At 55.2% G+C, this 57,671-nt stretch carries 43 protein-coding genes, 2 pseudogenes and 1 riboswitch (2 of these 46 only partly in view); of the genes and pseudogenes, 24 read left to right on the forward strand and 21 right to left on the reverse strand.

Annotation, left to right across the window (positions count from 1 at the left end; translation table 11 throughout):
- From EBC_RS16405 to wbaP, 10 genes are all read right to left on the reverse strand, one after another.
- Positions 1 to 765, reverse strand: partial view of a glycosyltransferase family 4 protein gene (locus EBC_RS16405; protein WP_013202951.1) — the 5' portion only. Its footprint begins 270 nt before the window's first position; only the first 765 of its 1,035 coding nucleotides appear in the window; the start codon lies at positions 763 to 765; its stop codon lies off the left edge, out of view.
- A 125-nt stretch (positions 766 to 890) separates the two neighbouring features.
- A complete protein-coding gene (locus EBC_RS16410; protein ID WP_041692062.1) occupies positions 891 to 1,643 on the reverse strand; it encodes a glycosyltransferase family 2 protein in 753 nt (250 codons plus the stop codon).
- Between the two features lie 94 nt (positions 1,644 to 1,737).
- The gene (locus EBC_RS16415) at positions 1,738 to 2,913 is read right to left on the reverse strand and encodes an acyltransferase family protein (protein WP_013202953.1); all 1,176 of its coding nucleotides are present in this window, start codon (positions 2,911 to 2,913) and stop codon (positions 1,738 to 1,740) included.
- 40 nt (positions 2,914 to 2,953) lie between these two features.
- Entirely contained in the window at positions 2,954 to 3,676 is a 723-nt protein-coding gene (locus tag EBC_RS16420) for an SGNH/GDSL hydrolase family protein (protein ID WP_013202954.1), read from the reverse strand.
- A 12-nt stretch (positions 3,677 to 3,688) separates the two neighbouring features.
- On the reverse strand, positions 3,689 to 4,822 hold the full coding sequence (locus EBC_RS16425; protein ID WP_041692063.1) for an EpsG family protein: 1,134 nt from the start codon (positions 4,820 to 4,822) through the stop codon (positions 3,689 to 3,691).
- 136 nt (positions 4,823 to 4,958) lie between these two features.
- On the reverse strand, positions 4,959 to 5,864 hold the full coding sequence (locus EBC_RS16430) for a glycosyltransferase family 2 protein (RefSeq protein WP_013202956.1): 906 nt from the start codon (positions 5,862 to 5,864) through the stop codon (positions 4,959 to 4,961).
- 124 nt (positions 5,865 to 5,988) lie between these two features.
- Positions 5,989 to 8,172 (reverse strand): polysaccharide biosynthesis tyrosine autokinase, encoded by a 2,184-nt coding sequence (locus EBC_RS16435; RefSeq protein WP_013202957.1) that lies wholly within the window; start codon positions 8,170 to 8,172, stop codon positions 5,989 to 5,991.
- 12 nt (positions 8,173 to 8,184) lie between these two features.
- Positions 8,185 to 8,619 carry an arsenate reductase/protein-tyrosine-phosphatase family protein gene (locus tag EBC_RS16440; protein WP_013202958.1) on the reverse strand — a complete coding sequence of 145 codons (435 nt, stop codon included), beginning with the start codon at positions 8,617 to 8,619 and terminating at the stop codon, positions 8,185 to 8,187.
- Between the two features lie 15 nt (positions 8,620 to 8,634).
- Positions 8,635 to 9,768 carry a polysaccharide export protein gene (locus EBC_RS16445; protein ID WP_041692064.1) on the reverse strand — a complete coding sequence of 378 codons (1,134 nt, stop codon included), beginning with the start codon at positions 9,766 to 9,768 and terminating at the stop codon, positions 8,635 to 8,637.
- A 292-nt stretch (positions 9,769 to 10,060) separates the two neighbouring features.
- Positions 10,061 to 11,494 carry an undecaprenyl-phosphate galactose phosphotransferase WbaP gene (gene wbaP, locus EBC_RS16450; RefSeq protein ID WP_013202960.1) on the reverse strand — a complete coding sequence of 478 codons (1,434 nt, stop codon included), beginning with the start codon at positions 11,492 to 11,494 and terminating at the stop codon, positions 10,061 to 10,063.
- An 805-nt stretch (positions 11,495 to 12,299) separates the two neighbouring features.
- Between wbaP and EBC_RS16455 the strand changes: the two genes are divergently transcribed.
- The gene (locus EBC_RS16455) at positions 12,300 to 13,883 is read left to right on the forward strand and encodes a TerC family protein (protein WP_013202961.1); all 1,584 of its coding nucleotides are present in this window, start codon (positions 12,300 to 12,302) and stop codon (positions 13,881 to 13,883) included.
- A gap of 18 nt (positions 13,884 to 13,901) precedes the next feature.
- Here EBC_RS16455 and asmA read toward each other — a convergent pair whose 3' ends face one another.
- The 3 genes from asmA to udk are packed head-to-tail and all read right to left on the reverse strand — an operon-like array spanning position 13,902 to position 17,049.
- The gene (gene asmA / locus EBC_RS16460) at positions 13,902 to 15,746 is read right to left on the reverse strand and encodes an outer membrane assembly protein AsmA (RefSeq protein WP_013202962.1); all 1,845 of its coding nucleotides are present in this window, start codon (positions 15,744 to 15,746) and stop codon (positions 13,902 to 13,904) included.
- Positions 15,747 to 15,806: 60 nt separating this feature from the next.
- Positions 15,807 to 16,388 (reverse strand): dCTP deaminase, encoded by a 582-nt coding sequence (gene dcd, locus EBC_RS16465; protein WP_013202963.1) that lies wholly within the window; start codon positions 16,386 to 16,388, stop codon positions 15,807 to 15,809.
- 19 nt (positions 16,389 to 16,407) lie between these two features.
- Positions 16,408 to 17,049, reverse strand: coding sequence for a uridine kinase (udk, locus tag EBC_RS16470; RefSeq protein ID WP_013202964.1), 642 nt, complete (start codon positions 17,047 to 17,049; stop codon positions 16,408 to 16,410).
- Positions 17,050 to 17,337: 288 nt separating this feature from the next.
- On the opposite strand from udk, the gene EBC_RS16475 reads away from it, so the two are divergent.
- The 3 genes from EBC_RS16475 (at position 17,338) to yegD (ending at position 22,190) form a co-directional block, all read left to right on the forward strand.
- On the forward strand, positions 17,338 to 17,967 hold the full coding sequence (locus tag EBC_RS16475) for a phosphatase PAP2 family protein (RefSeq protein WP_013202965.1): 630 nt from the start codon (positions 17,338 to 17,340) through the stop codon (positions 17,965 to 17,967).
- 167 nt (positions 17,968 to 18,134) lie between these two features.
- Positions 18,135 to 20,744, forward strand: coding sequence for a diguanylate cyclase (locus tag EBC_RS16480; RefSeq protein WP_013202966.1), 2,610 nt, complete (start codon positions 18,135 to 18,137; stop codon positions 20,742 to 20,744).
- Between the two features lie 93 nt (positions 20,745 to 20,837).
- Positions 20,838 to 22,190 carry a molecular chaperone gene (yegD, locus tag EBC_RS16485; protein WP_013202967.1) on the forward strand — a complete coding sequence of 451 codons (1,353 nt, stop codon included), beginning with the start codon at positions 20,838 to 20,840 and terminating at the stop codon, positions 22,188 to 22,190.
- A gap of 2 nt (positions 22,191 to 22,192) precedes the next feature.
- On the opposite strand, the gene EBC_RS16490 is transcribed toward yegD, so the two are convergent.
- Positions 22,193 to 23,155: an aldo/keto reductase gene (locus EBC_RS16490; protein ID WP_041692065.1), complete on the reverse strand. Its 963-nt coding sequence runs from the start codon at positions 23,153 to 23,155 to the stop codon at positions 22,193 to 22,195.
- Between the two features lie 238 nt (positions 23,156 to 23,393).
- Between EBC_RS16490 and EBC_RS16495 the strand changes: the two genes are divergently transcribed.
- The 12 genes and pseudogenes from EBC_RS16495 to EBC_RS16555 all read left to right on the forward strand — a co-directional run bounded on the left by EBC_RS16495 (position 23,394) and on the right by EBC_RS16555 (position 42,863).
- Positions 23,394 to 24,641 (forward strand): MdtA/MuxA family multidrug efflux RND transporter periplasmic adaptor subunit, encoded by a 1,248-nt coding sequence (locus EBC_RS16495; RefSeq protein WP_013202969.1) that lies wholly within the window; start codon positions 23,394 to 23,396, stop codon positions 24,639 to 24,641.
- Positions 24,641 to 27,760, forward strand: a complete 3,120-nt coding sequence (locus EBC_RS16500) for an MdtB/MuxB family multidrug efflux RND transporter permease subunit (protein WP_013202970.1) — start codon at positions 24,641 to 24,643, stop codon at positions 27,758 to 27,760. Before EBC_RS16495 ends, EBC_RS16500 begins: the two co-directional genes overlap by 1 nt.
- A complete protein-coding gene (mdtC, locus tag EBC_RS16505; protein WP_013202971.1) occupies positions 27,757 to 30,825 on the forward strand; it encodes a multidrug efflux RND transporter permease subunit MdtC in 3,069 nt (1,022 codons plus the stop codon). The genes EBC_RS16500 and mdtC overlap by 4 nt, the downstream gene beginning before the upstream one ends.
- Complete coding sequence (mdtD, locus tag EBC_RS16510; RefSeq protein ID WP_013202972.1) at positions 30,822 to 32,228, forward strand: MFS transporter; 1,407 nt, start codon at positions 30,822 to 30,824, stop codon at positions 32,226 to 32,228. The genes mdtC and mdtD overlap by 4 nt, the downstream gene beginning before the upstream one ends.
- Complete coding sequence (gene baeS / locus EBC_RS16515) at positions 32,228 to 33,613, forward strand: envelope stress sensor histidine kinase BaeS (protein WP_013202973.1); 1,386 nt, start codon at positions 32,228 to 32,230, stop codon at positions 33,611 to 33,613. The genes mdtD and baeS overlap by 1 nt, the downstream gene beginning before the upstream one ends.
- Positions 33,614 to 33,649: 36 nt before the next feature.
- A complete protein-coding gene (gene baeR, locus EBC_RS16520) occupies positions 33,650 to 34,357 on the forward strand; it encodes an envelope stress response regulator BaeR (protein WP_013202974.1) in 708 nt (235 codons plus the stop codon).
- 273 nt (positions 34,358 to 34,630) lie between these two features.
- Positions 34,631 to 36,025 (forward strand): prephenate-dependent tRNA uridine(34) hydroxylase TrhP, encoded by a 1,395-nt coding sequence (trhP, locus tag EBC_RS16525; RefSeq protein ID WP_013202975.1) that lies wholly within the window; start codon positions 34,631 to 34,633, stop codon positions 36,023 to 36,025.
- Positions 36,026 to 36,319: 294 nt separating this feature from the next.
- Positions 36,320 to 37,219: a lipid kinase YegS gene (gene yegS / locus EBC_RS16530; protein ID WP_013202976.1), complete on the forward strand. Its 900-nt coding sequence runs from the start codon at positions 36,320 to 36,322 to the stop codon at positions 37,217 to 37,219.
- Positions 37,220 to 38,223: 1,004 nt separating this feature from the next.
- Complete coding sequence (locus EBC_RS16540) at positions 38,224 to 39,234, forward strand: Zn-dependent oxidoreductase (protein ID WP_013202977.1); 1,011 nt, start codon at positions 38,224 to 38,226, stop codon at positions 39,232 to 39,234.
- A 69-nt stretch (positions 39,235 to 39,303) separates the two neighbouring features.
- On the forward strand, positions 39,304 to 40,587 hold the full coding sequence (locus tag EBC_RS16545) for an MFS transporter (RefSeq protein ID WP_013202978.1): 1,284 nt from the start codon (positions 39,304 to 39,306) through the stop codon (positions 40,585 to 40,587).
- Positions 40,588 to 40,631: 44 nt separating this feature from the next.
- Positions 40,632 to 42,096 (forward strand): annotated as a pseudogene (locus EBC_RS16550) (mannitol dehydrogenase family protein).
- A gap of 77 nt (positions 42,097 to 42,173) precedes the next feature.
- Positions 42,174 to 42,863: a GntR family transcriptional regulator gene (locus tag EBC_RS16555; protein WP_013202981.1), complete on the forward strand. Its 690-nt coding sequence runs from the start codon at positions 42,174 to 42,176 to the stop codon at positions 42,861 to 42,863.
- On the opposite strand, the gene EBC_RS16560 is transcribed toward EBC_RS16555, so the two are convergent.
- The 6 genes and pseudogenes from EBC_RS16560 to EBC_RS16575 form a co-directional block, all read right to left on the reverse strand.
- Positions 42,858 to 44,903, reverse strand: a complete 2,046-nt coding sequence (locus tag EBC_RS16560; protein ID WP_013202982.1) for an FUSC family protein — start codon at positions 44,901 to 44,903, stop codon at positions 42,858 to 42,860. The two genes, EBC_RS16555 and EBC_RS16560, sit on opposite strands and share 6 nt — an antisense overlap.
- A gap of 152 nt (positions 44,904 to 45,055) precedes the next feature.
- The gene (locus EBC_RS26340; protein WP_013202983.1) at positions 45,056 to 45,202 is read right to left on the reverse strand and encodes a fructose-bisphosphate aldolase class I, fragment; all 147 of its coding nucleotides are present in this window, start codon (positions 45,200 to 45,202) and stop codon (positions 45,056 to 45,058) included.
- A pseudogene (locus EBC_RS26345) lies at positions 45,192 to 45,350 on the reverse strand (class I fructose-bisphosphate aldolase); the annotation flags it as partial. The gene EBC_RS26340 and the pseudogene EBC_RS26345, both read right to left, overlap by 11 nt.
- Positions 45,351 to 45,355: 5 nt before the next feature.
- Positions 45,356 to 46,156 (reverse strand): bifunctional hydroxymethylpyrimidine kinase/phosphomethylpyrimidine kinase, encoded by an 801-nt coding sequence (gene thiD, locus EBC_RS16565; protein ID WP_013202984.1) that lies wholly within the window; start codon positions 46,154 to 46,156, stop codon positions 45,356 to 45,358.
- Positions 46,153 to 46,938: a hydroxyethylthiazole kinase gene (gene thiM / locus EBC_RS16570; protein WP_013202985.1), complete on the reverse strand. Its 786-nt coding sequence runs from the start codon at positions 46,936 to 46,938 to the stop codon at positions 46,153 to 46,155. Before thiM ends, thiD begins: the two co-directional genes overlap by 4 nt.
- A 35-nt stretch (positions 46,939 to 46,973) precedes the next feature.
- Positions 46,974 to 47,076: riboswitch (TPP riboswitch) on the reverse strand.
- An 81-nt stretch (positions 47,077 to 47,157) separates the two neighbouring features.
- Entirely contained in the window at positions 47,158 to 49,035 is a 1,878-nt protein-coding gene (locus EBC_RS16575; protein ID WP_013202986.1) for a potassium transporter Kup, read from the reverse strand.
- 150 nt (positions 49,036 to 49,185) lie between these two features.
- Here EBC_RS16575 and EBC_RS16580 point away from each other — a divergent pair, with 150 nt between their 5' ends.
- On the forward strand, positions 49,186 to 49,431 hold the full coding sequence (locus EBC_RS16580) for a hypothetical protein (protein WP_013202987.1): 246 nt from the start codon (positions 49,186 to 49,188) through the stop codon (positions 49,429 to 49,431).
- A gap of 27 nt (positions 49,432 to 49,458) precedes the next feature.
- Entirely contained in the window at positions 49,459 to 49,881 is a 423-nt protein-coding gene (locus EBC_RS16585) for a GNAT family N-acetyltransferase (RefSeq protein ID WP_013202988.1), read from the forward strand.
- Positions 49,882 to 49,916: 35 nt separating this feature from the next.
- On the opposite strand, the gene apbC is transcribed toward EBC_RS16585, so the two are convergent.
- Positions 49,917 to 51,029 carry an iron-sulfur cluster carrier protein ApbC gene (apbC, locus tag EBC_RS16590; RefSeq protein ID WP_013202989.1) on the reverse strand — a complete coding sequence of 371 codons (1,113 nt, stop codon included), beginning with the start codon at positions 51,027 to 51,029 and terminating at the stop codon, positions 49,917 to 49,919.
- A 186-nt stretch (positions 51,030 to 51,215) separates the two neighbouring features.
- On the opposite strand from apbC, the gene metG reads away from it, so the two are divergent.
- From metG to sanA, 6 genes are all read left to right on the forward strand, one after another.
- Positions 51,216 to 53,297 carry a methionine--tRNA ligase gene (gene metG, locus EBC_RS16595; protein ID WP_041692067.1) on the forward strand — a complete coding sequence of 694 codons (2,082 nt, stop codon included), beginning with the start codon at positions 51,216 to 51,218 and terminating at the stop codon, positions 53,295 to 53,297.
- Positions 53,298 to 53,434: 137 nt separating this feature from the next.
- A complete protein-coding gene (locus tag EBC_RS16600) occupies positions 53,435 to 53,830 on the forward strand; it encodes a CidA/LrgA family protein (RefSeq protein WP_013202991.1) in 396 nt (131 codons plus the stop codon).
- On the forward strand, positions 53,823 to 54,515 hold the full coding sequence (locus tag EBC_RS16605; protein ID WP_013202992.1) for a CidB/LrgB family autolysis modulator: 693 nt from the start codon (positions 53,823 to 53,825) through the stop codon (positions 54,513 to 54,515). Before EBC_RS16600 ends, EBC_RS16605 begins: the two co-directional genes overlap by 8 nt.
- 128 nt (positions 54,516 to 54,643) lie before the next feature.
- A complete protein-coding gene (cdd, locus tag EBC_RS16610) occupies positions 54,644 to 55,528 on the forward strand; it encodes a cytidine deaminase (RefSeq protein ID WP_013202993.1) in 885 nt (294 codons plus the stop codon).
- A gap of 166 nt (positions 55,529 to 55,694) precedes the next feature.
- A complete protein-coding gene (locus tag EBC_RS16615) occupies positions 55,695 to 57,392 on the forward strand; it encodes an NAD-dependent malic enzyme (RefSeq protein ID WP_013202994.1) in 1,698 nt (565 codons plus the stop codon).
- 163 nt (positions 57,393 to 57,555) lie between these two features.
- On the forward strand, positions 57,556 to 57,671 hold the start of the coding sequence (gene sanA, locus EBC_RS16620) for an outer membrane permeability protein SanA (protein WP_013202995.1). The gene runs 751 nt beyond the window's last position; 116 of the gene's 867 nt are visible here — the first part of the coding sequence; the start codon lies at positions 57,556 to 57,558; its stop codon lies beyond the right edge, outside the window.

Here is a 57,671-nt window from a genome sequence, read left to right on the forward strand (position 1 = left end):
ACGTGAGGTCATCAGCGCCATATCACTGTCGCGGTAGTAATCGTTGATATTGGAAACGCGGCCAACAAACGACACGCTGTTGCTGATATTCAGGCTTTTCGCTTGCGCGATCAGCGCATCTTTCAGCTCGCCGTCACCGGCAATCACCAGTGTCCAGTCCGGGTTGGTCGCCACAAAACCCTGCCAGACGTCCAGCAGCAGATCGAAGCCTTTCTGGTGGTCCAGACGGCCGACTGCCAGCGCCTGACGGTTGCGCGTGGTTCTTTCGAAGTTTTTGAATACCACCGGATTGGGAATGGTCTTGCTGGGGATCCCCCACTGCGTAAAGACGCTATCGTCTTTATCGGTCAGTACGATGACGCGATCGTAATAACGCAGCATGAGATATTTGAGGAATTTAATCGGCTTGCTGAAGGAATTAATCGCAATGTGTTCGCAGGCGTAGGTTTTGGCTGTTTTCTTTTTCAGTGAAAGCATGTTCCAGAAAGCAAACATCACGCTGAGGCGACCCATGCTGATCAGGAATACGGTGTCGAATCCCTGCTCGTTGATGCGTTTTACCGCACTGCGGATCGGGTTTTTCTCACCTTCAAAACTGACAATCTGCTTCACTTTCTCGAAGGGATAGAAGGTCTTACCTGAGCCTTCGAGGGAGTAAATCACCACTTCATGTTCATCGCCTAAGCATTCAGACATAAAGTTGCATATGTTCTCGGTTCCGGCGTAGGAATAGGCGTCTTTAATCACCAGCACTATTTTTTTCATCGCGGACTAACCACCTCTGTCACATCAATGTTAAAAACCCGGCCCGCAGCGCCAGTCAGTGGCGAAGTGCGGGCCGGGTTACGGTGTTCGTCTTTCTCAGACTGAAACGTTTCAAGCCACAGCAATCATCTGTGCTTAAGCGTGAACAAAACGCCGTTAACCATGTACCAGACGTAATAGTAATACACTTTTAGTGGATTGTTTTTATAGATAAATCTTAATAACTCAAGGTGCCACTTCGCCGCTTTGTTTTTATTCCGCGAAAGGGAGTCACCCAGCTCGTAGTAAACGACCAGATTTTTCTCAATCACTCGCGCCTGCTTGTACTGTTCAAACAATTCGTAGAGGAATAAAAAGTCCTCGTGCCCCTTTTTCTGGAACATAATATTGCGCGCCGGGCGACGGAAACAGACCGATGAGAAGCAGATACGGAACTGCTTTTTCACAAAATTATCTTTCATCAGGTAGGGCTTGCTGTAGGTCACGTCGTAAGACTTGGTGCGGGATTTATAACCGTAATGGGAAATGACCAGATCGTCGCCGGCGGCCATCGCCTGAGTTTGCAACATCAGCTTATCTTTTTCCCACTCATCATCACTGTCGAGGAAAGCGATAATCTCTTCGTTCGCTGCCAACAAACCGACATTGCGGGTTTCCGCCGCACCGAGGTTCACCTCGTTACTGAGGATAGTGATACGGGCGTCGCGGCAGTGCTCCTGCACAAAGGCCAGCGAGTCATCGGTGGATTTATCGTTAATCAGATAGATTCGCCAGTCTGTCCAGGTTTGATCAAGTACCGATTGTACTGCCCGCAGAACCGTGTCCCGCGCATTGTACATGGGGATGATAATGCCCACTGTGCCGATTTGATTTGTCATCTGATTTCCTGAATCTGCATCGCTGAAGCGTAAAAATGGAAAGAAAAAAGGCCATAACATTCATGGCCTGTGAAGAATTCGGTGCGCGTCTGAACTACATCCCTGCCGCAGGCGGTGGCGTAAACGGCAGCGACGGTTTCCTGAACTTGAATTTCATAAACGGCTTCTCGATATACAGGTAGGTCAGCTTCGACAGGCTGAACGACACCACAAAGAACACCGTACAAAACAGCAGGCAAGAGAGCCACGACTCTTTAAGATAGAAGACCGGGATCTTCTTCATGAAATACAGCACGATGCCATGCATCAGATACAGGCTGTAACTCACTTCCCCTATCGACATCAGGATTCTGTTTTCCAGTATGCCGAAAATCGAATTACCGCTGCACGCCACGGCGAAAATAATCGACAACGAGGCAAAGAAGAACAGGTAGAACAGCGCATTACTGGTGAACAATAATGAGAATGCCGCGAGAAATACGCACAGCGCAGCCGCCGGTTTTGACTCTTTCAGCGGCGCCAGCAATGAAGCGTAGCGGTAGCAGAAGAAGCCGGTGGCAAAACCCAGTACCGGACGCGGATCGCAATACGACTGGCTGTTGAGGCGAATGCCGTAACCCACCGCAAAAATGGCGGCAATGCTGCCTAAAACCAGGGTGGTGGTGTGCTTTCTTTTGGTCAGAATATTCAGGTAATACACCAGCGGAATCGAAGCGTATAGCAACCATTCAATGCGTAATGTCCACTCGACGCCCGCGTTTACAGCGGAAGTGTTAAAGTCACCAATATGGTAGTTGCCAACAAACAGCATCCACATAACGAAGTCTTTCAGGGTGGTCAGTTGGTCCGGCAGCTCGCCGTTGAACGCCCCGATCGTAAACACCACAAATCCGGTAAACCAGAACATCGGCACGATACGCTTTACCCTGGAGGTGAACAGGCCGGAGGTGCTGTATTTCTCGGAATAGATCAGTCGGTAAAACAAAAAGGCTGAAATCATAAAGAAGATCAGCACACCGAACTTGCCGGCGTTAACAAAGAAATTCCCTTCTGAGAACCAGGAGAAGTAATCCTTGTTATAAATCCAGTCATGATCGATGGAATATAAGTAGTGCGCTACGTGTGAAAAAGCGACAATGGCGGCCAAAAGACATCTCAACCCAGAGAGACTCTTCACCCCCTTATCGTTATAAATCCCTTTATCAAACGACAACCCTTTGAGGATTAAAACAGACAACGACAGTGAAATTACCATCATTAAAATGTACATGTTCTTATTTTTGCTCTGTGTAAATAACAGTTATAAAGAACTACCTGTATTGGGCCAGTTGGTGTCCAAACCCTTTATCAAGCAGTTGGAAGGTTTGCTCAGCCTTGTTTTTGTAGAGACTCTCGGACGGATGAATACAGTCTGCTGACATTAATGATTGCCAGTTATCCAGCGTCTTAATCCGGTTGTACTGCGTAACTAAAGGAACAGAGAGTTCGCTCGCAACTTCAGCCAGTTTTATCGCATACGGACCTACATTCCATTTCTCCGCTTTTCCACACAGTGGGTTGGGTTCCTGTAATACCACCTGTTTGCCATTGTTCCTGGCAATAGTGACCAGTTTAATCATGATGGCTTTATAGTCGTCCGGACTTTCAACATACCCGTCCATATCATTGAAGCGATAATGACGGGCATCATTGATGGCGTAATTCAGCAGCACCAGTTTTGCCGGCGACTGCTTCATCTGCTGGTCCCACGGCATTTTACTGCCATGCGTGCCGCGCAGCAGTTCCAGTGCTTCGGCAGAAGGAATGCCGCGGTTGACCACCTCGACCCGCGAGCCATATTTTTCCTGAAGCGCCGCGTTGAGGAAGCTGATTTCATTATTTTTCAGGATGGTTTGCCGGCCACCTTTCGGCGTGGTCACGCCCTGGGTGGTGGAGTCGCCGTAGGCTTCAATCACAAAGCGATCGCCAGCACTGGCCGAGAAAGCCGTTGCCGGCAATAAAGCCAGCGACGTTAATACGATAAGTTTCTTCATTCCCAGCCCTGATTAGTTGGTCAGACGGAAAGTATCAGAAACGGTGTAACCCACGACGGCCTGTTTCACCTGGATGGTGTTGTAATAGAGGTAATACGCGACGATCAATAACACCATCATATAAACCGGCAGCTTCAGCACCCTTTTGGCGTAGAACACCAGCGTGGCCAGCACAATCGGTTCAACCTGCAACAGGTAGTTCGACAAACGCGCGCCTGACGGATAGTCATAGAAGAAGATCCTGACCGCACCACCGATTGAGAAAATCAGGATGATCAGGTAGTTAAAGCTGTATGCCTGCCAGTCGGTCTCTTTCAGCTTTCTTGACAACATAAAGTAGCAGAAGACAAAGACCAGAATGATGTTCTTAAAGTTAGCGATCGAGAATACCGACGTCGGCTCGGTCGAATCCCCGTTACTGTAGTCCGCCGCACGTTGTCCCAGCCCCCCGAGATGCGAGGAGATCAGCTGAACAAAGTTATTCCCGCCGACTTTGGATAACGGCACGCTGACCAGAATAATCATGATCGGAATAAACGGCGACTTTCTGATAAACAGGAACGGAATAATGGTGACGGCAATGACCGCGGTGTTATGGCTGAAGAACGACAGCAGGAAGAAGGCAAACGCCCACATCTTCTCGCCGGTAAACAGGAAATAGACAAAGCCGAGGAAAAAGGCCGAGCTAAGTCCGAAGCGGATCTGGTTCATATCTTTGTTGATAAAGATATGCGCTGAGTACAACGCCAGCGTCAGGATCGGGTACGGAGAAAGCCTTTTAAAGAATGCGGCGTTGATCGAGACCGAGATTGCGCAGTAGATGAAAATCAGAATATCGGCGTTTTTCGACACCACACTGGCAATAAAGGCGATAACAAAGGTCAACGGCTCATAACGGAAGAAGGCAATGGTCTGCCAGACGCCGTTCACTTCAATACGTTGCAGGAAGTCATGATAGAAACTGCGGTACTGATAGTCATCCATTCCCGTTCCGAGTCCGCGGATACCGCCAAAGACAATCAGAACCAGAACGCAAATCAGAAACAGGTACGTGGAGATTTTTTGACTATTGTTATTCCCCTTCGTAATAACTTCCAGTATTGAAAGTAATGCGATGAACCCTGAAATATACCAGTATGGAGACATTTAAGCTTTCCTTATATTTTCCAGCTTAATATACAAATTTTCTTAGATTTTATGGGTAAAACTTGCAGTGTGTAGTTGCTCATCCCAACAGGGTAAAATTGCCCACAACGAGACGTTTCCGTGTTCTGTTGCCGGTTTACTTGTTTCCCAGTCGCTCTTTGAATTTGTCTTTCAGGCGATTGATGAAATAGGTGCGGTTATCTTTATTGGTCAGGAAAAAGTAACGCATAAAGCTGACGCTGGCATGCAGCGACTTGCCATCCATCTTGTAGCGAAGCGGCAGCTTGTAGGCGCGGTAAGTATTGATATCGCGCTGCGTCAGGTAAGGCTTCATGTTATCCAGCCAGAATTCGGAATACTTGACCGACTCACCTTTGTGCTTGGAACCAAATTTGGTCACCAAATGGTAGTTAGCCAGCGGCTGGGCAATCATCACAAATTCATAGCCCTTTTTATCGGCACGAATGCAGAAATCGTAATCCTGATGACGGATGTACTTCGGGTCAAATTTAATGTCTTCAGCATACTCACGCTTCAGCACAATGGTGCTGGTCTGAATAAAGCCGTAGCAACCGAACAGATATTCAGCAACGGTTTCGGTCCGTGCTACCGGCTGCATTGGCATCACCTTCAGGAAACTTCCGTCCTGAACGATGTTCACCTGGCTGAAAATAATAAACTTCTGTTTGCCCTGCGCTTCCAGCTTTTGAATTTCTTTCAGCGACTCAAGCAGCTTGTCTTTATGCCACTCATCATCCGCATCGAGGAAGCTGATGTAATCGCCGGTCGCCAGTTCGATACCTTTATTACGGGCACCGGATCCGTTCAGCTTCTCCTGCGACAGCACCAGATTAATCTTCAGCTGGCTGTATTTCTCTGCCTTCACCACTTCCGCCAGTTGCTCAGCATCGGCGGATTTATCATCAATGATGATCACTTCAAAGTTTTGGTAGGTTTGCGCGGCTACGCAGTCAAGCGTGGTGACAATTGATTCGGATGCATTGTATGCAGGAATGACAATCGAAAAGAAAATATCCTTCATTATCAGGCACCTTTTAAACGTCCAGATGAAACGGCCTAACGAATAACTCCCCTGCCCTGCGGCTCAAGGGGAGCAAATTAAAAGAACCTTTCCCGGTCAAAGCGAAAAGGTTCTTCTTTATTACTTAGCTTTTCGCATCCTGCTTGTACTGGTAATCGTAATAGTCATAACCGTAGCCATAGGCATTGGAGGCTTTACGTACCACGGCGTTAAGGATCACGCCCTTAATTTCAATACCATTCTGTGCAAAGCGCTTGTAACTGATATCCACTTCTTTCAGCGTGTTGGTCTCGAAGCGAGCCACCATCAGTGAAGTGCCTGCCAGCTTGCCGATAATAGAGGCATCGGTAACGGCCAGGATTGGTGGGGTATCAATCAGCACCAAATCGTAGTTCTTGCTTGCCCACTCCAGCAGGTCGTTCATGCGGCTGTGCATCAACAGTTCTGAAGGGTTTGGCGGAACCTGACCACGTGGAATGAAATCAAAGCCGAAGTCGCCGCGCTGTACCAGGTCAGTGGTGAATGGCGTTTTGCCAGACAGCACGTTAGACAGACCGACTTTACCGCTGGCGCCTAACAGTTCGTGGGTATAACCACGACGCATGTCACCATCGATGAACAGCACTTTCTGACCGGCTTTCGCCACCAGGGTTGCCAGGTTGGCACAGATAAAGGTTTTACCAATACCCGGGCTGGCACCGGTGATCATCAGGATGTTGTTTTTGGCTTCCATCATCGCGAAGTGCAGGCTGGTACGCAGGCTACGAATCGCTTCAATGGACAGGTCAGTTGGATTGCCCAGCGCCAGCAGCGTGTTGTGTGGGTCAGTTTTGCCCTGCACATTACGTTTGGTGAGCGCTTCAGCATCCTTCTTACGCTGCCATTCGGACAGTGGGACGCTGGCGTAAACGCTCATGCCCAACTCTTCCAGCTGATCCGGACGGTCGATACCGTGGTGGAACATCGCTTTCAGCACGATATAGCCAACGGAGAACATCAGGCCCAGAATCATGCTGGCTAAAATCAGCAGCATTTTCTTAGGTGCAACCGGGCTACCGGCGGTTTCGGCGGTGTCTACAATGCGAACGTCACCCACGGTACTGGCTTTGCTGATGTTCAGTTCCTGTTGGCGGTTCAACAGCTGCATGTAGATTTCCTGACCGGCCTGCACATCACGCGTCAGACGCACGATATCCTGCTGGGTCTGCGGCATCTGGCCGATTTTGGTGTTCAGCTTTTTCTGCTCATCCAACAGCGTCTGGCGTTTTTCTAACAGCGCGCGGTAAGTCGGGTGATCTTTCTTGAACAGCTGAGACACTTCGGCTTCACGGAAGGTCAGTTCGTTCAGCTGAGTCTGGATGCTGACAGAAGAGTCCAGCGCAGACTTCGCTTCCAACGACATATCCACCGAGTCATTCGCACGACGGTAGGTATTCAGCTTGTCTTCTGCTGCGTCCAGCTTGCCACGCACATCCGGCAGCTGCTTCTTCAGGAAGATCAGGCTTTTCTCAGCTTCTTCAGATTTACGCTCAACGTTCTGGCCAACATAGTTGGTGATAATCTGGTTCAGCACCTTGCTGATCTGTACCGGATCCTCACCGTTGTAAACCAGACCCAGCACGCCGGTGTCTTTGCCTTTATCCGCAACGTTCAGGTTATCGTTAACCATCTTGATAGCCTGCAGCTCAGAAAGCTTGGTCGCGGTGAACGTGGTGCCGGCATCAATACCCTGAATGGCTTTAACCATAATGGTTACGCCTTTCTGGTTTTCTACCTCACCCACTTTGCCTTTAAACAGCTCGTCACCATCTTTGCTGACGGTGTAGCTGTCCGGGCCGTTGACTTCGATTTCAACGTTACGTTTTTCCCAGTCCATCGGTACGGTCAGCAACGGCACGTCCAGCGTACCCGGCTTGTTACCCGCCATACGTGACAGGCCCTGGCCAATCACCGGCAGGTAGTTCTGCTGTACCAGCACGTCCAGACCCAGGTCATGAACCGTTTTGCCGATAACCATACGTGAAGTCACAATCTGCACTTCCGTGTCAGACGTTGGCTGCGCGTTTGGCATCATTTGGGTCAGGTCGTTCAGCACGGTGTTCGGGTTTTTATTCTCTACCTGCACCATCGCATCCGCACTATAGATAGGCGTGGCGAACAGGCTATAAAGGGTCCCTAACAACATAAAAAGCGCTGTGACAGCCACAATTACCCAACGATGGTCTACCAGTTGTCCCACAAGATGCGCCAGATCCCATCCATTGGAATCGTCTTTTTGCGCGGACGGTGCCTTACTTTTTATATTCATGGATATTCTCAACTATCGGCTTAATGCGTTGACCCATTTCTGGGCAGCGTTTTCGAGTATTCCGTACACGGCTTCAAAGGCTTCGCGGCTTTTCTTATAGGGATCCGCTATTTCCTGTTGGTTAAGCCAGTGGCCAAATAACATGGTCTTGCCACGTACGGAAGGGTTGATGCGGTTGACCAAATCGACATGTTTCTTTTCCATCACCAGGATCAGATCGTAATCCCGGCACATGCCTGAGGTCAGCTGTTGGGCGACGTGCCCATCCAGTGAGACCCCATGTTGATCGGCCACGCTGCTTGCTGTCCCATCGGCTGCCTCGCCCACCATGGCACCGAGCCCGGCTGAAGCGATTTTTTTATCTGGCAATGCCGATTTGAGTAACCGCTCCCCGGTGGGAGAGCGGCAGATGTTTCCGACACAGACCACTAAGATTGAATTAATCATAATGTTCCCCGGTCATTACCAGTTGTGAATCGTCTGGACGTTACGTGTTGCGTCGTAGAGGCCACTGATGGTTGGGACCAGCTGCGAAATCACGCGGTTCCAACGTGCCAGAGGCGTTGCCGTAACGTAAACGATGTCGTAAGGCTGCAGTTGGAACTCAGAGCCCATGACCATCGCCGAAGCGTCTTTGGTATTCAGCTGATAGATATTCGCAATCTTCTTACGATTGTTGCCTTTGATAGGGCGGATTACGAATACGCCGGTGGCATCGGCCACGGTCTGATCCATCCCCTGAGCAGTGCCCAGCGCTTCCGCCAGCGTCATGCCGCTGCGGTCCATTTTCAGGGTGGCAGGCTGTTTCACTTCGCCCATTACAAAGACTTTCAGATCGTCGTTGCGTGGAACGTAGAGAATGTCGCCCGGATAGAGCAGATGGTTCTGGGACAGGTCGCCATTTTGCATCAGCGCCTGCAGTGAGATAGGCATCTCTCGACCGTTGTGCGTCAGCACAACGTTACGCCAGTCGGCCGTAGCAGTCAGACCGCCTGCGGCGTTAATGGCATCAAGGATAGTTAACGGTACGTTAGTGATTGGCTGCTGACCGGAGGTGGTCACTTCGCCCGTCACGTAGGCTTTTTGCGATTTAAATGACGCTACGCTGACATCGACCTGCGGGCTTTCGATGTACTGCGCCAGACGACGAGAAATCTCATCACGCACTTCCTGCACCGTGCGGGTGGCAACGCGAACGCGGCCAATGTACGGATAGAAGATGGTGCCGTCTGAATGTACCCAGTTACCGGTATCGCTCGCGCTGCGGTACTGGCCAGCTGGCGTAGTCAGTTCAGGGTGGTCCCACACGGTGACGGTCAATACATCGCCCACACCAATGCGGTATTCATAGTTCTGCAATTCGTTCTGCAGGCTTGGGTTAGGCTGCGCAACGACAGGCGTTGGTCGCATTTGCTCAACCAGACCTGGGGTCATAGGAAAGACGTTGACGTATTTATCAATATCGAAGTCACTATCCTGCTGCTTAATGACATCTTTTCCGCTGGTGGAAAGGTTACTACCCGGAGCGATGGTACATCCGGAAAGGAGTGCTGCCGATACCATCAGGGGTATCAATTTCGTTTTGATTGTGATCATCTGGTTCTTCGCTATCAGTAAATTGATTGATAGTGGCGAGTCCGCCGCTGTGTAGCGTCATGCAAAATGAATAAGGTGAAGCAACTGTTCAAGCACTGTAACTGTCAGTCATTATCTTTAACTCCCTATCCTTTTTTATGTCTTGCCGGATTGATTAAAGCCGACGCTTAACATTCATCAAAAAAAAGTTTGTTTAGCTCGCAAGTCAATGACAGTTAGCAGTCAAAAGACACTCTTTAATACCGGGACGAGCCGACAACGCCCGCCCCGTTTTGACGGGACAACGCCCCTGTCAATAAGCCCCATCACGTTTCAAAACCACACCAACCGTTTTGAAAAGAATGGCGATATCGTTCCACAGTGACCAGTTTTTTACGTACCAGGAGTCAAAGTAAACACGAGTTTCGTAATCAACATCATTACGGCCACTCACCTGCCACAAGCCGGTCATGCCAGGTTTCGCCATAAAGTAGTAATCCACATCACCCGCGTAACGCTCCAGCTCATCTTCAATGACCGGACGCGGACCCACCAGACTCATTTCACCGCGAACCACATTCCACAACTGCGGCAGTTCATCCAGGCTGGTTTTACGAATAAAGTGACCAATACGCGTAATACGCGGGTCGTTTTTCAGTTTGAAGTCTTTATCCCACTCGGCCCGGGCAATCGGGTCGGTGCGCAGCACTTCCTCCAGCACTTCTTTGGAGTTAACGCACATTGAGCGGAACTTAAGGCATTTGAATTTACGGCCGTTCATACCTACACGTTCGTGACCATAAATCGGGTTGCCGCCATCGCGCGCTACCATAAAGATCAGTACCGCCAGCGCAGGCATTAACATGGTGATGATGCCCAGCGCACCGATAATGTCGAACGCGCGTTTCACGATGCGTGAGGTGCGCTTAGCCAGGTTATTACTGACGCGCAGGATCATCACTTCGTGGCTGAAGATATATGCCATATCCGTGCCATATAGCGGAACGCCGCGTAATGAAGGTATCACGGATACGGAACGGCAGTTATGTTTCGCCAGATTTTTCAGCCACAAATCGCGGAACTGACTCTGCTCATATTCAACGGCCACGATAAACTGCGTGTCGCCGTTCACCAGCTGCCACAGCGCATTCTCTTCGCGGACGACAGGAATACCAAATAAGGCTGGGGCTGGCGTACCGCCATCTACATCGTAGAAGGCCACAACATCGAAACCCATCACCTCTTCGCTTTGCAGAGCCAGGTAGGCTTCTTCGGCGTTTTTGCCGCTACCGATAATAATCGTTTGTCTTTTCCACAGACCGTAGTGGTTAAGAATACGCTTCACGATGGCGCGGCCAATTGGAATTAAGATTAACGCCAGAATCCAGGTTGTGACCCAAATCCAACGGGACATTTCCCATTTGGATAATGCGGTAATCGACAGGTCGATCACCGAGAAAATCAGAATAGTTCTGAATATTTCTTTTAACTCAAACCAGAATGGCTTGCGATAAGTATAGTGGCGCTGGCGAACCCAGAACCAAAAGATACAGACCACAGAGAGAATAATGTGTGTCGCTATTTTTAACTGCAGCGCTTGTAGAGAAATATCGCTCAGAAGATTTCCGGGCAATGCATTAATCAACAAGATTGCAATAAACAAAGAGGCATTAAAAAAGACTAAATCTGAAAGTGCCAGTGATAGTTTAATTAACAACCCTTTAAAGGTGAACTCTATATCGCGCATAGTTAACTCTTAATTTTTTCTTCGGAAGCCTGTGATTTATTAATTTCCACCACTGAAAATAATTGCGTGTTTTTTACTCACGTCATTTATTACACAGGAAACGTATTTGGGAGTCGTGTTAAAGGTCATCGTAACTGGCAGAGCGACAAGAGAATTGACATGTAAAATCAACAACAACGGTAGTGACACCCCAGCTTGCCCGCCCATTCCTGGTCTGGCACGCTACCGCCCCTGGCTTGTAGCTGCCAATGCGCTGTAACGCTGCTTTACCTTGTTGTTTTTATCCTGTCCTCTCCGGGCTCAGGCTAACGTGTTTGCCGTCTTAACGTGTTGCTGTTCACATAAAAAGAGATTAAGACGCCGTTACTGCGCAAATTGCGTCATTAACGCAGACATTTACTAACACGTTGCTATACTAGTTATTACTGGCCTGTTTACAAGAGGCTGTCCCTGCCCGCACTGTCTTTTAGGATTAAGACTACCTTTCGTTCCAGTCTATACCTTGCATACACTCTCCCCCTTCTGGATAAAATTCAGATTAATTCGATCTCTTAAGATTAATCCTGAACGGATTGCGTCAGCCGAGAAGTATCACCGAATTTCCGCTCACAACCTATGCGAATAGTCTTGAAAACTCCGGCAGCAAAATACTCCGGATTTATCTTAGTAAATTCATTTGATGATTATCCCGCCAGTGACGATAAACTGAGCTTTCACTTCAGCTGACTCTTCCGATTATTTGTTGAATCGCTGCCGATTCACTATCATCATCTCAACTGTTTCAATCTTTGCAGGTGTGTGCGTAATGTTCGAATGGATCGCCGATCCCTCTATCTGGGCTGGCCTGGTCACCCTTATCGTTTTAGAACTGGTCCTGGGGATTGATAATCTTGTCTTTATCGCCATCCTGGCGGAAAAACTCCCCCCTGCCCTGCGCGACAGAGCCCGTGTAACCGGCCTGCTGCTGGCATTAGTGATGCGGTTGCTGCTGCTGGCATCTATCTCCTGGATCTCCTCCCTTATTACGCCGCTTTTCACACTGATCGGGCACCCTTTCAGTGCACGTGACCTGATCATGCTGATTGGCGGGATCTTCTTACTGTTCAAAGCCACCATGGAATTGAACGAGCGGCTGGAAGGCAAGGATGAGGATGAAAACCCACAAAAGCGTGGTGCTAAATTTTGGCCGGTTGTCGCGCAAATAGTGGTCCTGGATGCGGTGTTTTCACTGGACTCGGTGATCACCGCCGTTGGCATGGTTGATCACCTCGCGGTGATGATGGCCGCGGTGATTGTAGCCATCTTCCTGATGCTTCTGGCCAGCAAACCATTAACAAGATTTGTTAATGGACACCCGACGATCGTCATCCTCTGTCTTAGCTTCCTGCTAATGATTGGTTTCAGCCTGGTCGCCGACGGTTTTGGCTATGAAATTCCAAAAGGCTACCTTTATGCCGCGATTGGCTTCTCAATCATCATCGAAGCGCTGAATCAGCTGGCGCAATTTAACCGTCGCCGCTTCCTTTCATCGACCTCGCCATTAAGGAAGAGAACCGCAGAAGCGGTGCTGCGTTTATTACGCGGTAATCATGAACCGGCCGAACTGGACTCGCAGACCTCGGCACTGGTGGCCGACAATATTGAAAGCCAGGCGATTTTCAATAAGCAGGAGCGGATGATGATTGCGCGGGTGCTCGGCATGGGCCAGCGCACGGTCAGCAGCATTATGACCTCGCGCCATGATGTTGAGCATGTGGACCTCAGCGAGTCGCCTGAGAAAATCATGTCACTGCTCGACCTGAATCAACATACGCGCATCGTGGTGACCGATAACAGTGACGATCCGCTTGGCGTGGTGCACGTTATCGACCTGCTGAAACAATCCCTGCACGGGGACAGTCTGGATATCAGGGCGTTGATCCGCCAGCCCCTGGTGTTCCCCGAACAGCTCACCTTACTGCCCGCGCTGGAGCAATTTCGCTCCGCACGGACGCATTTCGCCTTTGTGGTGGATGAGTTTGGCTCGGTGGAAGGGGTCGTGACATTAAGTGACGTGATGGAAACCATCGCCGGCAACCTGCCTAATGAAGGTGAAGCGATCGATCCGCGCTACGACATTCAGCAAAATACCGACGGCAGCTGGACGGCTAATGGCCATATGCCGCTGGACGACCTGGTGATGTATCTGGAGTTACCGCTGAATGAGAAGCGGGAATATCACACGCTGGCAGGGTTACTGATGGAGCATATGCAGCGGGTGCCGCAGCAAGGGGAAGAGATTCAGGTGGGGGATTTCCTGTTCCGTACGTTGCAGGTAGACAGCCACCGCGTCCAGAAAGTGCAAATCATTCCGTTGGCGGTGACTGAAGAGCCGGATTACGAAGTCTGAGCAACTTCCCGGCTCCTGCTACATGTCTTTAAGCAGTTTCTCTACTGAGCTGTTTTTATCGCTGCTCTTGTTACGGTCCGACCACTGCTGTAGCCGTTTTTTGGCTTCATCCTGCAACTGCTGACGCAGCACCTGGTCGACCTGTAATGAGTAGTTCAGCCCAGACCACGGCCCGTAGATGCGCAATGGCACCGGCGTCGACTGCAGACGTTTCACCAGCTCATCGTCGCCCTGCCAGCCATTCGTCACCGTTACACCAAAGGTCATGTCCGCCTGCTGGCTCGCCAGGTTGACCTGCCCTTTGCCGCTGTAATCCAGCATCGAGGAGTGTCCCTGCAATCCAGGGAAGGTCAGTAAGCCGTTATTGAGCGAGGCGTTACCTTTAATCTGCTGCAGATTGTTTTCCTTCGCCGCATCGGCCGGCCCACGAACCCGATTACTGTTTCTTTCTACCGCGCGCTGGATCATCTGCTGGAAGTTAAGCCCGGCCATCTGGGCATTATCCAGCGTCAGCTCAGCGTTACCCTGCCAGGCCTGCTTAAAGGAAGGCACCGTCAGGCCAGAGCCGCTGAAGTTTCCGGCCAGCGACAGATCGCCGCTAAGGGAAGCTGGCAAAGCAAAGGCTTTCAGCAACGGTGCCACGGCAATGTTTTTTAACGTCGGCTGCAACTTAACCATCGTCTCAGCCGTGCGCACATCAATACTGCCTGGCAGAGAGAAGTCCCCGCTGCCGGCTTTACCGCTTAAGGTCGCCAGATTCAGCAAGCCACCTTTACTCGACGCACGCAGCTTAACCTGGTCGAAATCCATGCCCCGCCAGCGCATTTTATCGACCGTCAGCGCAACGTTGCCGTCCATCGCATTGAGCGGCGAATTAGCATTATCATGCTCAACCGGGCGGGAAATGACCGGGCCAGGGCCCGAACGTTGCGCCTGGACCGTCTGACCACCGTCGGCACTGTCCGGCTCCAGACCCAATAAGGAGTCCATATTGAGCAACGGTGAATGCAGGTCGACATTCAGCTGCGGACGGGCGCCGAGCATGCCGCTGGCGCTGCCATCAAGCTGGCTGTCATTGGCGGTCAGTGAGAGATTTTTCAGGCTAAAGGCCTGATTGTCTCCTGCCCACTCGGCCTGCATTTTCATCTGCCCTTTCAGCCCGTCTTTCGGCAGGTCGGCACCGGTCATCTGGTAATCCAGCTGATTGATGGCGGCGGTGAGATGCTGAGGATAGCGGCTGACGTCCAGATCGCTGTTGAGGTTGAGCAGCAGTTCGCGCTGATCGCGATTGATACGGCTGCTCAGCTCAATGTGCGCCTGACGCTTACTGTCCTGGGATAGCTGAAGGTTGAGATCACGAAGATTGAGCTGCTCGCCGTTATCCTGTTGCCAGATCAGCAAACTGTCGGCAATGCGCAGTTCGGCAATATCAAACTTCCAGCCATGGGTCACACCTTCGTCCGGGTTGTTCCCCGCCGGGCCGACGGGCGCATTAGCCGGACGTTGCGCTTCGCTGTCCGGGGTGAGATTGAATACCGCCCCTTTCAGCATCACCTGCTTCACCGACAGCTGGTGAGAAATAAGCGGAAGAAGACTGACATCAAGACGCATATTGCTGGCGCTGACCACCGGCTGTTTGGCACCCGGCGCGGTCAGCGTCATCTGACCGGAAAGAATGCTCAGCTGCGGCCAGACATGCCAGCGCAGATCGCCATTGAGCGCTAAACGGTAGCCGCTGCGCTGCTCAACCTGCTGAGCCATGTAACCGCGAAAATCGTTGGGATTAACCAATAACACCAGCGCAGTCATTCCGGCCACAATTACCACCAGCAAAATAGCCAGCGTGGTAATAAATCGTCTCATGCCTTCCCCTTATTCCCGTCACGGTTACCCAGTGGCAAGACGCTGACGGGCCAGATTGTTCTAATCTTTGTCGATCCTGCTGGCATCCGCGCCCTGCTGCCCTTTGTATTTGGCATCGGTGCGGCGGTTATACGGCCGCGCAGCCGGGCCGGACAGCGGTTCAAAACTCAGTGCGCCGATCAGCATACCCGGACGCAGTGCCAGAGGCAGCTTACCTGAATTATAGAACTCCAGCACAATTCGGCCCTGCCAGCCGGGATCGATGCGGTGAGCCGTGACGTGAACCATCAGCCCAAGACGCGCCAGAGAAGAGCGTCCGTCCAGCCAGCCTACCAGATTATCTGGCAGCGTGACCGACTCCAGCGTCACGGCCAGCGCCAGTTCGCCCGGATGCAGGAAGAACGCCTCGCCTTCCGGCAGGACAATCTCGTCACTCATCACCCGATCCAGCGCCGCACTGACTTCATCCTTTGGACCACTGAGATCGATAAAGGCCGCGGTGTGCCCGCGGAAGGTTCTGAACTGATTCCCCAGACGCACATCAACGGTCGCACCGTTAATGCGTTTGACCGGTGGACGTGGGGTGATCTCCAGCTGGCCATTGTCCAGCCAGGCTTCAATATCGCGGTCGCATAATCTCATGGATAAAATTCCCTGTCGGCTATTCGAAGAATTGATTGATCTTGGCCTTCAGAATATCGATGGCGATGCGGTTTTTTCCGCCGCGAGGCACGATAATGTCAGCATACTGTTTGGAAGGTTCGATGAACTGCAGGAACATCGGACGAACGGTTTTCTGATATTGCGCCATGACCGAATCCATCGAGCGGCCACGTTCATTCACATCGCGCTTCATACGCCGCATCAGGCAGATATCCAGCGGCGTATCGACGAAGATAGAGAAGTTCATCTCCTGGCGCAGACGGGCGTCGGTCAGCAGCAGGATCCCTTCCAGGATGATGACTTTTTTTGGCTTCAGCTGAACAGTCTGTGCAGTACGGGTATGATCAACATAGCTGTATACTGGCAGGTCTATCGCTTCACCGGCTTTCAGCTTCTGCAGATGTTGCAGCAGCAGACTATGATCCATCGCGCTGGGGTGATCGTAGTTGGTTTTGACCCGCTCATCCATGGTCAGATGGCTTTGGTCTTTGTAATACGCATCCTCGGGGATAACGCCAATATTTTCATCACCCACACGTTCGCGCACTTCGCGATACAGTGTGCTGGCGATAAGACTTTTTCCCGAGGCAGATGCGCCGGCGATACCTACGATGACGCACTGGTGCGACTTGTCAGTCATAAAATTAAAGACCTGATTACTGGTTGTCTGAGACAAAGGAGAGGACGATTTCGCGCGTAATTATAAGGATTTCGGGGGTTTGATGCCAGAGAAAAGCGCGGAAATGCTTTTAGGACTTTCCCGTTAGCCGTGCCTGGCAATGCCCGTTAAACTGGTAACAATGAGACCAAGCTCACATTTTAAGCCGGGCAGCTTTCGCCAGGCGTGAAATGCATAATCAATAAGTTATCTGTATACCGTCCCTGCTCACGCTGGCCCGGCTCGGTAACACAGTAAGAAGGAAACACGGTGTCCTGGCATATTTTGCATATTTTGACTTATTTCGGCGACAGCATGCTGTTGATCCCCACGGCGGTCATTATGGCCATTCTTATTACCTGGAAAAACAGCGACCGTCGCGCCGTCTGGTATTGGGCGCTGGCTTTTTGCGCCGCGGGTGCCATCGTCAGCCTGTCTAAAATCGCCTTCCTCGGATACGGCATTGGCAGCGCACGCTTTAATTTCACCGGCTTCAGCGGCCACAGCGCCATGTCCGCCACCCTGTGGCCGGTCATGCTGTGGTTACTCAGCGGCCGTCTTAAGCCGGCCTGGCGCACCTGCGCGGTGATGGTGGGTTACCTGATCCCGCTGATGGTCGGCGCCTCCCGTCTGGTGCTGAACTATCATTCCACCAGCGAAGTGGTTGCCGGTCTGATCCTCGGCTTTACCTTGAGCACCGCGTTCCTGGTCAGCCAGCGTCGTTCGGAGCTGCAGGGATTTTCCGCCACCCAGCTGTGCATCGCGCTGTTGTTGCCACTGCTGCTGATGAGTCACGGCCGCCTGGCGACCACCCAGCAATTCCTGCAGCGCTTTTCGGTGCAGCTTTCCGGTATCGACCATGCCTGGACCCGCGCTGAGTTGCTCAAACTCCGTCAGTAATCCCACCATTAAGCGGAATCGGGCGAAAAAATGCAGGTCAATCGCCCGAATACCGCTATCTTTTGAATTACCGCAAGCATTCATAAACGGTTATGTTAGCATCGCTGATGTAACGTAGATTGCGCCTTCGGTTGATCTAAACCTCCGGCGCCACGCTGGATTTTTGAATGACGACTGACACCCTTTTTTCCGTAAAGCGCATCACCCTCCGCTGGCCTCAGACCTTCATGCTGGGCGGGCTGAGTTTTGCGTTAACGCTGTTCTGCTTAGAGCTGATTAAAGTCAGTGGCCAGATTTCCCCGCTGTGGTTCTCCACGGCCCTGATGACCATGGTGATCTTTCGCCTGCCTCTTACCTCCCTGCCGCTGGCCTTACTGAGCTGTTTTATCGGCGTTGCCCTTGCCAACTCGCTGGTGATCGGTCCTGGGATCGCCAACGTCAAGTATCCGCTGATCAACCTGACCCAGGCGATAATTGGCGGATCGTTACTGCGGGTGATGCTCGATCGCCAGTCGCCGCTTGGCTCACTGATGAGCTGGAGCAAAATGATGGTGACGGTGGGTATGTTTACCCCGCTGGTGGGCGGCCTGTTGGCGGCCTGGGTGCTCAGCAGCTCCGGGCACAGCAGCTTCCGCTTCTTCTCGACCTGGGTGGTGTCGGAAATGATTGGCATGCTGGCACTGGGCCCGGTTTGCCTGCTGTGGAATAACGATTATTTCCAACGCGCCCGTCATCAGAATGTGCTGTTTGAAACGCTGCTGACCCTTCTGGTAACGCTGGTGCTCTGTTACTGCTCGCTGCGCTATCTGCCGTGGCCGTTCACCTTTGTGATTGTGGTGCTGTTCTACAGCGCCGTGCGCCTGCCCCGCTTCGAGGCCTTTGTGGTGTTCCTGGCCACGCTGTCGATGATGACGGTCATGCTGGCGTTGGGGTTACTGGATATTCAGCTCAACAGCCGCTGGCCGCTGGCCAGTTCCGTCTGGCTGCCGTTCTTAATGGCGTTGATCCCAAGCCATATGATGGCGCTGGTCATGCACTCCTTCCGTGAAGAAAAAAAGCATATCTCGGAGAGCGAAACGCGTTTTCGCCATGCGATGGAATTCTCTGCCATTGGTATGGCGCTGGTCTCGCCGGAAGGTAAATGGCTGAAGGTCAATAAATCCCTTTGCAAGCTGCTGGATTACCAGGAAAAAGAGCTGAAGAAGATGGATTTCCAGCAGATCACCCACCCGGAAGATCTTGACGCGGACCTGCTTCAGCTTAACGCGCTGCTGCTGGGCGACATTGAAACCTACAGTATGGAAAAGCGCTATCTGCGTAAGGATCAGCAGATTCTGTGGGCGCGGCTCACCGTGTCGCTGGTGCGGGACAGCGAGCAGCTGCCGCTCTATTTTATCTCGCAGATTGAAGACATCACCGACCTGAAAACCACCGAAGAGGTCAACCGCCGCCTGATGCAGCGCATTACGCTGGCGAATGAAGCGGGCGGCATTGGCGTGTGGGAATGGAGCCTGGTGACCGGCAAAATGAGCTGGGACAAACGTATGTTCCGCATTTATGACCTGCCGGAAAATGGCCAGGCGACCTATCTCACCTGGGCTAACAGCCTGCTGCCCGCCGATCGGCAGCCGGCGATTGATGCCTTCGATACGGCGGTAAAAACCTCCTCACCGATTGATATTGAATTCCGTATTGAAACCGATAACGGCCTTCGTTACATCCGCAGCCAGGCCAATATGGTGCTGGATGAGAAAGGCGATGTGGAACGTATGCTGGGAATTAACCAGGATATCACCGCTATCCGCCAGCTGACCGATGCGCTCTACCAGGAAAAAGAGCGCATGCACATTACGCTGGATGCGATCGGTGAAGGGGTGATCAGTACCGATGAAGAGATGCGGGTCATCTTTATGAACCCGGTCGCTGAAAGCATGACCGGCTGGGCGCAGGAACATGCCGTCGGCAAGCCGCTCAACGATATTCTGCGCATCACCCAGGGCCACAAAGGCCCACAGCTGGAAAGTCTGCTGCTGTGTGAACTGCCGCAAACCAAATCTACGCCGGATTTAGATCAGGAACTGGTGCTGCATAACAGCGCGGGCCGTCAGTACGATATCCACTACAGCATCATGCCGTTGAAAACGCTGGAAGGTGACAACATCGGCAGCGTGATGGTGATACGCGATGTCAGCACCTCGCGCGAAATGATGCGTCGTCTGACCTACAGCGCTTCCCACGATGTGCTGACCAGCCTGCCCAACCGCGTCAGCTTTGAGCAGAGGCTCGACAGCCTGTTGCTCTCACCAAGCCTGTTGCAAAAAGATCATGCGCTGGTGTTTGTCGACCTGGACCGCTTCAAAGCGGTCAATGATACCTCCGGTCATGCCGCCGGCGATGCCTTGCTGCGTGAAATTTCTGGCGTGATGCAGCGCCATCTGCGCAGCAATGATTTCCTCGCCCGCCTGGGCGGTGATGAGTTTGGCATTCTGTTGCTGGATTGCCCGCAGGATAAGGCGCAGGAAGTGATTGCCCGCATCGTCAACGCGGTGAACGACTATCACTTCTTGTGGGAAGGCCGTCTGCACCGCGTCGGTGCCAGCGCCGGGATCACCTTACTCAATAAGGAAAACCATACGGTCAGCGACGTATTGGCTCAGGCCGATCTGGCCTGCTACAGCGCCAAGCACAACGGGCGTGGCCAGCTGGCGGTGTACGATCCGGAACGCCTGCGCACCCTCAATCCCTGGCAGCTCAATCACCACGAAGATCAGGCCTAGTGCCGCCACTTTGCGATAAATTGCGCATGGGTTCTTGCTCTCCATGCGGGCCTGGGCTAAAGTCGCCCCCTTTTTTCCAGCTGAGGGGGATAAATGTTTATTGGCTTTGATTACGGGACAGCAAATTGCTCGGTCGCCATTATGAAAGACGGCGTGCCTGCACTGCTGCCGCTGGAGCAAGGTTCTACCTTATTGCCCTCCATGCTTTGTGCTCCGACCCGCGATGCGGTCAGTGAGTGGTTATTCCGCCATCATCAGGTGCCGACACCTGAAGCCGATAACCAGGCCATTTTACGCCGTGCGCTGGCCTTTAACCGCGAAGAAGATATTGAGGTCACCCCCAACAGCGTCCAGTTTGGACTGGCGTCGCTGGCGCAATATATGGCCGATCCGGAAGATGTCTGGTTCGTTAAGTCGCCGAAATCCTTCCTCGGTGCCAACGGGCTAAAGCCGCAGCAGGTGGCGTTCTTCGAGGATTTGGTGTGCGCCATGATGCTGCACATCCGTCAGAAGGCGGAACAGAATCTGAATCAAAGCATCACCCAGGCAGTGATTGGTCGTCCGATCAACTTCCAGGGCCTGGGCGGGGATGAAGCCAACCGTCAGGCGCAGGGTATTCTGGCGCGTGCCGCCAGCCGTGCCGGTTTTAAAGACGTTGAATTCCAGTTTGAGCCGGTTGCCGCAGGCCTGGAGTTTGAAGCGACGCTGAAACAGGAAACGCGGGTGCTGGTGGTCGATATCGGCGGCGGGACCACTGACTGCTCGATGCTGCTGATGGGCCCGGAATGGCATGACAAATCCGATCGCAGTGCCAGCCTGTTAGGGCACAGCGGTTGCCGCGTAGGCGGGAACGATCTGGATATCATGCTGGCCTTTAAGGAGCTGATGCCCCTGCTGGGATTAGGCGGCGCGACGGAAAAAGGCACTGCCCTTCCTGCTCTGCCGTGGTGGAACGCCGTGGCGATCAATGATGTTCCTGCCCAAAGCGATTTCTACGCCACCGCCAGCAAAAAGCTGCTGCTGGATTTGATCCGCGATACGCGTGAGCCAGAGAAAGTGAAGCGTCTGCTTAAAGTCTGGCAGCAGCGTCTGGGCTATCGCCTGGTGCGCGCGGCTGAGGAGAGCAAAATTGCGCTGTCTGAGCAAGCCAACGTCACCACGCAACTGGCCTTTATTGAGCAGTCGCTGGAGACGGCGATAAGTGTTCAGGGGCTGGAAGCGGCGATTGCGCAGCCGCTGGAGCGGATTCAGGAACAGGTGAAAATGGCGCTGGATGCCAGCGGCACCCGTCCTGATGTGATCTATCTGACCGGCGGTAGCGCCCGTTCACCGGTGCTGCGTCAGGCACTGCAACAGCAGCTGCCGGACATTCCGCTGGCGAGCGGCGATGACTTTGGTTCCGTCACCGCCGGTCTGGCCCGTTGGGCACAGGTGATGTTCCGCTAAGCTCAGTAGCTGCTGGCTTCTGACAGTTCACGGATGTCGTCGTCGCTCAGTTTGAGCGCGGCGGCTTTCGTTAACTCATCAAGCTGAGTCAGTGAAGTGACGCTGACGATTGGGGCGGTGATACTCGGGCGGGCAATCTGCCAGGCAAGAGCCACCTGCGTCGGGGTTGAACCGGTGGATTCCGCCACCTGATCCAGCGCCTTAATAATGCGTAAGCCGCGCTCGTTCAGATATTTCTCGACCACACCTGCACCACGCTGACTTTTACTGGCATCTTCCGGCTTACGGTATTTCCCGCTGAGGAAACCACTGGCCAGCGAATAATAATTGATCACCGCCAGGCCATTATCTTTGGCAACCTGCTCAAGACCACTTTCATAGCCTTCACGGTCATAAAGATTGTATTCAGGCTGCAAGGTTTCATAGCGCGCGAAGCCATTATCCTCACTGACCTTCAGCGCTTCGCTCAGGCGTTCTGCCGAATAGTTGGAGGCACCAATCGCCCGCACTTTGCCTTCTTTAATTAAGGCATCAAAGGTCGCCAGCGTTTCCTGCAGCGGCGTATCGCTGTCGTCGCTGTGTGCCTGATACAGGTCGATGCTGTCGGTTTGCAAGCGACGCAACGAGTCTTCAATCGCCTGGCGAATGTATTTCGGTGACAGCCCGGTTTTCCCAGGCCCCATCTCAATCCCAACTTTGGTCGCCAGCACAATTTTGTCGCGTTTGCCGCTCTGCTTCAGCCAGTTACCAATAATGGTTTCAGATTCGCCGCCTTCATTACCCGGCGCCCAACGGGAATACACATCAGCGGTGTCAATGAAATACAGCCCTTTTTCTACCAGCGCATCCAGCAGGGAGAAAGACGTTTTTTGATCGACAGTCCAGCCAAATACGTTGCCACCAAAGGTTAAGGTAGGAACCTGAATGCCGGTGCGGCCCAGTGAACGGTGCTCTGATTGACTCATCATTACTCTCCTGAATATGAATTGTTTCTCACGTGACTTAGAGCGTAGCAAACATCCCCGGCGTCGCTTCGACGATTTGTGGCAAAAGATGTGCGCGACAGGAATACTTACACCAGCTGAACGGTTATCCTTAATTCCTTCACTTTTGCGGTTGATAAACCCGCTAAAATAGAAAAATTCTGGGCCCCGTTTTTGGCCCTCGTGGACACAATTTTTGCACCGGAGAGCTGACACCAAGATGACTGCACAACGCCGTTCCCTCAAAATCTTGCCGATCCTGATTATCGCAGCGGTTGCCGCTGGCGGTTGGTACTGGTGGCACAGCAGCCACAGCAGCGCTGCCCCGGAAAAAACCGCTGACGCTCAGCAGCATAAGGGCGGTGAAGGTAAAAGCGGGGGCCGTCATGGTGGCACTGCCGCATTATCCCCGGTGCAGGCAGCCGAAGCGGTGCGCCAGAGCGTGCCGCAGTATCTTTCCGGACTGGGCACCGTCACCGCCGCCAACACCGTCACGCTGCGCAGCCGGGTCGATGGCGACCTGATGGCGCTGCATTTTACCGAAGGTCAGGAAGTGAAGGCCGGTCAGCTGATTGCCGAAATCGATCCGCGTCCTTATCAGGTCGCCCTCACTCAGGCGCAGGGACAGCTGGCAAAAGACCAGGCCACGCTGGCAAATGCCCGCCGCGATCTGGCCCGCTACGAGAAGCTGGCAAAAACCAATCTGGTCTCGCAGCAGGAAATGGATACCCAGCGCTCGCTGGTCAGCGAAACCCTCGGCACGATTAAAGCCGATGAAGGCAGCGTTGCCAGCGCCCAGTTAAATCTGACCTACAGCCGCGTCACCTCCCCTATCTCTGGCCGCGTCGGACTCAAGCAGGTCGACGTCGGCAACTACATCACCAGCGGCGATACCACCGGCATCGTGGTCATTACCCAAACGCATCCGATCGATCTGGTGTTCAGCCTGCCGGAAAATGACATCAGCACCATCCTGATGGCGCAAAAAGGCGGCCAGCCAATCCCGGTAGAAGCCTGGGACCGCAGCAATAAAAAACTGCTGACCAGCGGCACGTTACTCAGCATGGATAACCAGATTGATGCCACCACCGGCACGGTTAAGCTGAAGGCGCGCTTCGGTAACAACGACGATATGTTGTTCCCTAATCAGTTCGTGAACGCCCGCCTGAAGGTCAACACCCTGCAGGATGCGATTGTGATCCCGGCTGCGGCGCTGCAAATGGGCAATGAAGGAAACTTTGTCTGGGTGGTCAACGCAGAGGATAAAGTCAGTAAAAAACTGATCACTACCGGCTTACAGGATAGCCAGAAAGTGGTGGTCACCGCCGGACTGGATGCGGGCGAGCGTGTCGTCACCGACGGCATCGACCGCCTGACCGAAGGCACCAAAGTGGAAGTGGTGGCACCGCAGGCCACGCCGCTGACCTCAGGAAAAAGCGCTCTGCCGTCTAAAGGAGCCAGTTCCTGATGCAGGTTATGCCACCGAGCTCCACCGGCGGCCCGTCCCGCCAGTTTATTCTCCGCCCGGTTGCCACCACGCTATTGATGGTGGCGATCCTGCTGGCCGGTATTTTGGGCTACCGTGCCCTGCCCGTTTCAGCCCTGCCGGAAGTCGACTATCCCACCATTCAGGTCGTGACGCTGTATCCGGGTGCCAGCCCGGATGTGGTCACCTCGTCGATTACCGCCCCGCTTGAACGCCAGTTCGGCCAGATGTCCGGGCTGAAGCAGATGTCTTCGCAGAGTTCCGGCGGCGCATCGGTGGTCACTTTGCAGTTCCAGCTGACGCTGCCGCTGGATGTGGCCGAGCAAGAAGTGCAGGCCGCCATTAACGCCGCCACCAATTTGCTGCCGTCCGATCTGCCCAATCCGCCGGTTTACAGCAAGGTTAACCCGGCCGATCCGCCGATCATGACCCTTGCCGTTACCACTACCAGCATGCCGATGACCCAGGTTGAGGATATGGTGGAAACGCGGGTCGCGCAGAAAATCTCTCAGGTCTCGGGTGTCGGTCTGGTGACGCTGGCCGGCGGTCAACGCCCTGCGGTGCGGGTCAAGCTCAACGCGCAGGCGCTGGCAGCCCTGAATCTGGACAGTGAAACGGTGCGCACGGCGATCGCGAATGCCAACGTTAACTCCGCCAAAGGTAGCCTTGACGGCCCCGAGCGTTCAATCACGCTGTCGGCCAACGATCAGATGAAATCCGCTGAGGATTACCGTCAGCTGATCGTCGCCTATCAGAACGGCTCAGCCGTGCGGCTGCGCGATGTGGCGACTGTTGAGCAGGGTGCGGAGAACAGCTGGCTCGGCGCATGGGCCAATCGTCAGCCGGCCATTGTGCTGAATATCCAGCGTCAGCCTGGCGCCAACATCATTACCACCGCCGACAGTATTCGCCAGATGCTGCCGTCGCTGACCGCCTCACTGCCAAAATCGGTTGAGGTCAAAGTCCTGACCGATCGCACCACCAATATCCGCGCTTCCGTGCATGACGTGCAGTTTGAGCTGATGCTGGCGATTGCGCTGGTGGTGATGATCATCTATCTGTTCCTGCGTAACGTGCCGGCGACCATCATTCCGGCCGTTGCCGTTCCGCTGTCGCTGGTCGGCACCTTCGCAGTGATTTATTTCCTGGGTTTCTCGATCAACAACCTGACGCTGATGGCGCTGACCATCGCCACCGGCTTTGTGGTGGATGATGCGATCGTGGTGATCGAGAACATCTCCCGTTATATTGAGAAAGGCGAAAAGCCGATGGCCGCGGCGCTAAAAGGCGCGGGCGAAATTGGCTTTACCATCATTTCCCTGACCTTCTCGCTGATTGCAGTGTTAATCCCGCTGCTGTTTATGGGCGATATCGTCGGTCGGCTGTTCCGTGAATTTGCCGTGACGCTGGCGATCTCCATTCTGATTTCCGCCGTGGTGTCGCTGACCCTGACCCCAATGATGTGCGCGCGCATGCTGAGCGTGGAGTCGTTACGCAAACAGAACCGCTTCTCGCGCGCCAGTGAAGCGATGTTTGACCGCATTATTGCCGGTTATGGGCATTTTCTGCGCCGGGTGCTGAATCATCCGTGGATAACGCTAGGCGTGGCGCTGGGCACGCTGGCGATCACCGTGCTGCTGTGGATCACCATTCCGAAAGGCTTCTTCCCGGTGCAGGATAACGGCATCATCCAGGGCACGCTGCAGGCTCCACAATCGGTTTCCTACGCCAATATGGCGCAGCGCCAGCAGCAGGTTGCCTCAATCATCATGAAGGATCCGGCGGTGCAAAGCCTGACCTCTTTCGTCGGCGTCGACGGCACCAACCCGGCGCTGAACAGCGGGCGACTGCAGATCAACCTGAAACCGCTGGATCAGCGTGATGACCGCATTCCGGTGGTGATCGACCGACTTCAGACGGAAATAGCCAAATTGCCCGGCGTGAATCTCTACCTGCAGCCGGTGCAGGATCTCACCATTGATACCACGGTCAGCCGCACGCAATATCAGTTTACCTTGCAGGCCGGTTCGCTCGAATCCCTCAGCCTGTGGGTGCCGAAACTGATTACTGCGCTGTCGACCTTGCCGGAGCTGAAAGATGTCAGCAGCGACTGGCAGGATCAGGGGCTGGAAGCCTATATCAAAGTGGATCGCGATAACGCCAGCCGTCTGGGTATCACCATGGCCGACGTGGATAACGCGCTGTATAACGCCTTTGGCCAGCGTCTGATCTCCACCATTTACACCCAGGCCAATCAGTATCGCGTGGTGCTGGAGCATGACACCTCAGCCACGCCAGGCCTTGCCGCGCTGGATGGCATTCGCCTGAACAGCACCTCTGGCGGCATGGTGCCGTTGAGCGCGATCGCCACCGTTGAGCAGCGTCATGGGGCGTTGAGCATTAACCATCTCGATCAGTTCCCTTCAACCACCTTCTCGTTCAACGTGCGCGACGGTTACTCGCTGGAACAGGCGGTCAATGCCATCAGCAAAACCGAGCAGGATCTGGCAATGCCGTCGGAGATCATGACCGAGTTCCAGGGCAGCACGCTGGCTTTCCAGGCGGCGCTGTCCAGCACCATCTGGCTGATCGTGGCGGCAATCGTGGCGATGTATATCGTCCTTGGCGTGCTGTATGAAAGCTTTATCCACCCGATTACCATTCTGTCTACGCTGCCAACCGCGGGCGTGGGCGCGCTGCTGGCACTGATGCTGAGCGGTCACGAACTGGACGTGATCGCCATTATCGGCATCATTCTGCTGATTGGTATCGTGAAGAAAAACGCCATCATGATGATCGACTTTGCGCTGGCCGCCGAGCGGGAACAAGGTATGGCGCCGTATGACGCGATTTATCAGGCCTGCCTGCTGCGTTTCCGCCCGATCCTGATGACCACGCTGGCGGCATTGCTGGGTGCCTTGCCGCTGATGCTGAGTACCGGCGTCGGTGCAGAGCTGCGCCGTCCGCTGGGCGTGGCGATGGTCGGCGGTCTGGTGGTCAGCCAGGTACTGACGCTGTTCACCACGCCGGTGATTTATCTGCTGTTTGACCGACTGGCCCACGCTACCCGTCGTCGCTTCAGGCAGGAGGAAGCGCAGTGAGGTTTTTCGCGCTGTTTATCCATCGCCCCGTGGCGACGATTCTACTGACCATCGCCATCCTGCTGGCGGGCGTATTGGGATTCAGGCTGCTGCCTGTCGCCCCACTGCCGCAGGTGGATTTCCCGGTGATCGTCATCAGTGCGTCGCTGCCCGGCGCCTCACCGGAAACCATGGCGTCGTCAGTGGCCACCCCGCTGGAACGCTCGCTGGGACGTATCGCGGGCGTCAGTGAAATGACCTCCACCAGCTCATTGGGCAGCACCCGCATCATCCTGGTATTCGACTACGATCGCGATATCAACGGTGCCGCGCGGGATGTTCAGGGCGCGATTAACGGCGCGCAAAGCCTGTTGCCTACCGGGATGCCCAGCCGCCCTACCTACCGCAAGGCCAACCCTTCCGACGCCCCGATTATGATTATGGCGCTGACCTCGGACACCTATTCCCAGGGTCAGCTGTATGACTATGCCTCTACGCAGCTGGCGCAAAAGCTGTCGCAAATCGACGGTGTGGGTGACGTCACCGTGGGCGGCAGTTCACTGCCTGCGGTGCGTGTCGACCTCAATCCGCAGGCGCTGTTTAATCAGGGCGTCTCGCTGGATGCGATTCGAGAAACCATCGCCAATGCCAACCAGCGCAGACCGCAGGGCGCGATTGAAGATCATCAGCAGCGCTGGCAACTGAAAACCAACGACGAGCTGCAAAAGGCGGCGGATTATCAGCCGCTGGTGGTGCATTACAATGCCGGCGCAGCAGTACGTTTGCAGGATGTGGCTAACGTCACCGACTCGGTTCAGGACGTCCGCAACGCCGGGATGTCGAACGCCAAACCGGCAATCCTGTTGCTGATCCGCAAGCTGCCCGAAGCCAATATCATCGATACGGTTGACCGTATCCGCGCCGAAGTGCCTGAACTCAGCAATATCATTCCGGCCTCAATCCATCTGGAAATCGCCCAGGATCGCTCGCCCACAATCCGCGCCTCGCTGGCAGAGGTGGAACAGTCGCTGGCAATCTCGGTCGGGCTGGTGATCCTGGTGGTGTTTGCGTTTTTACGCTCGGGTCGCGCCACGCTTATCCCGGCGGTGGCCGTGCCGGTGTCGCTGATTGGCACCTTTGCCGCCATGTACCTGTGCGGCTTTAGCCTGAATAACCTGTCATTGATGGCATTGACCGTTGCCACCGGGTTTGTGGTGGATGATGCCATCGTGGTGCTGGAGAACATTTCCCGCCATGTGGAAGCGGGTATGAAGCCGCTGCAGGCCTCGTTACAGGGCGTGCGGGAAGTGGGTTTTACCGTGCTGTCGATGAGCCTGTCGCTGATTGCCGTTTTCCTGCCGTTGCTGATGCTTGGCGGTCTGATTGGCCGCTTCTTTAAGGAATTTGCCGTCACGCTGTCGGTATCAATAGCGATATCGCTGGTGATTTCCCTTACCCTGACGCCGATGATGTGCGCCAGGCTGCTGCGCGCGCATCCGCAACGCGAGCAAGGCCGGGTGCGGGGCTTTGGCCGCGTGCTCAACGCCATTCAGCAAGGCTACGGCCGCTCGCTGAACTGGGTGCTCAATCACTCCCGCTGGACGCTGCTGGTGTTTCTCGCCACCATCGGCCTGACGGTTTATCTGTATATCTCCATCCCGAAAACCTTTATGCCCGAGCAGGATACCGGCCGGGTGATGGGCTTTATTCAGGCCGATCAGAGCATTTCGTTCCAGGCGATGCGCGGCAAGCTGGAAGGCTTTATGAAGATTGTCCGCGACGATCCGGCGGTGGAAAGCGTGGTCGGCTTTACCGGCGGCTCGCGCACCAACAGCGGATCGATGTTTATCTCCCTTAAGCCGTTAAGCGAGCGCAGTGAAAATGCGCAGGAAGTGATTGCCCGGCTGCGCATCAAGCTGGCCAAAGAACCTGGCGCGAGTCTGTATCTGATGGCGGTACAGGATCTGCGGGTGGGCGGACGGGAATCGAACGCCGGGTATCAGTACACGCTGCTGTCAGACAATCTCGACGACCTGCGGATCTGGGAGCCGAAAATTCGCGAGGCTTTTGCGGCGCTGCCGGAGCTGGCGGATGTGAACTCCGATCAGCAGGATAAAGGCTCGGAAATGGCGTTGACCTACGATCGTGAAACCATGACCCGACTGGGCATTGACGTGACGGATGCCAATAACCTGCTGAACAATGCCTTCGGCCAGCGGCAGATTTCCACCATTTATCAGCCGCTCAATCAGTACAAAGTGGTAATGGAAGTGGATCCGCGCTACACCCAGGACATCAGCTCGCTGGATTTGATGTACCTGATTAACAACGATGGCAAAGCCATTCCGCTCTCTTACTTTGCCAAATGGCTCCCGGCCAACGCGCCGTTGTCGGTAAATCATCAGGGACTGTCGGCTGCCTCGACCATCTCCTTTAACCTGCCAGAAGGAGTGTCGCTTTCTCAGGCTTCCGATGCCATTGACCGCAGCATGACCACGCTGGGCGTGCCGACCTCGGTGCGGGGCAGCTTTGCCGGTACTGCGCAAGCCTTCGAGCAAAGCCAGAACAGCCAGGTGTGGCTGATTATCGCCGCCATCGCCACGGTGTATATCGTGTTAGGCATCCTGTATGAAAGCTACGTGCATCCGCTGACCATCCTCTCCACGCTGCCCTCCGCAGGTGTGGGCGCGCTGCTGGCGCTGGAACTGTTTAGCGCGCCGTTCAGTCTGATTGCACTGATCGGCATTCTGCTGCTGATAGGTATCGTCAAAAAGAACGCCATCATGATGGTCGATTTTGCGCTGGAGGCGCAGCGTAACGGCAACCTGACCGCCCGCGAGGCGATTTTCCAGGCGAGCCTGCTGCGCTTCAGGCCAATCATGATGACCACGCTGGCGGCGCTGTTAGGTGCCTTGCCGCTGGTGCTGACGTCCGGTGATGGGGCAGAACTGCGCCAGCCGCTGGGGATTACCATTGTCGGCGGGCTGGTGATGAGCCAGCTGTTAACGCTATACACCACGCCGGTGGTTTATCTGTATATGGATAAACTGCGTCGCCGGCCACGTCAGGAACTCGTCCAGTCATGAATACGCTTCCTTCCACCGTGCGCTGGCAACTGTGGATCGTTGCCTTCGGCTTCTTTATGCAGGCGCTGGATACCACCATCGTCAACACTGCCCTGCCCTCGATGGCGGTAAGCCTGAACGAGAACCCGCTGAATATGCATTCGGTGATCGTCTCCTATGTGCTGACGGTGGCGGTGATGCTGCCGGTCAGCGGCTGGCTGGCCGACCGGTTCGGGGTGAGGAACGTGTTCTTCAGCGCCATCATTCTGTTCAGCGTCGGCTCGCTGTTTTGCTCAATGGCCAGCTCGCTGGATCAACTGATTATGGCGCGTGTGGTACAGGGCATTGGCGGCGCGATGATGGTGCCGGTCGGCAGGTTAACGGTGATGAAGCTGGTCCCGCGCGAGCAATATATGGCGGCGATGACCTTTGTGACCTTGCCGGGCCAGGTCGGCCCGCTGCTCGGCCCGGCGTTGGGTGGCGTGCTGGTGCAGTACGCCAGCTGGCACTGGATTTTCCTGATCAATATTCCGGTGGGCATCATTGGCGCCATTGCGACCCTGATGCTGATGAAAAATATGAGCCTGCCGCCACGTAAATTCGACTTTCTCGGCTTTATTCTGCTGGCCGCAGGGATGGCAACCTTAACGCTGGCCCTCGACGGCCAACGGGGCTTAGGGGTTTCGCCGCTGTTGCTCTGTCTGTTTATCCTGATTGGCGTGTTCTCATTGCTGTTCTATCTGATGCACGCCCGAGGCAACGAGCGGGCGTTGTTCAGCCTGAAGCTGTTTGATAACCGCATCTATTCCATTGGGCTGTTAGGCAGTTTTACCGGTCGCATCGGTAGCGGCATGCTGCCGTTTATGACGCCGATCTTCCTGCAGGTGGGCATGGGATACACGCCGTTCCATGCCGGGCTGATGATGATCCCGATGGTCCTCGGCAATATGGGGATGAAGCGCATCGTGGTGCAGATCGTTAACCGCTTTGGCTACCGTAACGTGCTGGTGGGCGCCACCATTGGCCTGGCGCTGGTGGTGCTGTTATTCCCGGCGGTGGCATTGATGGGCTGGGATTACCTGCTGCCGGTCGTGCTGTTCCTGCAGGGCATGGTCAATGCCATTCGCTTCTCCTCGATGAATACCCTGACGCTGAAAGAGCTGCCGGACGATCTCGCCAGCAGCGGCAACAGTCTACTGTCGATGATCATGCAGCTGTCGATGAGTATCGGCGTGACGGTGGCCGGGCTGATGCTGGGGACCTTTGGTCATCAGGCGGTGACTGACAGCGCGGCGGTGCATCAGGCCTTTATTTATACTTATCTGTGCATGGCGGTGGTGATCGTTCTGCCCGCGCTGGTGTTCTGGCGCGTGCCGCTGGATGTCAGTAAAAACGTGGTGTTGAGCCGCAAGAGGAAGTCTTAATGTTTGCAAAATTGCGTATCGGCATCACCGCCAAGCTGTTCGCGGCGATTTTTTCCACCTGCCTGCTGGTGCTGGTCACCATGCACTGGGGCGTGCGGCTGAGCTTTGAGCATGGCTTTATTGATTACATCAAGAAAGGCAACGAGCAGCGGCTGGTGATGCTGAGCGATGCGTTGTCCGATCAGTATGAGCAGCACGGCAACTGGGATTTCCTGCGTCACAATAACAAGCTGGTGTTTCAGATCCTGCATTCGCTGGAGCAAAATCCAGACTCCAACTCTCAGCTTCCGCCGCACGGCTGGCGGACACAGTTTTGGATTATCGATCAGCAATATCACGTGATGATTGGCCCGCGCGGCCCGGTGCCGCCCGAGGGGTCGCGCCGCAATATCACCACCAGCGACGGGCACATTGTCGGTTGGGTGATCGGTTCGCCGCCTGAGCGCCTGACCCGCAGCGCGGATATCAACTTCGATCAGCAGCAGAAGCGCACCAGCTGGATCATCTCGGGGCTGGCGATGCTGCTGGCCGCGCTGGTCACCTGGCTGATGTCGCGGGGCTTGCTTGCGCCGGTTAAGCGGCTGGTGGAGGGCACCCATCAGCTGGCCGCCGGCGACTTTACCAGCCGGGTGCAGGCCAACAGCCGCGATGAACTGGGCCGGCTGGGGCAGGACTTTAACCGGCTGGCCAGTACGCTGGAGAAAAACGAGAGTATGCGCCGCGCCTTTATGGCCGATATCTCTCATGAGCTGCGGACGCCGCTGGCGATCCTGCGCGGTGAACTTGAAGCGATTCAGGACGGCGTGCGCAAGCTGACGCCGGAGTCGATTGTTTCCTTACAGGGAGAAGTCAGTACGCTGACCAAGCTGGTGGACGATGTGCATCAGCTTTCCCTGTCTGATGAAGGTGCCCTCGCTTATCGCAAATGCAAAACGGACCTGGTGCCGCTGGTGGAACTGGTGGCGAGCAACTTCAACGGCCGCTATCAGAGCCGTAATCTTTCGCTCGATCTCCGTCTGCCGGAGCAGGCTCCGCTGTTTGGCGATCCCGATCGCCTGATGCAGTTATTTACCAACCTGATGGAAAACAGCCTGCGCTATACCGATGCCGGCGGCGGTCTGACCGTCACGCTGGTGTCACAAGCGGACCAGCAGATCCTGCATTTCGAGGATACCAGTCCGGGGATCACCGACGAGCAGCGGCAGCAAATTTTCGAGCGATTCTTCCGTGCGGAAAGTTCGCGAAATCGTGCCAGCGGCGGCTCCGGGCTAGGGCTGGCTATCTGTCAGAACATCGTTGAAGCTCACGACGGCAGCATTGTTGCGGACCACTCCGATGCCGGAGGACTGAAAATTACGGTACACTTACCCTGCAATACTAACTAAAGAGGTGTGTCACCTCTTGTTAAGCAGATGAGTGTTATGGAACAGGAAACGCTTGCCCCGCTGATTTTAGTGGTTGAAGACGAACCCAAACTTGGCCAGCTGATGGTGGATTATCTTCAGGCGGCCAATTATCGCACCCACCATCTTCTGCGTGGAGATGAGGTGCTGGACTGGGTAAAACAGACGCCGCCGGACATGATCCTGCTGGACCTGATGTTACCCGGCATGGATGGCCTGACGGTTTGCCGCGAAATTCGCCGTTTCTCCGATTTGCCGATCATGATGGTCACTGCCAAAACCGAAGAGATCGATCGTCTGCTTGGGCTGGAAATCGGTGCGGATGATTACATCTGCAAACCGTTCAGCCCGCGTGAAGTGGTGGCCAGGGTTAAAACCATTCTCAAACGCTGCAAGCGGACGCCGGAAGAAGCGCAGAAAGCCTCACTGCTGGTCATCGATGAAAATCGCTTCCAGGCCAGTTGGGACCAGGGCCCACTCGATTTGACGCCTGCTGAGTTTCGTCTGCTAAAGACGCTGGCTCAGGAGCCTGGCAAGGTGTTCTCCCGGGAAATGCTGCTTAACCATCTTTATGATGATTACCGCGTGGTCACCGACCGGACCATCGACAGCCATATAAAAAACCTGCGCCGTAAACTGGAGCTGCTGGATTCCGACCAGCCCTTTATCCGCGCGGTCTACGGTATGGGTTACCGCTGGGAAGCAGATGTCTGCCGTTTGATCTAGGTCAATTTACATTACCCGTCCCAACCTCTACAATTCCCGCAAATTTTGTAAGGCCGTCACTGACGGCCTTTATTGCTTTCAAACCTGATAACCATTGTTGAACGTTCTTTGCCCCTCCTGCACGCTCATCCCCATTTGGATTTCGGGTTGCAGCAAGGCGGCAAGCAGCTTCATCCCCGGGAGCTTACTGAAGTAAGTGACTGGGGATGGAGCTGAGCAGCCAACGCAGCTGCAGCCCGAAAGACATTGGGGATCCCTCAAGAGATACTCACGTTGAAACCGGAATTATTATCCCCCGCCGGCACCCTGAAAAACATGCGCTTCGCCTTCGCCTACGGCGCTGACGCCGTCTATGCCGGCCAGCCACGTTACAGCCTTCGGGTGCGTAATAACGAATTCAACCACGAGAACCTGGCGCTGGGCATTAACGAAGCGCATGCGCTGGGTAAGAAGTTTTATGTGGTGGTAAATATCGCGCCGCATAACGCCAAGCTGAAAACCTTTATTCGCGATCTGCGCCCGGTGATCGAGATGGGCCCGGACGCGCTGATCATGTCCGATCCGGGCCTGATTATGCTGGTGCGTGACGCCTTTCCGCAGATGGACGTGCATCTTTCGGTGCAGGCTAACGCGGTGAACTGGGCAACGGTAAAATTCTGGCAGCAGATGGGCCTGACGCGCGTGATCCTTTCGCGCGAACTGTCTCTGGAAGAAATCGCCGAGATCCGTGAGCAGGTGCCTGAAATGGAGCTGGAGATTTTCGTGCACGGCGCGCTGTGCATGGCCTATTCAGGCCGCTGTCTGCTTTCCGGCTACATTAACAAACGCGATCCCAATCAGGGAACCTGCACCAACGCCTGCCGCTGGGAGTACAAGGTGCAGGAAGGCAAGGTGGATGATGTTGGGCAAATCGTGCAGCAATACCAGCCGATCCCGGTGAAGACCGTTGAGCCCACACTCGGCGCCGGTCAGCCAACTGACAAAGTCTATTTGATTGAAGAAGCGATGCGCCCTGGCGAACAGATGACCGCTTTCGAGGATGAGCACGGCACTTACATTATGAACTCGAAAGACCTGCGCGCCGTGGCGCATGTTGGTCGTCTGACGCAAATGGGCGTGCATTCGCTGAAGATCGAAGGCCGCACCAAGTCGCATTACTACTGCGCGCGCACCGCCCAGGTGTATCGCCGGGCAATTGATGATGCCGCGGCGGGCAAGCCGTTTGATGAGTCGCTGCTCGGCACGCTGGACGGTCTGGCGCATCGCGGCTACACCGAGGGTTTCCTGCGCCGTCACACCCACGACAGTTACCAGAATTATGACTATGGCCATTCTGCCTCTGACCGTCAGCAATTCGTTGGTGAATTTACCGGTGAGCGTCGCGGAGACAAAGTGCTGGTTGAGGTGAAGAATAAGTTCAGCGTCGGCGACAATCTTGAGCTGATGACCCCAGCAGGAAACGTTAATTTCGATCTGCCTGAGATGGTAAACACCAAGCTTCAGCCCACTCTCGTCGCGCCTGGCAACGGGCATTTTGTCTGGATCAGCGTGCCGGAAGATATCGATCTGACGTTCGCACTGTTAATGCGTAACTTCCCGGATGCATCGGCAGAACCGGCGATCGATGCAGTTGGATCAACGGCTTACGCCGATCCGGCTGCCCGTTGATTGTTCCAGACTGGATGGAAGGTCGCACCGGCTAGCGCAATAAAGTTACTTCGGGTTACTTTTATTAGAATTTGATCACATAACCCCAGGCCTTTTCTGGCTAGAATGCGCCTTGTCAAAAACGAGAATTCGAAACGGCAGTCTTTATCAGGAACCACCTCCTTGGCCCGTCCGGCTCCCCCGGACGGGCTTTTCTTTTGCCTGCGCGGCCTGGTTTTTCGTTGAGGGTGCAAAATGTGCTATAACTGAAGCACTTTTGGGCCTGAACGGGTCAGCACTGACGGGAAAACAGACATGGAACAACCAATTACGCTGGTGATACTGAACGGCAAAGGCGCAGGCAATGAAGACCTGCGTGAAGCCATTTTTACGCTGCGCAAGGAAGGTTATCCCATTGAGATCCGCGTCACCTGGGAACACGGAGACGGCGAGCGTTACGTGCGCGAAGCCGTAGCAATTCAGGCTGAGACCGTGGTAGCAGGCGGCGGCGATGGCACCATCAATGAGATTGCCACGGCGTTGGCGAAACTCGACGCCTCACAGCGCCCGGTGTTGGGCATTATCCCGTTAGGCACCGCCAATGATTTTGCCACCTCTGCCGGTATTCCGCAGGAGATGGAGAATGCGTTACGGCTGGCGATCGTCGGCAAAGCGACCCCGATCGATCTGGCACGGGTAAATCAGACGCACTATTTCATCAATATGGCCACTGGTGGTTTTGGCACCCGCATCACTACCGAAACGCCGGAAAAGCTGAAATCCGCACTGGGTGGCGTCTCCTACTTTATTCATGGGCTAATGCGCATGGATACGCTGAAAGCAGACAGCTGCGAGTTAAGCGGCCCGGACTTCCGTTGGGATGGCGATGCATTGGTGATCGGCATCGGTAATGGACGTCAGGCGGGTGGCGGTCAGAGGTTGTGCCCGGCCGCCCTGATCAATGATGGCAAGATTGAGGTCAGCATTGTCACCTCCAAAGAGATCCTGCCAACGCTGTTAAATTCGGTGATCGGGGGTGATGATGACAATCCCAATATCATTCGCGCCTCTCTGCCGTGGTTAGACATCACCGCGCCGCACGAGATGACTTTTAACCTCGACGGCGAACCGCTGAGTGGAAAATCATTCCACATTGAAGTGATGCCCGCCGCCATCGCCTGCCGTCTGCCGCCGTCGTGCGAGCTGCTGGCATAGGGTTAGGGTTTAGGGATAAGTTGCCTTCCTGGCTGGTGCCAAGGTCAGGGAGATTTGACCGCTGAGCGTTAGCAAGTTGTCTGGCTGATCGGGTGGTCTGCTCAGGGAGATTTGACTGCTGAGCGTTAGCAAGTTGTCTTGCTGATCTGGTGGTTTGCTCAGGAAGAGCAGGGTGAACGCAAAGTCGCCGTGCACCCATCCCTGGGGGCTCAGCAGCGGCATCCCTGCCGCTGATGCTTTGCTATCACCCTGCTCTCCCTTCCCCTAAGCTTCATTGTTGCCTGTTTGATAAGGGCCACACAAATCAACATCTATACCCAAACCAACATCGTTATCCCTTCCCATGTCGCTGTTCATTTCGCCATCGACTTTCCGGTTGCCCTTGACCTGTGTATCCCCTCAATTAGCTCACAACGCCGATGTTATAAGGTGGCAGCATAGTGCACGTTAGCCGAGTGTCTGCCGCAGGGATGCGGCAGCCAAGCCCCCAGGGAGGGGTTCACGGCGTCTCGGATAACGTGCACTATGCGGACGCCCTGACACCGAAGCCCTCTTTGCCCTTAACAAAAGAATCCCCACAAAAATCTAACCCTCTCATCTTCCATAAACTGCATTTTCACTACCCTTGCTCTTGACCTGTGTGACCATCAACCTGAACAAAAACGCCGATGTTATAAGGTGGCAGCATAGTGCACGTTAGCCGAGTGTCTGCCGCAGGGAAGCGGCAGCCAAGCCCCCAGGGATGGGTTCACGGCGTCTCGGATAACGTGCACTATGCGGACGCCATGACACCGAAGCCCTCTTTGCCCTTAACCCCTTCCCCCACACTCCCTTAATCCTCCCCTCTCAATCCCTTAGTCCCTGCCTTAGCAATTAACAATCTCCCCCAAACCCACCATCCTCAGTAACAAATGTGATCCCCGTCGAACATCCGACACTGGCACCTTGTATGGTAGTACGCCAGAGCGTATTTTTTCAGCATACTAAGTCCATAAGGAAATGCCATGAAAAGCATCGTCATCGAACGCCCGGGTGAATTGCAGGTCCAGGATCGTCCTGAACTGACTCCTGCCGCTGGCGAAGTCAGAGTGAAAGTTCAGTACGCCAGCATCTGCGGATCGGATGTGCATATCTGGCATGGCCATAACCCGTTTGCCCGCTATCCTCGCGTCATCGGCCATGAGTTCTTTGGCCGCATTGATGCGGTGGGTGAAGGTGTCGATGCGGCCCGTATCGGCCAACGCGTCGCCGTTGATCCGGTGGTCAGCTGTGGCCATTGCTACCCGTGCTCCATCGGCCGCCCTAACGTTTGCAGTGAACTGCAGGTGATTGGCGTGCATCGCGATGGCGGGTTCAGTGAGTATGCGGTGGCTCCTGCGGCCAATGCCTATACGCTGCCGGAAAGCATCCCGGACAAACTCGCCAGCCTGGTCGAACCGTTCACCATCGCCGCGAACATCACCGCTTTCCTTAAGCCGCAGCCTGATGACGTCGCGCTGATCTTTGGATCCGGCCCAATGGGATTAACCGCGATTCAGGTGCTGAAAGGCGTCTATAAGGTGCGCAAAGTGATTGTGGCGGACCGCCTGCCAGAACGCCTTGCGATGGCGAAAGCCAATGGCGCTGACGTGGTGCTGAATAACAGTGAAATCCCGCTGGCTGCTCAGCTCGAAGGCGAAATGCCGACGCTTATCATTGACGCCGCCTGCCATCCGGCAATCCTCGCGGAAGCCGCTGCGCTGGCCTCGCCTGCCGGACGTATCGGCCTGCTGGGCTTCTCGGGTGAAGCCTGCTCGATTACTCAGCAAAGCCTGACCAGCAAGGAACTGTCACTGTTTACCTCACGTCTCAACAGCCATCGCTTCCCTGAAGTGATTAGCTGGATGGAACAGGGCCTGATCCAGCCAGAAAAGCTGGTCACTCACTACTTCCCTCTCGCAGAAATTGAACACGCGATGACGCTGTTCGAAAAAGATCCACGTAGCTGCTGTAAAGTCATCTTAGCCGTGGAATAAACCCGGGCTTGCCGGTGCCTCACCGGCAAGAAAAGTCACCACTATTATAAGAATAATCAAGGAATTACTATGTTCAAAAACCTACGTTGGACTATCGTACTTCTGCTGTTTATGGTCTACATGATCAATTACCTCGATCGTGTTGCCCTCTCGCTGACGGTACCGATGATCGAAAAAGATCTGATGCTGAATGCCGAACAGTTCGGCCTGATTTTCGGCAGCTTCTTCTTCGGTTACGCCATCTTCAACTTCATCGGTGGCCTGGCGACCGACAAGTTCGGCCCGACCATCGTGATGGGCGTGGCGGTTGGCCTGTGGTCTCTGTTCTGCGGCCTGACGGCGGTGGCAACCGGCTTCTGGTCAATGCTGATCCTGCGCGTGCTGTTTGGTATGGCTGAAGGCCCGATCTGCGCCTCGGCGAACAAAGCCATTAACGGCTGGTTCCCGAAAAAACAGGCCGCCACGGCCATGGGCTTCCTCAGCGCCGGCTCGCCTCTCGGTGGCGCGGTCGCTGGCCCAATCATCGGCTATCTGGCACTGGCATTCGGCTGGCGTCCGGCGTTCATCATCATTTGCTCGGTCGGCATCGTCTGGATGGTTGTCTGGTTCCTGATTGCCTCCGATAACCCATTGAAAAGCCGTCGCGTTAGTCAGGATGAACGTGCCCTGATTGCCAAGCTGAAAGAAGAACAAACCACGCCGGAAGATGAGTTAGCGCAGGCGGCTCACGGCCTGGGTTACTATCTGCGCCAGCCGATTATCCTGGTTACCGCATTTGCCTTCTTCTGCTACAACTACATCCTGTTCTTCTTCCTGAGCTGGTTCCCGGCTTACCTGGTGCAGGCGCACAACCTCGATATCAAATCAATGAGTATCACCACCATGATCCCGTGGATCGTCGGCTTCGTTGGCCTGGCGCTCGGCGGACTGATTTCCGATAAAATCTTTAAAATCACCGGTAAGCTGCTGCTTTCACGAAAAATTGTGCTGGTCGTCTCGCTGCTGGCCGCTGCTATTTGTGTGGCGCTGGCAGGTTCTGTAAAAGGGACCTATCCAGCCGTGGCGCTGATGTCGGTTTCGATCTTCTTCCTGTACATCACCGGTGCCATCTACTGGGCGATTATCCAGGATGTGGTGCACAAAAGCCGCGTCGGCGGGATCAGCGGATTCATTCATCTGATCGGCAGCCTGTCTGGCATTGTCGGCCCGATTGTGACCGGCTATATCGTCCACCACACCGGCAAGTTCGACAGCGCCTTTGTGCTGGCGGGCGCGGTCGCAGCACTCGGTGCAGTACTGGTGTTCTTTGTTATCAAAAGCCCGAAGACGCAAAATAAAGCGGTTTCAGTGTGACATTCAGCGCGGGTTCTCCCGCGCCGTAACAGAAGGGATTATCGATGCTTTCACTTGACCATCTTTCTGCGGACGTGGTCCGCCCGGATTACGACCGCCAGAAGCTCAAAACGCGCATGGTGCATATCGGCTTTGGTGCCTTTCACCGTGCCCATCAGGCCGTTTGTAGCGACAGACTGGCCAGCGAACGCGGCAGTGACTGGGGTTACTGCGAAGTTAACCTCAACAGCGGCGAACTGATTCAGGCCCTGAAACAGCAGGATTACTGCTACACCGTGGCCGAAATGGCCGGTGACCAGATGGCGCTGCGGGTGATTGGCGTGGTGAAGGACGCTCTGCATGGCAAATCAGACGGCATTGATGCGGTAATTGAAGCGCTGGCGCAGCCGGACGTGGCAATCGTTTCGATGACGGTGACCGAAAAAGGCTACTGCTACGAACCGTCCAGCGGCAAGCTGGATCTGGCGCACCCGTCGATTGTCCATGACCTCGCTCATCCCGACGCCCCCACTTCCCTGCCGGGCATTATCCTTGCCGGCATCGTCCGTCGTCGCGAACGCAACCTGCCGCCGCTGAGCGTGATGTCCTGCGATAACATGCCGGAAAATGGCCACGTTACCCGCAACGTGGTGCTTGGTCTGGCGGAAAAACAGAGTCACGAACTGGCGGAGTGGATTGCGCAAGCACGTCACCTTCCCTTCCACCATGGTCGATCGCATTGTGCCGGCGATGACGGACGAAACCCATGCGGCGATGCGCGACAAACTCGGTTGCGACGATCCGGTCAGCGTAGTGTGCGAACCCTTCCTGCAATGGGTGATTGAGGACAACTTTGTCAGCGGCCGTCCTGAATGGGAAAAAGCCGGTGCAGAGCTGGTCAGCGACGTGCTGCCATTTGAAGAGATGAAACTGCGCATGTTGAACGGCAGCCACTCCTTCCTCGCTTACCTCGGTAATCTGGCCGGATATGAGCACATCAGTGATTGTATGGCTGACCCCTACTATCGTCAGGCCGCCCTGAGTCTGATGCTGGACGAACAGGCGCCCACCCTGAGCACTCAAGGCGTCGATCTGCCGGCGTATGCCAACTCGCTGATCGCCCGTTATGAAAACCTGGCGATTAAACACCGCACCGCGCAGATCGCTAACGATGGTTCACAAAAACTGCCCCAGCGCTGGCTGGACAGCATTCGCTGGCACCTGAAGCATGGCGGCAGCTACGACTTACTGGCGCTGGGCGTGGCGGGCTGGATGCGTTATGTCGGCTGTGTTGATGAGCAGGGTCAGCCGATTGAGATCCGCGATCCGATGCGCGATCGGCTGGCGCAACGCGTTGCAGAAACGGCGGATGGCGAGGCGCGGATTGCCGCCCTGCTGTCGTTAAAAGCGGTATTTGGCGAAGATCTGGCCGCTGAACCGGCATTCGTCGCAAAAGTGAACCATTTCTATCAGCTTTTACGCGAAAAAGGCGCCAAAGAGACGGTAAAAATTGCCCTGACGCAGGCTTAAGCGAATAAGCGCTGGCGAAGAGCCAGCGCCCTGTTTAGACTTAGACTTTCGTCCAGAAGGTATAGGGATATTACTTAATGTCTACCGCTTATATCATTACCGCCAACGAACCGGTAAATCAGCAAATTTACCGCTTCCTGCGCCAGGACATCGTGACCTGCGCGATCCCACCGGGTTCGCTGCTGTCAGAAAAAGAGGTTTCCTCGCGGTTCAGCGTTTCACGCCAGCCGGTGCGTGAAGCCTTTATTAAGCTTGCCGAAGCTGGGCTGGTGCAGGTTTTGCCCCAGCGCGGTACCTTCGTACGCAAAATTTCGGCCAAGCGCGTGGCGGATGGACGTTTTATCCGTGAAGCGGTAGAAGTGGCGGTGATCCGCCGGGCGGCTGTCGAGGCGTCTGCCGAATCGCTGGCCCAGCTTGAACACAATCTTCAGCTGCAGAAAATGGCCGCTGAGCGTCATGACAGCCAGGCCTTCTTACTGCTCGATGATGAGTTCCATCGCCTGATTGCGCAGAGCATAAACTGCGAGCTGTCATGGGAAACGGTCGAAAACATTAAAGCGGCCATGGATCGGGTGCGCTTCCTGACGTTAAGCAAAGTCTCCCCGCCGGAAAGCCTGATCCAGCAACATCAGGAGATTTATCAGGCGCTGGTAGCCAAAGATGTCGACGGCGCCGAGCACGCCCTGCGCCGTCACCTTCAGGAGATGATTTTCTCCATCACGCCGATTGCTGAGCAAAACAGCGAGTGGTTTGAAAAGCCGCTATAACGCTGGCCATCTCTGCGTCGGATAGAGTGCCATGCGGATATTGAACAGATAGAACAGTGGCCTGAACAGCGCCATATCTGCACGGCACAATGCCTCGGTCTTAACCAGCAGCTGATTCAACTCCATCAGCAACGATTGCGGCGGCTCAAGGTGAATATCCTTGAGCCGCTTTTTAAAGTACTGATTAATCTCAAACATCACCGCATCGGTTTCCAGCTGATGGTCTTTGATAATCGCCTGATGCCTGGCGTAAAAGTCATAGCAGTTCACCCCAAGCCAGATTTCGGTAATCAGATTGCCCCCCAGCGCCACGCCGGGCGAAGGATCGATGCGGTTACGCGGCAGGATGACGTTGATTTTATCGATCATGCTGGCGACATACTGCTGACGCGACAGCAGCGAAGAAGCGTTGATTTTGATTTCGCCGGTGAACTGCAGCAGCTCCTTAATCCCTTTACGCAACACGCGTCTGGCAGACCAGGCCGGCCTTCTGTTACGGATAATGGCCGTGACCAGCACCGCCAGTAAAATGCCCACCACGGTTGAGATCGAGGCATTAAGGATCGACAGCAGGTCGGGCTGCAAATCGTGCGTCATGCCGATAAAACCGGGGATCTGGGTGGCGATAATCAGCCCGATAAAGTTGGTCGACGGATTGGCGATGACCAGTCCCAGCGCCAGCAGTCCCGGCGCCAGACAGATAATCAGTGATTCAAAGGTTACGGTCATCGGGATCAGCAGCCCGACGTACAGCACGCTGATCACAATGGCGATCAATACCCCTTTCAGAAACACCTTCATCGAAGCGATTGGGCTGTCCATCGCCGCGAAGAACGAACAGACAACCGCGGCTATCATCGGCGTTGACGCGCCATCTTTCCAGCCGGTGCCAATCCAGAAAATACAGCCGATCATCGTGGCAGTGAACGCGGTGAAGGCCGATAACAGGATCAGCCCTTTATCGCGATGCTTCCTGATCAGCTTAAGCCTGCCGCGCTTTTTCTCCGGCGACAGCTGGCTAACGCGCTCGCGGGCGTTGAAATAGGAATCGGCAATGCGGATAAAATTCAGCAGCCTTTCCAGTAACCCAATCAGCAACAAACCTTCTTCCGCGTTCATTTCACCGCGGCCATACAACGCTTTGATCCGCTCCTGCGAGGCAGTGATGTCTGCCTCAATCGACTGCGCCTGGCCGCTTTGTTCCGGGCTGTTCAGCCAGACAAGGAAGTGACTGAACGACTCGGCGACAAAGTCCGGGAAGGTGATGCCCTGCTCCGCCAGCAGGCTCAGGCGCTTCTCAATCGCGGTCAGCGTTGGGATCAGATAGGAAAGATGTTGATACTGCGCGCTGACCAGACGGATGAGCTTGCGCGCGGAGTCCCCTTCATACACGCAATGGGTGATCAGGGTTTCAACCGCCACCGGATAGTTCGCCATCTGCACCAGGATTTGGTCCCTTTCGGGCGAGCTCTCTTTCGATTCAATGGTCAGCAGTTCGGTGCAGACGTTCTTTGCAGTGTCGAACCAGTTACTGACGCTGTTTTCCAACAGATTGCGCATCCGTACCGGGAAAACCAGCATATGCACCAGGCTGCTGCAGATAATCGCCACGGTAATTTCTTCGATACGGGAAATCACTGTATAGGTGATCGACAGCGGCGTGGTGACATCGGCAAAGCCCATGATCGCCGCGCTGTAGCCTGCCAGCATAAACACGTAGCTCTTCGGCGTGCGGTCATGCAGCGACAGATACAGGCAGCAGGCAACCCACAGCGAAACGCAGAGGCTGAACAGCATCGGATGGGTAACGGTTATCGGGTAGATCAGAAAGATAAAGATCCCGCCCAGCACGGTGCCAAGAAAGCGGAACAAGGCTTTCGACAGGGTGGAGGCAGAATACAGCTGTGAAATCACGTAAACCGAGACCATGGCCCAGGCCGGTTTATCCAGGTTCAGTTTCAGCGCGATATATAAGGCGATAAAGGCGGCAATGCAGGTTTTGACGGCAAATAACCACGCATTTTTAGATAACCACTTCATTATTTACTTCACGGCTCACGTCAGACTAAAGCGCTATTTTAGCGATTTTCAGGCAAGAGTGGAGAGGCTTAAGCATCGATAGTTTGTAACAAAATAATCACATAGGGTGAAAGATAAGGGGCTAATCATTGTCAACCCCTTATCGTTAGCGATTAAGCAATGGTGACGTCTTTCGCCAGATAGACATCCTGCACCGAATTGATCAGCGCCACGCCATCCTTCATCGATTTCTTAAAGGCTTTACGGCCCAAAATCAGCCCCATACCGCCCGCACGCTTGTTGATCACCGCGGTGCGCATAACGGCGCGACACCGAGGCCAGCACGCCATAAGTGGAGGCCACGCAGTTACAGCCCGACTCGATGGCCAGCTCGACGATCTTCTTTGGATCGAAATAGAGTGGATTGGCAGCAAATGACGCGCCCGCCAAGTGCTCGACGCCCTGATCGTCCGCTACCACCAGCGATGAAAATGGTGCACCGGGCCGATGCCCTTGCCGACTTCCAGCGAATCGGCCTGCTCCAGCGCGCCCTGTAACCAGCCCTTGGCGTCCTGCACCGTCGACACCCAGTTATCATGCCGGGGTCGCAGCGCGGCCAGCGCAGCGGAAAGCGTACAGCCGGTGCCATGGGTATGCTTTGTTGGCACGCGCGGCGCGGTAAAACGCTGCTCCAGCTGGCGGCTGAACAGCCAGTCCGGGCTTTCGGCATCGCTCAGATGTCCGCCTTTCATCAGCACCGCCTGGCAACCCAGCGCTAACAGCGCCCTTCCCTGTCGCCGCATCTCATCTTCGTTAGTGGCAACCGGACACTCCAGCAGCGCCGCCGCTTCCGGCAGATTTGGCGTGATCAGTGAAACGTGCGGCAACAGGCACTCACGCAGCGTGGCAACCGCCGTCGGCGAAAGCAGCGGATCGCCACTTTTCGCCAGCATCACCGTATCCAGCACAATCCACGGCACGGACGAGGCCTTCAGTCCTTCAGCCACCACCTTGACGATATCGCTGCTGGCTAACATGCCGATTTTTACGCTGTCGATGCGCACGTCGCTCAGCACGGAATGTAATTGTGCCGCGACAAAGTCGGGCTCAATGCGGTAAACCGACTGCACGCCACAGGTATTCTGCGCCACCAGCGCGGTGATCACGGTGGTGCCATAGGCACCCAGCGCCGAGAAGGTTTTCAGATCGGCCTGAATGCCCGCGCCACCGCTGGGATCGGTTCCGGCAATGCTCAGTGCGTTGATGCGCTTCATCCCTGAACCTCCAGAGTGAACAGCTCGTCGAGGAACAGCGCAACAAAACTGCCGGGACCCGCTGCCGCCATCGCCGCGCGTTCGCCTGCCAGGCTCATTATCCGGCAGGCGCTGGCAACGTGCGTTAACCGGTCGCCAGGCAGCGCGGCAAATCCGGCCACCACCGCCGACAACGCGCAGCCGGTGCCGACCACGCGGGTCATCAACGGCGAACCGCCAGCCACAGCCAGCACCCGTTGGCCATCGGTGACGTAATCCGTTTCCCCGGTGACCGCAACGATGGCGCCGGTGGTGCTGGCCAGCAGACGAGCGGCGTCCAGCGCCAGCGCCGAGTCATGCAGGCTGTCGACGCCGCGCCCGGAGGTTGCCTGGCGCGCCAGCGCCATGATTTCCGAGGCGTTGCCGCGAATAGCCGCAGGACGGTGTTCCAGCAGCTGCTGACAGAATTCAGTGCGGAAGGTCAATGCGCCGACGGCAACCGGATCCAGCGTCCAGGCACGCTGCGCCTTTCCGGCCGCGTGCACAGCGGCCAGCATCGCTGTACTGCGGGAATGGGTGAGCGTGCCGACGTTGACCAGCACGGCATCGGCAATGGCGCTGAACTGCGCGGCTTCGTCGGGATCAATCACCATCGCCGGCGATGCGCCCAGCGCCAGCAACACGTTGGCAGTAAAAGTCTGCACCACATCGTTGGTCAGGCAGTGAATTAACGGCGATTTTTCACGGAAGAGGTGGAGCGACGCCACGGCATCCGCCGCGACAAAGGTATGAGGTTGGTTCATGGTACAACTCCCAACCGGCGATCAAGAAGGCGATGCGGTCAGGCATCTGACTTCCCTCCGCTGGCATTATCCAGTTCAGGTTCGACGGGTTTTTCTCAGCCCTTTCTTTGGAAAGAAACGGCACCCCGAGTCATTTACTACGTGCTTTCAGCCGCCAGATTACGGGATGGCGCTTTTCTTTACCATCCCCCAGGCGTTAATCAGATCAACATTCCACCGCTACACCGGGATGCGGCGACCGATCTCCACCACACGGTCACTGGGCAGGTAGTAGTAGTCGGTCACATGCATGCCGTTGCGCGCCATCCAGCTGAAAATCACGCGCTGCCAGGCCGGCAGGCCGCCGCTACCTTCGCGTGGGATGATGTTTTCATGGCCCAGATAATAGGTGACATCCTCGGTATCCAGCTCGCAGTTATCCAGTTGCGGATAGCGTAACAGCGCAGGGATATTCGGCCGCTCCATAAAGCCATACACCGCCAGCGCGTGCCAGAAGCCCGGCGCAAGCTGGGTGACGGTTAAGCGCTCGTCGGCATTGATGCGCGGAACGTTGTCGATAGCGATCGTTAGCGACAGCACGTGCCCATGCAATGAGCCGTTTCGCTTCACCTGCCACTGCATCACCGGCGGCGTGCCCTCTTTCTCCCGCGTCAGAAACACCGCCGTGCCCGGCACTCTGGGTATGGCTTTTTCTTCCAGCATTGCCAGGAAGTCGTCCACCGAAATAAATTTTTCGTGCACCGCCCTGCTCGCCGCTTCCACGCCGCGGTGCCAGAGCAACATCACACCGTACACGACCAGCGCCAGGATCAGCGGCATATAGCCCCCCTCGAACACCTTACTCATATTGGCGACCAGGAAGCACAGGTCGATGACAAAGAACACACCGGCAATCAGCAGGCTGGTGAGCCGGTTCCAGCGCCACACCTCATGCATCGCAACATATAACAGCCCGGAGGTCATGATCATCGTCAGCGACACGGCGATGCCATAGGCTGCTGCCAGCTTGTCGGAAGATTTGAAGAACACCGCGAGGAAGATGGTCACCACCATCAGCAACCAGTTAATCGCCCCGATATAGATTTGCCCGTAGCTCTCTTCGGTAGTCTGTTTAACCCGCAGCCTCGGCAGCCAGCCTAGCTGAATTGCCTGACGGGTCATGGAAAACGCACCGCTGATAATCGCCTGACTGGCAATGATGGTGGCGAGCGTGGCGAGGATCACCAGCGGGATTTGCAATACCGGCGGGCAAAGCCGGAAGAAAATATTTTGCGTTACGTCAGCACCTGAAAGCAGTAACGCTGCCTGTCCGGCGTAGTTGAGCAGCAAGCTGGGAAAGACGATAGCAAACCAGGCCAGCCAAATCGGCTTTTTGCCAAAATGGCCCATATCGGCATACAGCGCTTCCGCACCGGTGACGCAAAGGAATACGCCGCCGAGCACCAGAAAGCTGACGATGCCGTTGGAGAAGAGAAAGTCGATACCGTACATCGGGTTGAGCGCCACCAGCACCGCAGGATGCTGCACAATCCCCCAGATGCCCAGGCCGGCGATAACCGCGAACCACAGCGCCATAATCGGACCAAAGACTTTGCCAATCTTCGCCGTGCCCAGCGGTTGAATGGCAAACAGCGCCAGCAGGATCACCACCGCGCCAGGCAGGATCCAGGGTTGTGATTCCGGCAGGATAATGGTCAGCCCTTCAAGGGCAGAGAGTACCGAGATCGCTGGCGTGATCGCACCGTCGCCATAGATCAGCGCCGCACCGAAAAGCCCGGCAAACAGCACCAGCGGTCGCCGTTTATCCTTGCGTACTAATAGCGACATCAGCGCCAGAATGCCGCCTTCGCCATGGTTGTCGATGCGCATCGCAAACAGGGCATACTTTACCGAGGTGATCATCACCATGGTCCAGAACAGCAGCGACAGCAGCCCGAGGATCACCTCCGGCGTGGGTCCTTCGCCCGACAAAGAGAGCACGGTTTTTAAGGTATACAGCGGGCTGGTGCCGATATCGCCAAATACCACCCCCAGCGCGCCGGCGGCAAGTACCGGCAGGCTAAGCGTATTTTCTTGTGTGTCCTGACTGGCGGTCATTGCGCCTTCCTTATGAAACCCCAATCTCTTTACACTGGCCTGGAGATGGGAAAGCGTCAACTTCGCCCAAGGACTCTTTTGGCTAACGGCCAACAATACGCTACTCTTGGGCATCATCCCGTCCTGAGCCGAGACAATACGCAACGCATTATGACCAGACCGCTTAATGAACAGTACGGCATCAGCGTGGCAGCGCTGAAGATGCTGCAATACCTGAAACAGATTTCACGCGGGGATCGGGGGTTTTCTATCCTCGACACCACGCTTAACCACCGTTGCAACGTGACGCCACCGGATAATTTTAAGGTGCTTGATGAGCTGTTTGAGGCCGGAAAAATTGACTACGACTATCGCGGCACCGGGCTTGATGGCGAACGGCATGTCAAGCCGGTCTGATAATCCCCGCGCGCGCCGGAGCCAGTCGTGAACGTTCGTCCCTTTACTGAGGCCGACCGCCCTTTCCTGCGCACGCTGTTTCTTGCGTCGCGCAAGGCAAACTGGCACTGGCTGGATGGCAGTGACTGGGCGCTGGAAGATTTTGATCGGGTCACGCTGGGCGAGCGCATCCTGGTGGCGGAAGACAACGGTCACCGCCTCGGATTTGCGGCGGTGTTACCTAACGATAATTTTCTGCACAGCCTGTTTATCGACCCCGACTGGCAGGGAAAGCACGTGGGCAGCCTGTTGCTGACCGCCGTGCAGGCGGCGTTCACCTCCACCGGCGCGTTGAAATGCATGAAGGCCAATCATCATGCGGTGGCCTTTTATCAACGGCATGGCTGGACGATAATTTCTGACGGCGAGAGTGAACACGGTGAGTACTGGCTGATGCATTTTGTGCGCTGAACGCTCTCCCGGCGATGAAACCGGGAGAAGGTGACTCAGACCGCGCGGAAGGCGATATCGGCAGGGATCACTTCCCCTTGCCAGTAAAGCTGGGCAGCCACCGCACCGGCCAGTTGGCGATACATCGCCGTAAACTCACTATCCGGACGACGCACCACCGTTGGCTGTCCATCATCCAGATCCTCACGCAACGTAATGTGCAGCGGCAGCTGGGCCAGCAGGCGCGTATGGTATTGCTCTGCTAATTTCTCCGCCCCGCCGCTGCCAAAAATAGCCTCGTGGTGACCGCAGTTGCTGCAAATATGCATACTCATATTCTCAACGATACCTAATACCGGGACGTTAACCTTCTCAAACATCACGATACCTTTTCGGGCATCCACCAGCGCGATGTCCTGTGGCGTGGTCACCACCACCGCACCGGTCACCGGCACATTCTGCGCCAGCGTCAGCTGAATATCACCGGTACCCGGCGGCATATCCAGCACCAGATAGTCGAGGTCCGGCCACATCGTTTCGTTCAGCAGTTGCATCAGCGCTTTGCTGGCCATCGGCCCACGCCAGACCATGGCGTTATCGTCCGTCACCAGATAACCAATCGAGTTGGTTGCCAGGCCGTGCGCCATAATCGGCGCCATATGCGTGCCGTCTGGCGAGGTTGGGCGTTCATCACGGGTGCCGAGCATGTCGGGGATCGAAGGACCGTAAATATCGGCATCCAGCAGCCCGACTTTGGCTCCTTCAGCGGCCAATGCCAGCGCCATATTGACGGCGGTGCTGGATTTTCCCACGCCACCTTTGCCCGAGCTGACGGCAATAATGTTCTTCACGCCGGTGGCACCGGGATGATTTTTCACTCTTTTCAGCGTGGCGATGTCGTGCGTCAGGCGCCAGCTGATAGCGGTGGCGCTGGTCAGACGTAACAGCTCGGCGCTGGCCGACTCTTTCAGCGCTTCAAAACCGCTATGCCAGGCAAATGGCATCACCAAATCAATATGCAGGGTATTGTCCATCAGCGCGCAGTGGTGCAACGCCTTCAGGGTGGTGAGGTTATGCTTCAGCGTCGGATGTTCAAAAGTGGTCAATGTGCCCATCACCATCGCACGCAGCGCTTCCGGTGAATGTTGACCCTGAGCTTGTACCGTCATCCCGGCTCCTTGTTTTCTTTATCAGTTCTTTAATGGGTTCAGATGGGTTTAAGCATATCAGAAGTGGCAGGCGGTGATGTTACCGGCCTTAAAAAACGGCGGTGAGATCGCGGGATAGTTTACGCAGGGACGGCCTTTCGGTTACCATCTATCCCCCCTTTTAAAACAGGTATAGCAAGTCTTACTATGACTCAAGTCGCGAAAAAAATATTGGTAACGTGCGCACTGCCGTACGCCAACGGTTCCATTCATCTCGGCCACATGCTCGAGCATATCCAGGCAGATATTTGGGTCCGTTACCAGCGAATGCGCGGCAATCAGGTTTACTTCATCTGTGCGGACGATGCACACGGTACGCCAATTATGCTGAAAGCTCAGCAGTTGGGTATTGCGCCTGAGCAGATGATTGCTGAGATGAGTCAGGAACATCAGACAGATTTTGCAGGCTTTGACATCAGCTACGATAACTATCACTCGACGCACAGCGACGAGAACCGTGAGCTGTCAGAGCTGATCTATACCCGTCTGAAAGAGAACGGTTTCATCAAGAACCGCACCATTTCACAGCTGTACGATCCGGAAAAAGGCATGTTCCTGCCGGATCGTTTTGTTAAAGGCACCTGCCCGAAATGCAAATCGCCCGATCAGTACGGCGATAACTGTGAAGTGTGCGGCGCGACCTACAGCCCGACCGAGCTGATCAATCCGCAGTCGGTGGTCTCTGGCGCGACGCCGGTGATGCGTGATTCTGAGCACTATTTCTTCGACCTGCCAGAGTTCAGCGCCATGCTGCAAGCCTGGACCCGCTCCGGCGCGCTGCAGGAGCAGGTGGCGAATAAAATGCAGGAATGGTTCGAGTCTGGCCTGCAGCAGTGGGATATCTCCCGCGATGCGCCTTACTTCGGCTTCGAAATTCCGGGTGCGCCGGGCAAATACTTCTACGTCTGGCTGGATGCGCCAATTGGCTATATGGGCTCGTTCAAGAACCTGTGTGACAAGCGCGGCGACATCGATTTTGATGCCTTCTGGAAGAAAGATTCCGATGCCGAGCTTTACCACTTTATCGGTAAAGACATCGTCTATTTCCACAGCCTGTTCTGGCCAGCGATGCTGGAAGGCAGCAACTTCCGTAAGCCGACCAACCTGTTTGTACACGGTTATGTGACGGTAAACGGCGCGAAGATGTCAAAATCTCGCGGCACCTTTATTAAAGCCAGCACCTGGCTGCAGCACCTGGATGCAGACAGCCTGCGTTACTACTACGCGGCGAAGCTCTCTTCGCGCATTGACGATATCGACCTGAACCTGGAAGATTTCGTGCAGCGCGTGAACGCCGATATCGTTAACAAAGTGGTGAACCTGGCTTCCCGTAACGCCGGTTTCATCAATAAGCGTTTCGACGGCAAACTCTCCGCGGAGCTGGCCGATCCTGAGCTGTACAAAACCTTCACCGATGCCTCCGCCAGCATTGGCGAAGCCTGGAACAGCCGCGAGTTCGGTCGTGCCGTGCGCGAAATCATGGCGCTGGCCGATGTGGCAAACCGCTACGTCGACGAGCAGGCACCGTGGGTTGTCGCCAAGCAGGAAGGCCGCGATGCCGATCTGCAGGCGATCTGCTCGATGGGCATCAACATGTTCCGCGTACTGATGACCTGGCTGAAACCGGTGCTGCCATCACTGACTGAACGCACCGAAGCGTTCCTCAATGTGGAAATGAGCTGGGATGGCATTCAGCAGCCGCTGCTGGACCATAAAATCTCGGCCTTTAAAGCGCTGTACAGCCGCATTGAGATGGACAAAGTCAACGCGCTGATTGAAGCCTCGAAAGAAGATGCTGCGGTGGCCAATGCGCCTGCGGTTGCAGACAGCAAAGCGAAAAAATCCGCCGAGGCAAAACCTGCGGTAGCGGCTGCTTCAGCCGATGCCGACGTTGGCGACACCATCAGCTTTGATGACTTTGCCAAAGTGGATATGCGCGTGGCGTTGATCAAAACCGCTGAGCTGGTGGAGGGTTCTGACAAGCTGCTTCGTCTGGTGCTGGATATGGGTGGCGACGAAACGCGCCAGATCTTCTCCGGTATTCGCGCCGCCTATCCAGACCCATCGGTGCTGGAAGGTCGTTTGACCGTGGTGGTGGCCAACCTGGCACCGCGCAAAATGCGTTTCGGCGTGTCAGAAGGCATGGTGCTGTCTGCCGGCCCTGGCGGCAAAGATCTGTTTATCCTCGGTGCCGACAGCGGCGCTCAGCCGGGTATGCAGGTTAAATAACTTCCCGTTGCGTTAAGATGTTTAAGGGGCGAATCCAGGTTCGCCCCTTTTTTGTTTGTCTCTTCTGCCCAGTGTGACCGATAGCACGTTTTAGCATTTCATCGTATGATTAACGTTCTTAAAACCAGGAGCTTATCATGCGTACCGCCCTGTCCCTTGGTTGGCAATATCTTCGCGCCTTTGTCATCATTTACCTCTGTCTTTATGCCGGAACAGCCCTGGCTGGCCTGCTGCCCGTGACGATCCCCGGCAGCATTATTGGCATGCTGATCCTGTTTGGTCTGCTGGCATTGCAGATCCTGCCGGTGGACTGGGTGAAACCCGGCAGCACCCTGTTGATCCGCTATATGGGCCTGCTGTTTGTGCCGATCAGCGTCGGCATCATGAGCTACACCGATATTCTGAGCGCGCAGTTTGGCCCGATCGTGGTCTCCTGCGTGCTGAGTACCTTTATCGTGCTGCTGACCGTCGGGCTGGTGTCACACCGGTTACACAGCCGTCCGCTGATCAAACCAGGAGCCGGCGATGAGTGATATCTGGTGGTCACTGCCGCTGACGGTGATGGTGTTTTTTGCCGCACGTCGCGTGGCGGCAAAGGTGAAAATCTCGCTGGTCAATCCGCTGCTGGTATCGATGGCGGTGATCATCCCGCTGCTGTTACTGATTCAGATGCCCTATGCGCGCTATTTCCAGGGTAGCTCGGTGCTTAACCATCTTCTTCAGCCTTCTGTCGTGGCGTTAGCCATTCCGCTGTATGAGCAGATGCATCAGATCCGCGCGCGCTGGAAGTCGATTATTGGCGTCTGCTTTATGGGCAGCATGACGGCGATGGTCTCCGGGACGGCGATTGCGCTGTGGATGGGTGCCACGCCGCAGATTGCCGCCACCATTATGCCGAAGTCGGTCACCACGCCGATCGCGATGGCCGTATCTGGCACCTTAGGCGGCATTCCGGCGATCAGCGCGATCTGTGTGCTGATCGCCGGCGTGCTGGGAGCGGTATTTGGTCATATGCTGCTGAACCTGCTGAAGATTACCGGCAAGCCTTCGCGCGGGCTGGCGATTGGCAACGCCTCCCATGCGCTGGGCACCGCGCGCTGTGCGGAGCTGGATTATCAGGAAGGGGCTTACAGCTCGCTGGCGCTGGTGATCTGCGGGATTATTACCTCGCTGCTGGCGCCGTTCCTGTTCCCGTTGCTGATGCACCTCTGGGGTTAAAATTTGCGATGCGTCGCGCATTTTGTAATTCGCTTTCATAAATTGCATTGCTTGCGTGATATCAATCACATATAACTCAGCAACTGCCCGCTACACTTAGCGGCCGAACTTGTTAAAGAGGCCCGATAATGCACCCACGTTTTCAAGCCGCGTTTGCCACGCAGCCGACAGCCCTGCAAACCGCCCTGCTGCCGATCCTTTCCGCTGCTGACTTTCAGGCATTCCTGACGCCAGCGCAGGTGGCTGACGTAAAATCCGCATCAGGCCTGGACGATCGTGAGCTGGCTTTTGCTCTGCTGCCGCTGGCTGCCGCCTGCGCCGTGGCGCCCCTCTCCCACTTTAATGTTGGCGCGCTGGCAAGAGGCAAAAGCGGACACCTCTATTTCGGTGCCAATATGGAGTTTGTTGGCGCGACCATGCAGCAAACCGTGCATGCCGAACAAAGTGCGGTCACCCACGCCTGGATGCGCGGCGAAGCCTCGCTGGAAGCCATCACCGTCAATTACACGCCTTGCGGTCACTGCCGCCAGTTTATGAATGAGCTAAACAGCGGCACCGCGCTGAACATTCATCTTCCGGGCCGCGCACCGGCCACGCTCGGAGACTATCTGCCCGATGCCTTCGGCCCGCGCGATCTGGAGATCAAAACGCTGCTGCTGGATGACGTTGACCACCAGCTGAGCATCAAAGGCGATGCGCTGACGCAAGCCGCGCTGCAGGCCGCCAACCGCAGTCATGCACCTTATACTCAGGCCTGGAGCGGCGTGGCGCTGCAATCCGCAGACGGCGCGATCTTCGCCGGCAGCTACGCGGAAAATGCCGCCTTCAACCCCAGCCTGCCGCCGTTACAAGCCGCCCTCAACCTGCTCAGCCTTGCCGGCCATGATGTGCTGACCATTCAGCGCGCGGTGCTGGCAGAAGCGCCAGATGCCAGGGTCATTCAGCGCCAGGCGACTCAGGCGACGTTGCACGCGCTGGGCTGCGCCAATCTGACCACCGTTCCGCTGGACTGATCCCTTCAACGCCAGGATGCAGCGTTACGCTGCATCCTGTTCAGCTTTCGCAAAAATTGAATACAAACCGTTCCTTTTGTTATAACCCGTTAACAAAAGCTGTACTTTCAGACTAATTATTTTAGGATTGGCCCACAACATCCCGATCCGAATGAGTATTGATTGCATGGAACTCGAATACGAAAGTAAACGACCGCTGTATATTCCTTATGCCGGCCCTATTTTGCTGGAATTCCCGTTGTTGAATAAGGGAAGCGCCTTCTCTGTAGAAGAGCGAAATGAATTTAACCTGCGCGGCCTGCTGCCTGAAACGGTGGAAACCATCGAAGAGCAAGCCAAGCGTGCCTGGAAGCAGTTTCAGGACTTCAAAAACGATAACGACAAACACGTTTATCTGCGCAATATCCAGGACACCAACGAAACCCTCTTCTACCGTCTGCTGGACAACCATCTTGAAGAGATGATGCCGATTATATACACCCCCACCGTCGGCGCGGCCTGTGAACACTTCTCCGAAATCTATCGTCGTGCCCGTGGCGTGTTTATCTCCTATCCGAACCGCGGCAACATCGAAGATATGTTGCAAAACGCCACCAAGCAGAATGTCAAAGTGATCGTGGTTACCGACGGCGAACGCATTCTCGGCCTGGGCGACCAGGGCATCGGCGGCATGGGCATTCCCATTGGTAAGCTCTCGCTGTACACCGCCTGTGGCGGTATCAGCCCGGCGTACACCTTGCCAATCGTGCTGGACGTCGGCACCAACAACCAGCAATTGCTGAATGACCCGCTGTATATGGGCTGGCGTCATCCGCGCATCACCGGCGAAGAGTACGATAACTTCGTCCACGAGTTCATTCAGGCGGTGAAGAGCCGCTGGCCGAATGTGGTGCTGCAGTTTGAAGACTTCGCACAGAAAAATGCGATGCCGATCCTCGAACGCTACCGTGACGAAGTTTGCTGCTTCAATGATGATATTCAGGGCACCGCCGCCGTTACGCTGGGTACGCTGATTGCCGCCAGCCGTGCGGCGGGCAGCACCATGAGCCAGCAGAAAGTGGTATTCCTCGGTGCAGGCTCTGCCGGCTGCGGCATCGCCGAGCAAATTATCGCGCAGATGAAGTCCGAAGGCCTGAGCGATGAAGAGGCCCGCGCCCGCGTGTTTATGGTGGACCGCTTCGGTCTGCTGACCGACAAATTGCCTAACCTGCTGAACTTCCAGAGCAAGCTGGTGCAGAAAAGCGAAAATCTGGCGGACTGGCATGCCAGCTCCGACGCCATTTCGCTGCTGGACGTGGTGCGTCACGCTCAGCCGGATATCCTGATCGGCGTTTCCGGCCAGCCGGGTCTGTTCAGCGAAGAGATTATCCGCGAGATGCATAAGCACTGCCCGCGCCCTATCGTCATGCCGCTGTCCAACCCGACGTCACGGGTTGAAGCCACGCCGCAGGACATTATGGCCTGGACCGATGGTGCCGCGCTGGTGGCAACCGGTAGCCCATTCTCTCCGGTGATGTGGAAAGAGAAAACCTACCCTATCGCCCAGTGCAATAACTCGTATATCTTCCCGGGCATTGGCCTTGGGGTGATTGCGTCCGGCGCTACCCGCGTCACCGACAGCATGCTGATGGCCGCCAGCCGTGCCTTAGCCGACTGCTCACCGCTGGTTAACGATGGCGTCGGCCCGGTGCTGCCAGAAGTGAAAGATATCCAGGGCGTATCGAAACTGATCGCTATGGCTGTCGGCAAAGCCGCACAGTTAGCAGGCGTGGCGGTCGTTACCTCTGAAGACGTGCTGTCCAAGTCAATTGCGGCCAATTTCTGGCTGCCGCAATACCGTAACTATCGTCGGACCTCAATCTGATTGATCGCGGCCGGGTGCTTTCTGCACCCGGCTCTCAACTTTGCCCTTTTCTTCCGGCGATTTGTGCGAAAATCCGCCAACCGGTGCGCTGTTGCTTGCTTCACCCCGCCGGGTCAAGTAGCCTTGATTCACCCTTTTTCTGCAAGTCTGAGCGCTCTCTGGCATGGTAAAACGCTTGATTTATGGTCTGATTATCATCATAACGTTGATGGTACTGACCGCGCTCGGCCTCGATCGCTGGATGAGCTGGAAAACCGCTCCCTATATCTACGAAAATCT

The sequence above is a fragment of the Erwinia billingiae Eb661 genome, assembly GCF_000196615.1.
Taxonomy (GTDB): domain Bacteria; phylum Pseudomonadota; class Gammaproteobacteria; order Enterobacterales; family Enterobacteriaceae; genus Erwinia; species Erwinia billingiae.

Bases quoted from the DNA above. Each gene is read 5' to 3' on its own strand.
- EBC_RS16545 (WP_013202978.1), top strand. From the start codon at position 39,304: ATGTTCAAAAACCTACGTTGGACTATCGTACTTCTGCTGTTTATGGTC.
- EBC_RS16605 (WP_013202992.1), top strand. From the start codon at position 53,823: ATGAGTGATATCTGGTGGTCACTGCCGCTGACGGTGATGGTGTTTTTT.
- baeR (WP_013202974.1), top strand. From the start codon at position 33,650: ATGGAACAGGAAACGCTTGCCCCGCTGATTTTAGTGGTTGAAGACGAA.
- thiD (WP_013202984.1), bottom strand. From the start codon at position 46,156: ATGAAGCGCATCAACGCACTGAGCATTGCCGGAACCGATCCCAGCGGT.
- EBC_RS16490 (WP_041692065.1), bottom strand. From the start codon at position 23,155: ATGAGTCAATCAGAGCACCGTTCACTGGGCCGCACCGGCATTCAGGTT.
- EBC_RS16575 (WP_013202986.1), bottom strand. From the start codon at position 49,035: ATGACCGCCAGTCAGGACACACAAGAAAATACGCTTAGCCTGCCGGTA.
- EBC_RS16580 (WP_013202987.1), top strand. From the start codon at position 49,186: ATGACCAGACCGCTTAATGAACAGTACGGCATCAGCGTGGCAGCGCTG.
- metG (WP_041692067.1), top strand. From the start codon at position 51,216: ATGACTCAAGTCGCGAAAAAAATATTGGTAACGTGCGCACTGCCGTAC.
- yegD (WP_013202967.1), top strand. From the start codon at position 20,838: ATGTTTATTGGCTTTGATTACGGGACAGCAAATTGCTCGGTCGCCATT.
- cdd (WP_013202993.1), top strand. From the start codon at position 54,644: ATGCACCCACGTTTTCAAGCCGCGTTTGCCACGCAGCCGACAGCCCTG.
- EBC_RS16430 (WP_013202956.1), bottom strand. From the start codon at position 5,864: ATGAAGGATATTTTCTTTTCGATTGTCATTCCTGCATACAATGCATCC.
- mdtD (WP_013202972.1), top strand. From the start codon at position 30,822: ATGAATACGCTTCCTTCCACCGTGCGCTGGCAACTGTGGATCGTTGCC.
- wbaP (WP_013202960.1), bottom strand. From the start codon at position 11,494: ATGCGCGATATAGAGTTCACCTTTAAAGGGTTGTTAATTAAACTATCA.
- dcd (WP_013202963.1), bottom strand. From the start codon at position 16,388: ATGAGATTATGCGACCGCGATATTGAAGCCTGGCTGGACAATGGCCAG.
- EBC_RS16555 (WP_013202981.1), top strand. From the start codon at position 42,174: ATGTCTACCGCTTATATCATTACCGCCAACGAACCGGTAAATCAGCAA.
- udk (WP_013202964.1), bottom strand. From the start codon at position 17,049: ATGACTGACAAGTCGCACCAGTGCGTCATCGTAGGTATCGCCGGCGCA.
- asmA (WP_013202962.1), bottom strand. From the start codon at position 15,746: ATGAGACGATTTATTACCACGCTGGCTATTTTGCTGGTGGTAATTGTG.
- thiM (WP_013202985.1), bottom strand. From the start codon at position 46,938: ATGAACCAACCTCATACCTTTGTCGCGGCGGATGCCGTGGCGTCGCTC.
- EBC_RS16455 (WP_013202961.1), top strand. From the start codon at position 12,300: ATGTTCGAATGGATCGCCGATCCCTCTATCTGGGCTGGCCTGGTCACC.
- baeS (WP_013202973.1), top strand. From the start codon at position 32,228: ATGTTTGCAAAATTGCGTATCGGCATCACCGCCAAGCTGTTCGCGGCG.
- EBC_RS16600 (WP_013202991.1), top strand. From the start codon at position 53,435: ATGCGTACCGCCCTGTCCCTTGGTTGGCAATATCTTCGCGCCTTTGTC.
- EBC_RS16500 (WP_013202970.1), top strand. From the start codon at position 24,641: ATGCAGGTTATGCCACCGAGCTCCACCGGCGGCCCGTCCCGCCAGTTT.
- EBC_RS16540 (WP_013202977.1), top strand. From the start codon at position 38,224: ATGAAAAGCATCGTCATCGAACGCCCGGGTGAATTGCAGGTCCAGGAT.
- EBC_RS16435 (WP_013202957.1), bottom strand. From the start codon at position 8,172: ATGAATATAAAAAGTAAGGCACCGTCCGCGCAAAAAGACGATTCCAAT.
- EBC_RS16445 (WP_041692064.1), bottom strand. From the start codon at position 9,768: ATGATCACAATCAAAACGAAATTGATACCCCTGATGGTATCGGCAGCA.
- EBC_RS16615 (WP_013202994.1), top strand. From the start codon at position 55,695: ATGGAACTCGAATACGAAAGTAAACGACCGCTGTATATTCCTTATGCC.
- yegS (WP_013202976.1), top strand. From the start codon at position 36,320: ATGGAACAACCAATTACGCTGGTGATACTGAACGGCAAAGGCGCAGGC.
- EBC_RS16415 (WP_013202953.1), bottom strand. From the start codon at position 2,913: ATGTACATTTTAATGATGGTAATTTCACTGTCGTTGTCTGTTTTAATC.
- apbC (WP_013202989.1), bottom strand. From the start codon at position 51,029: ATGACGGTACAAGCTCAGGGTCAACATTCACCGGAAGCGCTGCGTGCG.
- EBC_RS16480 (WP_013202966.1), top strand. From the start codon at position 18,135: ATGACGACTGACACCCTTTTTTCCGTAAAGCGCATCACCCTCCGCTGG.
- EBC_RS16560 (WP_013202982.1), bottom strand. From the start codon at position 44,903: ATGAAGTGGTTATCTAAAAATGCGTGGTTATTTGCCGTCAAAACCTGC.
- EBC_RS26340 (WP_013202983.1), bottom strand. From the start codon at position 45,202: ATGCGCACCGCGGTGATCAACAAGCGTGCGGGCGGTATGGGGCTGATT.
- EBC_RS16440 (WP_013202958.1), bottom strand. From the start codon at position 8,619: ATGATTAATTCAATCTTAGTGGTCTGTGTCGGAAACATCTGCCGCTCT.
- EBC_RS16425 (WP_041692063.1), bottom strand. From the start codon at position 4,822: ATGTCTCCATACTGGTATATTTCAGGGTTCATCGCATTACTTTCAATA.
- EBC_RS16410 (WP_041692062.1), bottom strand. From the start codon at position 1,643: ATGACAAATCAAATCGGCACAGTGGGCATTATCATCCCCATGTACAAT.
- EBC_RS16420 (WP_013202954.1), bottom strand. From the start codon at position 3,676: ATGAAGAAACTTATCGTATTAACGTCGCTGGCTTTATTGCCGGCAACG.
- EBC_RS16495 (WP_013202969.1), top strand. From the start codon at position 23,394: ATGACTGCACAACGCCGTTCCCTCAAAATCTTGCCGATCCTGATTATC.